This is a genomic window from Candidatus Omnitrophota bacterium, assembly GCA_030650275.1.
Classification (GTDB): Bacteria; Omnitrophota; Gorgyraeia; order Zapsychrales; family Fredricksoniimonadaceae; genus JACPXN01.
On record JAUSEK010000025.1, the window covers coordinates 1 to 56,897 of the forward strand.

Consider the following 56,897-nt stretch of genomic DNA (forward strand, 5'->3'; position numbering starts at 1 on the left):
CGGCAATTATAACCGCATTTTATTGAGCAATGTTCTCAACCAGACGCAGGAAGCCAGTGCTATTTTTATCAATCCTTTAAGCTGGTTTAAGGAAAATAATATCACCTTGCTCGCGGCTTTTAAAGCCGTCCACATTGACACCGGGCGCAAAACGGTCATTGCCCGTCAGCTGCATCCGCAGGCGCCTGCCTATGCCGCACACACCGATGATGCTTTTTTGGGAGGGTCATTGGAAGAAAACTATGATCATTTGATCATTGCCACCGGTTCCCGTCCGTTCGTACCGCCGATGGAGGGGTTTGGGGGTGAGGGGACGTTTTTGTTCCGCACCATTGATGATTGTGACCGTATTGCCGAATATGCCAGGAATTGTCAACGGGCCGTGGTGATCGGCGGCGGGCTTTTGGGACTGGAAGCCGCGCGGGGACTGATGACGCATCATGTGGAAGTGACGATCGTGGAGGCGGCCGGCCAATTGATGCCGGCCCAATTGGATGTGGAATCCGCGCAGATCTTAAAGCGCACCATGCAAGCCATGGGCCTGACCGTATTGACGGACCGCAAGACCGCGCAGATCCATAAGAATGACGGAAAGGTGACCTCCTTGGTATTTTCCGACGGGGCAACCATTCCCGCCGATATGGTGGTGGTCAGCGCCGGCATCCGTCCCATCACGGAGATCGCTAAGGGTTCCGGACTGAATGTCAATAAAGGCATTGTCTGCGATGATCAAATGCGCACCAGCGATCCCCATATTTTTGCCCTGGGGGAATGTGTTGAGCATCGGGGCAAATTGTACGGGCTGGTCGAACCCATTTGGACGCAGGCCAGGGTGGTGGCGGATGTGATCAGCGGATTTGATCCCCAGGCCGTTTATCAGGGCTCGAAAACCGGAACGAAATTAAAGGTCATGGGTGTCGACCTGATGTCGTTGGGAGAAAAAGAAGCCGGCGCCGACGATGATGAAGTCATTGTTTACCGTGAGCCCAACCGCGGCATTTATAAGAAGTTGATCGTGCGCGGCAATAAACTTTACGGGGCCATTCTTTTGGGGGACGCGGGGGCGGCGGACGTGCTCATCCAGATGTTCCTCAATGAGCAGGCCGTCCCGGAAAACCGTTCCGACCTTTTGTTCGGGGACGTCAAGGGGGCCGCCTTTATCCAGGCCGCGGACCTGCCGGACCACGCGCAGATCTGCAATTGCAATGGCGTGTGCAAAAAGACCATTGTGGAGGCCATCAGTAGCGGATGCGAGACGGTGGCGTCCGTGGGTGCCAGGACCAAGGCGGGCAAGGGCTGCGGTTCCTGCCGCGGGCTCATTGCCCAGATCATCGAGGCGAAATTGGGCAAGGTGTCCTATGACCCCAGCGATCATTATTACGTGCCGGGGATCCCATTGGAAAAATCACAATTACTGGCGGCCATTAAGACGGGGAATTTGAAGTCCGTCAGCGCCGTGTTCGCGGCATTGGCCGACGGCAAAGAAGACGCGGACAGCAAGGTGGGTCTGGCGTCGCTGTTAAAGACCCTTTGGCCTGATGATTATAAGGATGAGCGTGATGCCCGTTTTATCAATGACCGGGTGCATGCCAATATCCAGAAAGACGGGACATTTTCAGTGGTGCCCCGCATTTACGGCGGGGTGACGTCGCCGGATGAACTGATGCGCATCGCCCGGGCCGCGGTGAAATATGACGTGAAGATGGTGAAATTCACCGGAGGCCAGCGCATTGATCTGCTGGGGGTTAAAAAGGAAGATCTGCCCAATATGTGGAAAGATTTGGGGCTTCCCAGCGGCCATGCCTACACCAAGGCCTTTCGCACCTGCAAAAGTTGCGTAGGCACGGATTTCTGCCGTTACGGGCTGGGCGATTCCATTGCCCTGGCCCAGGAGATCGAACGCCGTTTTCAGGGGCTTGAGTCGCCGCATAAGATGAAGCTGGCCACGGCCGGCTGTGCCCGCAACTGTTCCGAGGCCTATGTCAAAGATCTGGGGGCGGTCGCCATCGGCGATGGGAAATGGGAAATTTATGTCGGGGGTGCAGCCGGCGGCAGTGTCCGCAAGGGTGATCTATTGTGCGTTGTCAACAGCCACGCCCAGGTGCTGACGTGCATGGGGCGGTTTATGGAATATTACCGGGAGCATGGCAAATATTTAGAGCGTACTTATGGTTTTGTGGAACGCGTGGGCATTGACGTTTTGCGCGGTATTCTCGTCGATGATTCGTTAGGGATCTGCGCCCAGCTGGATGAGCGTATCCAGAAGGCGGTGGACGCGTACAAGGACCCCTGGAAAGAAGCGGATCAACCGGTACATCCTCATCAGTTTGAAGGTCCGCAGTTGGTTGAGACGCTGCGCGTGGCGGAGAATAATGGTTGAGCTGACTGTCAAGCTTGGTTTGGTAGAGCAGATCCCCGTGGGGCAGGGCAGATGTTTTATTGTTGATGGTCGGGAAATCGCTGTTTTCCGTTCCCGGGCCGGCCGTATTTTCGCGGTGAGCCATCGCTGTCCGCACCGGCAGGGGCCTTTGGCCGAGGGGGTCATTGGGGGCAACCAGGTCATTTGTCCTTTGCACGGGCATAAATTTGATCTGACCACCGGCAAAGGCAGTGAGATGGGCGAGTGTGTCAAAACATACCGGGTTTGGGAAGAAAATGGTCAATTGATGCTGGCATAATTGCTATGTTTAACTTTTAAAAAGGATGGGGGCCATGAATCTACACAAAGCCAATAAGATCAATCTGCTTGATTTTAAATCCATTCCCATGCGCACATTCCACATGACGTGGTTTGCGTTTTTTTTAAGTTTTTTCGGTTGGTTTGCCATTGCTCCGTTAATGCCGCTGGTACGTCATGATCTGGGCTTAACTAAAACGCAGATCGGCAATACCATCATCGCTTCTGTTGCGATCACTATTATTGTCCGCTTGTTGATCGGTTGGTTGTGTGATCGTTTTGGTCCTCGACGCACTTACGCGGCTTTACTGATCATCGGGTCTTTGCCTGTGATGGCCATCGGTTTGGCCCATGACTATCAGAGCTTCCTTTTGTTCCGTCTGGCCATCGGGGCCATCGGAGCTTCTTTCGTATTGACCCAATACCATACGTCCGTCATGTTTGCCCCTAATTGCGTGGGGACAGCCAATGCCACGGCCGCGGGCTGGGGCAATATGGGCGGCGGTATTACGCAGATGGTGATGCCGTTCATACTGGCCGCGGCGATCGGTCTTGGACTTAGTGAAAGTTTGGGTTGGCGATTGAGCATGGTGGTCCCGGGCGTATTGTTGTTTTTGACGGGATTTGCTTATGCCCGCTGGACCAAAGATTTTCCACAGGGCAACCTGGATGAACTGCGCGCGCAAGGGCTGTTGCCGACGAGAAAACAAGCCAAGGGAAGTTTCCGCGCCGCCTTGAAGGATCGCCGGGTGTGGGCCTTATGCGTCATTTACGCGGCCAGTTTCGGGGTGGAATTGACCATGAACAATATTGCCGCGCTTTATTTTACGGACCAATTTCATCTGTCGATCGCGGCCGCCGGTTTGGTGGCCGGATTATTCGGTTTGATGAATCTTTTCGCCAGGTCATTGGGTGGATTTTTTTCCGACCGTTGTGCCCGCAGCGGCGGTTTAAAGGGGCGTGTCATTTTTTTAGGCGCCTCGCTTTTTATCGGCGGTTTATTGCTGATGGTCTTTTCGCGCATGACCGTTTTACCCTGGGCCATTGCGGCGATGTTGAGTTTCGCCTTATTTATCAAAATGGCCAATGGCGCGACGTATGCGGTGGTGCCGTTCATCAATAAGAAGGCCTTGGGGGCGGTGGCCGGGATCATCGGTGCCGGCGGGAACTTGGGCGGCGTGCTTTTCGGGTTCTTGTTCCGCGATGATAAAATGAGCTATATGGATGGCTTGTTTTATTTAGGCATAGCGGTCGCTGTCATGGCTGGGTTATCTTTGGCGGTCAAGTTCTCCGTTGAGGATGAACGCGAAACCAAGGAGGCCTTTGATGTGGCCCGCGCCCGGCAGTTGGAAGCTGTGGCCTTAGGTTAATAAATATGGACAATGATGAAATACTGGTCCATCAGGTCCTGGAGGACCAGCAGGACATGACCGCGGTTGAGACATTCGCGTTCAAGCATGATTTTCATCAACTGCCGTCGGGGGCCGGTCCGTATAAGCAATTGATCCCCAAAACAACGCCTGGGCCGGGACAGCAGTATGCTTTTGAAGTCAATCTCGACCAGTGTACGGGTTGTAAGGCGTGCGTGACCGCCTGCCATAATGAGAACGGTCTCGAGGAGGATGAGACCTGGCGGTCGGTGGGGCTGATCCATGGAGTCATCGCCGATCAACCCGTGATCCAGCATGTCACGAGTGCCTGCCATCATTGTCTGGACCCGGCGTGCATGAACGGCTGTCCGGTGAAGGCCTATGAGAAAGACCCCGTGACGGGCGTGGTCAAGCATCTGGGTGATCAATGCATCGGCTGCCAGTATTGCATTTTCAAATGTCCTTATGATGTGCCCAAGTACAGTAAGAGAAAAGGCATTGTGCATAAATGCGACATGTGCATCAGCCGCCTGGAGGTCGGCCAGGCGCCTGCGTGCGTGCGCGCCTGCCCCAATGAAGCGATCCGCATTACCCTGGTGGACACGGCCGTTGTCCGGAAAGACCCGTCGGAATTTGTCAGGATCCCCCAGGCCCCGGATTCCCGGTACACGCTGCCAACCACCCGTTACGTAACGGACAAAAAATTGACGCCGGACATGACATCCATGGATGCCGCTGTTTTTGAACCGGAACATCCGCACATGCCTTTGGTGGTGATGTTGGTTTTGACACAACTGTCCGTCGGTGCGTTTTGTGTGGAGGGACTGGTCAATTATTCCTTGCAGGATGATCTGCGCGTTTTGTTGATACCCGCCCACGCGTTGACTGCTTTGGCCTTCGGGCTTTTGGCATTGGGGGCCAGCATTTTTCATTTGGGCCGGCCGTTGTATGCTTTTCGCGCACTGCTGGGCCTTAAAACCTCCTGGCTAAGCCGCGAGATCCTGGCTTTCGGCGTATTCGCTTCTTTGGCTTTTGCTTATGCCGTTCGGGTAAAATATGCCCCGGCCGGATTTGCAGTATCAGCCGCGGGGTTGTTCGCTGTTTTTGCCTCGGTCATGGTTTACCGGGACACCCATCGGGTTTTATGGGACACCCCCATGACAACGTTTAAATTCTTTATGACGGCCGCTATTTTAGGGACAGTAACGGTGATGGCCGTATCATTGAGCGTCTGCGCCGTTTATTCACCCCAAAATTTTGTTGATGTCTTGCGGGCGGTTGGTATTCCCTTAGGCCGCGTGATGGCGGCTTTGACCCTGGTTAAAATTGTCGTCGAGGCGTCCTTATTTTCTTATCTGCGCCATCCGCGGATGACGCCGCTCAAGAAAAGCGCTGCGCTGATGTCCGGGCCTTTGCGGGCATGGACCACCCAGCGTTTTATATACGGGACCGTTGGCGGGGTTGTCCTGCCTGTTCTATTTCTGGTCATGAAGGATTATTTGACGCCCTCTTGGGTCTTGACCTGGGTTGGGGTCATGGCGGCCATGACAGCGGCCGGGGAGATCATGGAAAGGTATTTATTTTTCCGTGCGGTGACTCCTTTATCAGCCAGAGGCTGATCCGCCTTTGGCGGAAAGATGCCGCAGTAATGACAAACACGATGAAACAATTTAAGGATTTGATCCATCAAAAAACCGGTTTTCTGACGGATGAATTGGCGCTGGCGCCTTCTCTATTGGGGGTTTTGCCCCAACGGCTTTTGCCTGATGGGGCGGCGCGCGTGGTCTGCGGTTTTTGTTCGACGGGATGCAGTCTGGACGTGCATATCAAGAATGGAGTGCCGGTGAATCTGACGCCGACCAAGGGATATCCGGTCAATACCGGCGAGGCCTGTCCCAAGGGCTGGGAGGCCTTGACGCCGTTGAAGGCCTTTGACCGCGCCACCACCCCTTATGTGCGCAAAGGCCATGGCCGTCTGGAGCCGGCCCATTGGGACGCCGCGTTAAGGATCTTCACCAGCCGTTTTAAAGATATTCAATCACGCTACGGCAATGACAGCGTTGCTTTTTTGAGCACAGGACAGATCACCACCGAGGAAATGGCGTTGCTGGGGGCGCTGGCCAAATTCGGCATGGGCCTTGTTCACGGCGACGGCAATACCCGTCAATGCATGGCCACCGCGGTGGTGGCCTATAAACAGGCCTTTGGTTTTGACGCCCCGCCGTATACGTATCAGGATTTTGAAGAAAGCGATGTGATCATTTTTATCGGGGCCAATCCCTGCATCGCCCATCCGATCATGTGGCAGCGCGTGTGCCGCAATAAAAATAATCCGACGATCATTGTCATTGACCCGCGCAAAACCGAAACAGCCATGGCCGCCACCCGTCATTACGCGTTAAAGCCCAAGAGCGATCTGGTTTTGTTATATGGTTTGGCGCGCGGGCTTATTGAACGCGGCTGGCTTGACGCCGATTTTATTGCCGGGCATACGGCGGGTTTCAAAGAGTTCCGCGCGCATGTGAAGATGTTCACTCTCGATCATGTCAGCCGGGCCACGGGATTATCAGAGGCCCAGATCGAGCAATGCGTCGCATTGATCGCCCGGGGTAAGAAGGTCTCATTTTGGTGGACCATGGGCGTTAATCAGGGTCATGAGGCGGTGCGCACTGCCCAGGCGATCATCAATCTGGCATTGATGACGGGAAATATCGGCCGGCCGGGCACGGGCGCAAACTCCATCACCGGCCAATGCAATGCCATGGGCTCACGGCTTTTCAGCAACACGACGAATTTATTGGGCGGGCACGATTTTTGCGACAGCGCGCACCGGCGCAAGATCGCCACCCTCCTGAAGATAGACGAGGCACGGATCCCTTCTCAAAACAGTTTGCCTTACAATCAGATCATTGAAGAAATTGCCGTCGGAAAGATCAAGGGCCTGTGGATTATCGCCACCAACCCCGCGCATTCCTGGATCGGCCAGCAGGAGTTCCGGCAGATCTTAAAGAACCTGGAATTTCTCGTCGTGCAGGACATGTATCATACGACGGAAACCGCGCAGATGGCGGACCTGATCCTGCCGGCCGCCTGCTGGGGTGAGAAAGAAGGCACGATGATCAATTCGGAGCGGCGCATCGGTCTTTTGCGTAAAGTGGCCAAGGCGCCCGGTTTGGCCCTGGCTGATTTCTCTATTTTTAAATTGATCGCGCATTACTGGGGTTGCGGCGAACTTTTCAAGGACTGGCAAAGCCCCGAAGCGGTTTTTCAAATTCTCAAAGAGATCTCGCGGGGAACACCCTGCGATTTTACCGGTATCCGCGATTATGCCATGATCGAATCCAGCGGCGGCATTCAATGGCCTTTGCCTGAAGGGGCATTGCCGTTGGAAGATCAACGCCGTCTATTTGCCGACGGTCAATTTTTCACCGATGACCGCAAAGCCAGGTTTATATTTGAAGCGCCCCGGCCAGTCCCCGAAGATGTTTGCGATCAGTATCCTCTTGTGCTTTTGACGGGACGGGGCACATCCGCCCAGTGGCATACGCAGACACGCACCGCCAAGTCCCCGGTTTTGCGCAAGATGTACGCGCGGGACGTTTATGTGGAAATAAATCCCGAGGATGCCTGCAAATTGAGCATTCGTAGCGGACAATGGGTGTTTGTGTCCACCCGGCGGGGGGAGATCAGGGCCAGGGCCTTGGTGATCCCCAGCGTGCAGCAGGGGCATATTTTTTTGCCCATGCATTATGAGGTGAGCAATCATCTGACACTGCCGGCGTTTGACCCGTATTCCTATCAACCTTCCTATAAAATGGCGGCGGCGCGCGTAGCCAAGGTGCCGTATTACTATGCGTGAACCGATCTTGACCCCCCAGGTAGCGGCGGTGTGTATCTCCGGCGGGGGAATTCCTAAACTTCCCCAGACCTCGGTGCCGGTGACTTTCGCTGGCCTTGCCGGCGACGGGCACGATCACGCCAAGCACAATGATCCCTTACAGGCGGTGTGTCTGCAGGATATGGAGATCCTGGAGGATTTGACTAAGGAAGGGTTTGCCTTAAAGCCCGGGACGACCGGGGAGAATTTGACCGTGCGCGATCTTAAAGTCAATCATTTGGGGGTGGGGACAATTCTGGAATTTTCCGGCGGGGTGGTTTTGGAATTGACCAAGGAACGCAAGCCCTGTTACGTGCTGGATGCCATTGACCCGCGGTTAAAAGAAGCGATCGTGGGCCGCTGCGGTTTTTATGCCAAGGTCCTGCGGGAAGGCCTCATTCAAGCCGGCGACATCATTCAAGTCAGGGCACGGCAGGAATCCAGTTGTGCATTGGGCCCGGTCATGGTAATATAATTTTGCTCATGAATGACAAGAGCCGTTTAAGGAAGCATTATTTGGATCTTCTAAAACAGCAGGATCGTGAAGAGGGATTCAGGAAGAGCCGGTTGATCGCGGAAGAGTTTTTTAAACTTCCCGCCATCGTCAAAGCCAAAACCATCCTTTTTTACGCGTCCCTGCCGGGCGAAGTGGATACATTCGCGATGATCCGGAAGGCCATGGATTTAAAGAAACAGGTTGCATTGCCTGTTGTCCTGCGTGGACAAAGGACATTGATCCCGACATTAACCAAAAACATGAAAGATTTGCGCTTAAGCACATACGGCATTCACGAACCGCGGCGTCATAAAGACCGGGAGATCCCGCTCGAGCGCCTGGACGCGGTGGTGGTGCCTGCCTTGGCTTTTGACAAGGCCAACAATCGCCTGGGCCGCGGGAAGGGGTATTACGACCGCTTCCTGAAAAGTCTTTCATCCGCAGTGACCGTCGGTATCGCCTTTGATTTTCAGATCGCAGATCGCCTTCCGCTCGAGGACCATGATGTTCCGGTCCACCACGTCATCGCCGCCTGATCTTCGTTTTTAAATGAAGGGAGTCGTATTATGGAAAACGCCAACATTCTAGGCCAGGTGCTGTTTTTTGCCTTTGCCGCCATCGGCTGTGTCATTGCCGGGTTCTTTTTGAACCGTTTCATGGGACATAAACGCGGTCAGGAAGCGCAGAAAGGCGCTTTGGACATCCGTGAACTCGCCAGGCGCGAGGCCGAGACCATCCACAAGGAGGCGGAACTGCAGGCCAAGGATATTCTGATCAAGATGCGTCAGGATTTTGAGAACCAGAGTAAGGAGCGGCGCGAAGAACTCAACAACGCGGAAAAACGCATTGCCCAGCGCGAGGAAAATCTCGACAAACGCGTTGATCTTCTGGAAAAGAAGGAAAAGGACCTGGCCGCCCGTCTGGACGCGCTGCGCGAAGGCGAGGCCCGCATGAAAGAAAAGACCGAAGAATTGGCCAAGGTCCTGGCCGAGGAAAAACAGCGCCTGCACACCATCGCGAATCTTTCCACCGAGGAGGCCAAACAATTGCTGCTACGTCGCGTGGACGAGGACCTCTTGAGCGAGAAGGCCTCACGTATACGGCACATGCAGGAAGAGATCAAGGAAAGCGCCGACAAACGCGCGCGCGAGGTCATCAGCACCGCCATTCAGCGTTGCGCCTCCGACCATACGGCGGAGACCACGATCAGCATGGTGGTGCTTCCCAACGATGAGATGAAAGGCCGCATCATCGGCCGGGAGGGCCGCAACATCCGCGCTTTGGAACAGGCCACGGGGGTGGACATCATTATCGACGACACGCCCGAAGCCGTGACCATTTCCGGATTTGACATGGTGCGCCGTGAGATCGCGCGCATGGCCATTGAACAATTGATCGGCGACGGGCGCATCCACCCGGGCCGCATTGAGGAAGTAGTGGCCAAGGCCAAGGATGCACTTGAGAACAAGATCAAGGAAGAGGGCGAGAGAGCGGTGATTGAACTGGGCATTCACGGGATGCATCCCGAATTGACCAAATTGGTCGGACGCCTGCGTTACCGCACCTCGTTCGGACAGAACGGCTTGAGCCACTCCATCGAGGTCTCAAAGCTCATGGGCATCATGGCCCATCAATTGGGTGTGGACGTCAAGACCGCCAAACGCGCCGGGCTCTTGCATGACATCGGCAAGGTTGTTTCTTCCGACGTGGAAGAAGGAACGCACGCCATTGTCGGCGCCCGGCTTTGCCGCAAATACGGCGAGGCCGAGGATGTGTCTTACGCCGTTGAAAGCCACCACGGCGAAGTGGAGATGAACACCCTGTACGGCACCCTGGTCTCTGCCGCGGACGCCATCAGCGCCGCCCGTCCCGGGGCGCGGGCCGAATCCATGGAAACGTATATCAAACGTCTGGAAAATCTGGAAAAGATCTCCCATTCATTCAAGGGTGTTGAGAAGGCCTATGCTTTGCAGGCCGGGCGCGAGATCCGCGTCATGGTCATCCCGGACAAGGTCAACGACGATGAAGCCATTGTCATGGCGCGCGACATCCGAAAGAAGATCGAAGAGGAAATGGAATACCCGGGGCACATCAAGGTGATGGTGGTCAGAGAAACGCGCGCAATTGAATATGCTAAGTAGAGACGCAGCAATGCTGCGTCTGTACGAAATCAAATTATGAACATTTTATGCATCGGTGACATTGTCGGACGTCCGGGCCGCGAGGTGCTGGCGAAAGTTTTGCCCGGCCTTAAGGCGGAATATGCCGTGGACTTTGTTATCGCCAACGGCGAGAATGCCGCGGGCGGGTCCGGTATTCTACCCAAACAGGCCGAAGAGATCTTCGCGGCGGGCGTGGACGTTATCACATTAGGCGACCATGTGTGGGACAGGCCGGAGATCCATGCGTATCTGCAGGACAACACGCGGATCATCCGTCCGGCCAATTTTCCAGATGGCGCTCCGGGCCGCGGCTGGACGGTTGCCGACTCCGCCGCCGGCGTCAAGATCGGGGTAATAAATCTTTTAGGCAGGACATTCATGCGTTATAATGTCGAGTGTCCTTTTCGTACGCTGGACAAAGCCCTGGCGGAGGTCCGGGAGCAGACACTTTTAAGCGTTGTGGACATGCACGCCGAAACCACCAGCGAAAAAGTGGCCATGGGTCATTATGCTGACGGTAAGGTTTCCGTTGTGTTCGGCACGCATACGCATATCCAGACCGCCGACGAAAAGGTTTTGCCCGGCGGCACCGCGTACATCACGGACCTGGGAATGACAGGGCCGTATGATTCTGTCATCGGCCAGAATAAAGAAAAGATCATCCAGCGTTTTTTGACCAGCATGCCGCACAAATTTGAGGTCGCCGCGGCGGCCGCCACCCTCCACGGGGTGGTCGTTTCCGTTGATACGAAAACCGGACGGGCGCAAAACATCACCCGCATTCAAAGGGGGTAATATGTCTTGGGATGGATTCAACCGTCGCCGTTTCCCGCGCCTCCTGTACCCGTGTCTGGTCAAAGTGACCACCTCCCACGGCGCAGAGCAGAACGCTTTTTTGACCCACACGGAGAATATCGGCGTGGGCGGCATTTGCATCATCGCCAAGAGAGAGATCCCGCTGTTGGCTCCGGTCCAGATCGAGGTGGACCTTTTGGAAGAGGCCGACCATCTTTTTGCCAGGGGCCGCGTGGCATGGATCGTGCAGAGGAAAGCCCTGGAATCGGTCAAACCTCTTTTTTATGACATCGGCATTGGATTCGAGGGGCTTGCCGCGAAAGACAAGGCCCGTTTGGAAGCCACTGTTGCCCGGTTCATCAAAAAAGGGTATAAGATCCTCAAGCCCGTGTATTGATGGTTCGACAGGCTCACCATAAATATGTTCGACTCCGATAAACGCAGATTCCCCCGCGCTGATTATCCCTGCTCATTGACCGTATGGCATCAGGACGGCAATCAGGAGGTCATTCTCGCCCACACCGTCAATATCGGCGCCGGCGGTTTATGCGTGCGCCTGGACCGGAAACTTGTTTTGGATTCCTGTTTTGAGATCAGCATTGAATTCCCCCACAGCGCCTCGTTCAAATGCAAGGCCAGGGTCGTACGTTGTGAGGCATGCCCGGGCACGGCAGGCAAGGACCTTTATTCTGTGAGCTTGGAATTCGAGCCCATGGACGAAGTGAAACAGGCCGTTCTGCTGGGGATCGTTTCCGACCTGATCGCCCTCAACGAAAAGCACAAGAAGAAATAACATGGTCCGCGTCCGTTTTGCCCCATCACCGACGGGATATCTGCACATAGGCGGGGCCCGCACCGCGCTCTTTAACTGGATGTATGCCCAGGCCCAGGGCGGGCAATTCATTTTGCGCATTGAGGACACGGACAAGGCGCGTTCAAAGCCCGAATACCTCGATGAAATATTGGACAGCATGCGCTGGCTGGGGCTTAACTGGGACGAGTTTTATAAACAAAGCGACCGGTTCGGCCTTTACCGTCAGCACGCGCAGAAATTGCTGGATGAGGGCAAGGCGTATAAGGACGGCGAAGCGGTTTTGCTGAAGATGCCCCAACAGCAGATCAAGGTCTATGATCTCATCCGCGGCGAGATCACCGTTGACAGCGCAGAGATCAAGGACCAGGTCCTGCTCAAAAGCGACGGGTCGCCGGCCTACAGTTTCGCCTGTGTGGTGGACGACGCGCTCATGCAGATCTCCTGCGTCATCCGCGGGGAAGACCACATTTCCAATACCCCCAAACAGATCGTTATTTATGAGGCGCTGGGATTTAAACTCCCTAAATTCGCGCATTTGCCGCTTATTCTCGATGATGAACGGGCGCGCCTGTCCAAACGCGCCGGCGCGGTGGCCGTCACTGATTACCGCAAACAGGGATTTCTGCCGGAAGCAGTGGTCAATTATTTGATGCTCTTGGGCTGGTCGCCCGGGGATAACAAAGAAAAAATTGACCTGGCACAGGCGGTGAAGAAATTTTCCATCAAAAGGATCAATAAAGCCGGCGCCGCTTTTTCCATGGACAAGTTAAAATGGCTCAACGGCCAATACATCAAAGAGATGGACGATGCCCGGCTGGCCCTGCTGGTGACGCCATTTTTGAAAGAAAAGGGATGGGATGCAAAAGCGGCCGGAAAAGACCTGGCAAGTATTGTCCATTTATTCAAATCCAGGATGAGCACGCTCGCGGATTTCCTGGACTGGGCCGGGTTTATTTTTAACGACGATGTTTCTTATGACGAGGGCGCCCGGACCGAACACCTTTCGAAGAGCATGGTCCGTGAGTTTGATCTTTTGGCACAGCGTTTGGGCGCTATAGTGGATTTTAACGCGGCAACCGCCGAGGAGGCGTTCCGTTCCTTGGTCAAGGAATTGGGCATTGAGGCCGGGGCTATGGTGCATCCGGTGCGCGTGGCTTTGACCGGCCGCGCCGTGGGGCCGGGGCTTTTTGATACAATGGCGGTTTTAGGCAAGGACAAGACTGTTAACCGTTTGCGTAATGCATTCCAGGAGGTTTTATGAGAAAAATATCATTGCTTTTGATGGTCCTGGCCGTGTCAGCTATTTTGACCGGCTGCGAAACGCTCAAATCCACCATCAGCGGCCCGTTCATCGGTTTGGAAAAGGACATGCAGAATGCCGGCAAGGCGATCGAGAGCGTGTGCAAGCCCGATCCGGTCACGGGAAAAAGCAAGCTGGACAATGCCGACGGCTGGGTGCAAGAGCATCTCTGGTAAATTTCGGTTTTATTGCCTTGTCGTCTAATGGTAGGACATCAGATTCTGGATCTGAGTATCATGGTTCGAATCCATGCGAGGCAATTTAAATAAAAGGACAGTGGATGGACGCGTATTTAGCAGGGAACAAAGACCTGAATTTCCTGAATCCGGAATCCCATAAGATATTCCGGAATCTGGTGGAAGGGATTAAAATAGGGATCTTTATGGCTGACGCGCGGGCCAAGATCTTTTACGTCAACAAGGCCTTTGCCGATACTTTTGAATTACAAAATTGTTCCCAAGCGCTTGGGAAGAGCTGGCCGGAGACTTGTTTTCCCGACCCTGACCGGCGCAAACAATTCCTTGTCGAACTCGAGGCCCTCGGGGTCGTCAAGGATTTTGAAACAACGCGCGTCCTTTTGTCCGGGCGGAAAGATTATCTGCTGATCACGGCCAATCATATCTATAGCGACCAGGGAGAGAAGACAGGGACCCACGGTTTCGCGGTCGATATTTCCGACCGGCGTCGGCTGGAAGAAGAGTTGTCCCTCAAGAACCAGGAATTGGAACACCTTTCCCAAACAGACCCCCTGACGGGGCTGTTGAACCACCGCAGTTTTATGCAGAAAATGGAAGAAGAGGTCCGGCGCGCCGTCAGGTACAGGTCCCCGTTGAGTTTAATGATGATCGACGTGGATGATTTTAAAACATACAACGACACCCAGGGCCATCTCGAGGGAGATCGTCTGTTAAAAAGGCTGGCGGAGATATTCAGGACCAATTTGCGTGCCACTGAATTCATCTGCCGGTATGGAGGGGATGAATTCAGCATCATTCTTCCCCAAACGGATGCGGCGCAGGCCGCCGTGGCCGGAGAAAAGATACGCGCGATGGCCGCTAAGGAGTTTTTAAAGGCAAAGGTTTCCATCAGTATCGGTGTGGCGCAATTCCAGACGGGTTGGGGCACAGAGGCCCTGATCAAAGAGGCGGATGAATTGCTTTATCGGTCCAAGAAGGCCGGCCGCAACCGCGTTTCATTCAACCCTTCAAAATGAGGAGAATTTCATGACAAGACATCGTTGCTTATTCGTTCTGGCGGTATTTGTATTGGCTGTTTCCGGTTGCGCGCAAAATCAGACAAGGGTGGGCGAAGGGGCCGCCATCGGAGGCGTGCTTGGCGCGGCCGCCGGAGAGATCATTGGCCATCAGAACCGCCACGATCTCACGGGTGTTTTGGTGGGAGGCGCTCTGGGCGCGGCGGCCGGAGCGGCCGTAGGCGCGCAGATCGAAAAACCCGCCTCCGAAACTCAAAATAAGATAGAAAATGAATGATATCGTTGTCCGCCCGTTTGAACCCGGCGACCGGCAGGCCATCCGTGATATTTGCTGTGATGGCGCCGACCAGGGGAAACCCGTTGATGGTCTTTTTCCGGACAGGGAAGTGGCCGCGGACATTTTGACCGGCTATTACACGGACCATGAACCGGGGTCCACGTTTGTCGCTCAGGTGGCCGGGGCCGTGGTCGGTTACGTGAACGGGTGTTTTGACAATCGCCGTTACGGGCTGGTCATGTTCTGGATCATCGTGCCTTGTGCTTTGTGGAAAGCCGTTGCGCACAAGACAGTTTTTAAAAAAGAGTTTTGGACCATAATCAACAGCATGGCCCGCAACGGGCATCGGCTTTTGCTCTGGCGTAAACAGTCCTTTCATAGCCATGAGGGACATATGCATATCAGCGTGGTCCGGGCCGGCCGCGGTCAAGGGGTGGGGGCGCGTTTGGTCCAGGCCCTTTTGGCGGCCGCGCAAGCGCGCGGCGTTGAGCAGATCACGGTGTCAGTGCACAGCGTCAATATTGCGGCACGCGGTTTTTTCGAACATTTGGGTTTTGCTTTGGAAAAAAGTTATCCTATGGTCATGGCCCGTGAGGGGCGCATGGAACGCCATGAATCCCTTTATTATGTTAAACATTTATAGGGCATCCCCTTTTGTCTTCATTGTTTTTACGGCCATGACGTTATCTGCGGCATTGGCCGCGGACGCGCCACCCATTGCGTCGCTGGACCTTTCTCCTAAGGATAGAATTCTTGTTCTGGCACCCCATCCCGACGACGAGGTGTTGGGCGCCGGCGGCGTCATTCAAAGGTCCCTCGCCATGGGACTGCCTGTCAAGGTCGTGTTTTTTACCTACGGGGACAGCAATCAATGGTCGTTTTTATTGTACCGCAAACATCCGGTGTTCATGCCCGGCGCGGTGCGCAAGATGGGCCTGATCCGCCGTGACGAGGCGGTATCTGCGTCGGGGATTTTGGGATTAGGTCCCGGACAGTTGACGTTTTTGGGTTATCCGGACTTCGGGACCATGAACATCTGGTTTTCCCATTGGGGGAGCCGGCCGCCGTTTCGTTCTTTCATGACCCGTGTTAATGCCGTTCCTTATCAGGGGGCTTTCAGGCCCGGCGCTCCTTATAAAGGAGAAGAGATCGTGGCGGATCTCCGTTCAATCCTCCGCCAGTTCAAACCGACCAAGATATTCATTTCCCATCCGGCGGACCATAACGGCGACCATTTGTCCCTTTATCTTTATACGCGGGTGGCTTTATGGGACGAGAAAATGGACAGCCATACAGAGCTCTTTCCGTATTTGGTCCACTATATCGGCTGGCCAAAGCCCAAGGGATTTGTGCCCAACGATCAGGACCCGCCCGAGACATTAAGAAGTTCCGTTCTTTGGACCGAGCACCGTTTGACGCCTCAAGAATTTGCGGCCAAAAAACGCGCCCTGCAGGCGCACCGGTCGCAATATACGTCCAGCCCCAAATACCTCCTGTCTTTCGTCAAGAACAATGAATTGTTCGGTGATTTTCCATCCGTTCGTTTGCATGTCAACGAGGATTCATCGGTGTTTTCCGGCCAACGCAGGACCATCTTAGCGGCGGAATTACCCGAGGAGTTCAACAGTCAGGAAAAAACAGCGTTCATCGGCGTCGAGTGGAAGTTCGTCCGCTGGGAAGGCGATGACCTGATCATTTCGATCCAGTTGTCCAAACCCCTGGCGCAGGACGTTGAAGCGTCGGTGTACATTTTTGGCTACAGCCCCGCCACGCCGTTTAGCCAAATGCCCAAGATCAGCGTCCGGCTGGGGAGTTTAAGTTACACGGTGTATGACCAGAACAAGCGCATCGCCCAGGATTCCATCAGCGTCAAACGCACGCCCGGCGACGTCACCATTGCCGTGCCGCTCAAACTTTTGGGCACCCCCGACCGCATCCTCACCAGCGCGCGCACGTATCTGGGCAACGTGCCTCTGGACAGCGCGTCATGGGTGTCGGTGGAATTATATTAAATGGATATCACGCACGCGATCATTTTGGCGGTCATTGAAGGCATCACGGAATATCTGCCTATTTCTTCGACGGGGCATATGATCGCGGCGTCCCATTTGATGGGAATGCCCCAGACCGAGTTCCTCAAGACCTTTGAGATCGCCATCCAATTAGGGGCCATCGCGGCGGTGGCAGGCCTTTATTGGCGCGTGTTCCTGCTGGACTGGGAGATCACTGCCAGGGTCGCCTGCGCGTTCGTTCCGACGGCCATTGTCGGTTTTCTGTTGTACGCAATGATCAAGAAATTTTTACTGGGCAATTATCTGGTTGTGGTCTGGGCTTTGTTCGCGGGGGGCGTTGTGCTCATTGTTTTCGAGCGTTTTTACCGTTTTAAAGGAGAGCCCGTCAAACGTTTGCAGGATATTTCCTGCGCGCAGGCCTTATGGATCGGGTTTTGTCAGTCCCTGGCCGTCATCCCCGGGGTTTCGCGTTCAGCCGCCACCATTGTCGGCGGTTTGGCCGCGGGCGTTGAGCGCGCCGTCATTGTAGAATTCTCATTTTTGCTGGCCGTTCCCACCATGCTGGCGGCCACGATCCTGGACCTGCTCAAGACCGAGGCCGTCCTGGACGCGCAAGAATGGGGGATACTGGCCGTGGGCTTTGGCGTTGCTTTTATGGTTGCGTGGTTTGCGGTGAAATTCTTCCTGCAGTATGTCCGCCAACATGACCTCGTTGCCTTCGGGATCTACCGTGTTGTTGCCGCCGTCCTTTTGCTTCTTTTCCTGAGCGGGACAACGGCGCATGCGTCCGAGGCCTTGACCCTCAAAGACTGCTATCAATTAGCGCTCAAACGCAGTGAATCATTGGCCATTCACCAGCAGCAGATCAAGGAAGCTGAAGGACGTTTCCTGCAGTCCTTGAGCGGCGCCTTACCCAAGGTCTCGTTCAATTATTCCGATAAATACACTGATGGGGATCAGGCCCCCGAAGCGAAGTTCACCTTCAGCCAGCCGCTGTTCTCTGGCTTCAAGGAATTCGCGGCCATGGCCGGTTCCAAAGCCGAAGAACGCCAGCGCCGGCAGGAGGAGATCCGCGCCCGCCAATTGCTGTTCACGGACGTGGCCGATGCCTTCTACTATTATGATCTGTATCAGGAGCAGTTGAGGTCCACCCAAAGCATTGTGCAGGCCCTCTTTGATCGCATGGCGGAATTGCAAAAGCGGGTGGACCTGGGCCGTTCGCGCGCCAGCGAATTGGCCAGCGCCGAGTCGCGCCTGCGCAAGGCCGAGGCCGACGTTGAGCAGACAAAGTCCGACATGACCGTAGCGCGCGAATTGCTGGAATTCCTGACCGGCACAACGCTGGAAGCCGTCCAGGATGAGGCCGGCCCTGTTTTTACCTTGAAAACCGGACAGGAATTGGCAGACCATGCCGGGCACCGGCCGGATGTGACCGCGGCCCGGGAAGCCATGACCGTGGCTGACAGGAAGGTCGCGGTCGCCCGCGCGGGTTTCTGGCCCACGGTCGGCCTGGACGGAAATTATTATACGAAAAAGATCATTGAATCATCCTCGGATTGGGACGTCACTTTGAAGGTGGCTGTTCCTTTGTTCCAGGGCGGGGACAATGCGGGCAAACTCAAAGAGGCCTCTGCTTTGTCCGAGGAAGCAAAATTGACCTTCAGCGAAACAGAGCGCCGTGCCCTGCTGGATATTCGTCAGGCCTACAGCCGGTGGGAGGCCTCCGTCCGTCGTGATGAGGCCCTGAAAAAAGCGCTTGATGCCGCGGACAGGAATTATCAATTGCAGGCCGCCGACTACCGCAATAATCTCGTCAATAATTTGGACGTTCTGCAGGCATTGGCAGACCTGGAAGACGTGCGCCGCGACGCCATCAGCGCGGCCACGGACGTCCGGCGCTTCTATTGGCAGTTTAAGGTCAAAACCGGGGATATCAGCCATGACGCTCTCTGATCTGTCCATCAAGCGTCCGGTGTTCGCCTGGATGTTCATGGCCGCCCTCATCGTGTTCGGGGCGATCGGGTTTAAGGGCATGGGCGTGAGCCAATTGCCCGACGTGGAATTCCCGGTCATTTCCGTGAATCTCACCTGGCAGGGCGCGGCACCCGAGGTCATGGAGTCCAATGTCGTGGACATCATTGAACAATCGTTGACCTCCATCGAGGGGGTCCGCGACATTTCTTCCTCCGTCCGCCAGGGGCGGGCCACCGTCACCGTTGAACTGGAATTGGACCGCAATGTGGACGTGGCTGTCCAGGAAGTGCAGACAAAAATATCCCAGGTCCAGAGGTCTTTGCCCAAAGACATTGACCCGCCCACCGTGACCAAGGTCAACCCGGCCCAGCAGCCCATCATCTGGCTGACCCTGCACGGGGAAGGGCACGCCCCGCGGGAACTCATGAAATACGTCCAGGACCATTTGCAGGACCAGTTTGCCACCATCAGCGGCGTGGGGGAAGTTACGCTGGGCGGGTTCGTGGCGCCCAATTTGCGCGTGTGGCTGGACGCGGACAAAATGACCGCCAATGAATTGACTGTCGACGATGTGGTCGCCGCCATCACCCGGGAACATTCCGAAATACCGGCCGGCCGCATTGAGACGCCGACCATGGAACAGAACGTGCGCGCCATGGGCGAGGCCGGCACGGCGGAAGAATTCGCCGATATTGTCATCCCCAAAAGGAGCGGCCAGCCGATCTACAAACCCATTTATCTCAAAGATGTGGCCGCGGTTGAGGACGGGCTGGACGATGTCCGGCGCATTTCCCGCAGCAACGGGGCCTCCGCCATAGGGCTCGGCATCCGCAAACAGACCGGCGCCAATGAAGTCGCGGTGAGCAAAGGGGTTTTCAAGAAACTGGAACAGGTCCGCAAACAATTGCCGAAAGGCATGGAACTCGACGCTGTCATCAACCGCACCAAGTTCATTGAGGATTCCATCAATGAACTGATGTTCACCCTCGTGCTTTCGGCCATCGTGACGTCCCTGGTCTGCTGGCTGTTTTTGGGGTCGTGGACCGCCACCGTCAATATTTTAATGGCTATTCCGACGTCCATCATAGGGACGTTCATCGTCATCCATTTCCTTGGTTTTACCCTCAACACGTTCACGGTCTTAGGGTTGTCGCTGGCCATCGGTATCGTGGTGGACGACGCGATCATGGTGCTGGAGAACATCGTCCGCTACCAGGAAAAAGGCGTGCCCCGTTTGGCGGCGGCCCAGCAGGGGGCCAGGCAGGTCACCTTCGCGGCCACGGCCGCGACCGCGGCCATCATCGCGATCTTTTTGCCCGTGGCGTTCATGTCCGGCATCATTGGAAAATTTTTCTATCAGTTCGGAGTGACCATTTCCGTGGCAGTCGCCCTGTCTTTGCTGGAAGCGCTGATGCTCACTCCCATGCGCTGTTCGCAATTCCTGCAGGCGGGGACGCGCTCGACGGCGTTCGGCAGGGCCGTGGACCGCCTGTTCCATCAAATGGCGAAGCATTACCGCGTCGGACTGCATTGGGTGCTGGGGCGCCGCTGGCCGGTGGTGGCGGTGTCTTTGGGGGTTTTCCTTTTGTCCCTGGTCTTTGTCGGATTTTTACGCAAGGAATTCGTCCCGGCGCAGGACCAGAGCATGTTCTTGTGCAGTTTGCAGACACCGGTGGGCTCTTCCATGGATTATACAAATGAGCGTTTTAAGGAAGCCGAGAAATTCGTCATGAGCCGCCCGGAGGTCGCGCGTTATTTCGCGGCCATCGGCGGTTTTCAGGGCGGTGAGGTCAACAAAGGCATGATCTTTGTGACCTTCAAGTCCCCGCGCCAGCGTCCCGTGGTAGTACCGGGCAAACATCCTTTGTCGCAGGCGGAATTGATGGTCCTGTTCCGCAAGGAACTCAACAAGGTCCCGCATGTGAAGGCGTTCATCCAGGATCTGTCCTTGAGCGGTTTTTCCGCCAAGCGCGGGCTTCCCATTGAAATGTCCATCCAGGGCCCGGATTGGGACCAATTGTGGCAGCATGCCCAAGGGATCAAGGAGCGGATGGCCCAAAGCGGCCTGATGGTGGACGTGGATACCGATTATCTGGCCGGGGCCTCCGAGATCCGTGTCATCCCGGACCGCGCCAAAGCCGCCGCCCACGGGGTGAGCATTGAATCCATCAACGCGACCGTCAACGCGCTCATCGGCGGGGACCGGGTGGCCCAGTACACGCATAACGGCAAACGCTACGACGTGCGTGTGCGCCTGATCGCGCAGCAAAGAGCGGCGGCCAACGACATCACTCAATTATGGGTGTGGAATGATCGCGGGGAACTGGTGCAGTTAAAAGACGTGGTGACACTTGAAGAAAAACCCGCGGCCGTCAACATCACCCGCCGCAACAGGGAGAGGGCCATCACCATTTTTGCCAACGTGGCGCCGGGCAAGTCTCAATCCACGGCCGCGGCCGAGGCCCAAAAGATCGCCAAGGCCGTTCTTCCCGATGGGTATACGGCTGTTTTCACCGGCAGCAGCAAGACGTCCCAGGAAAGCGGAGGGGGCCTGGCGTTCGTCTTTATCATGGGGATCGTGGTGGCCTATATGGTTTTGGCCTCGCAGTTCAACAGTTATGTCCATCCGTTGAGCGTTTTGATGGCGCTTCCGTTTTCCATTTCCGGGGCCCTGATCGCCTTATGGATGGGCGGGCAGTCCCTGAACCTTTACAGTTTGATCGGCCTCATTCTTTTGATGGGGATCGTTAAAAAGAATTCCATATTGCTGGTGGATTTTACCAATCAGATGCGCGAAAAAGGCCTTGAGGTCCGCGAGGCCTTGCTGGAGGCCTGTCCCGTGCGTCTGCGTCCCATTTTAATGACCTCCGCCGCGACCATTGCCGCGGCCATCCCGCCGGCATTGGCCATAGGCCCCGGTGTCGAAGTCCGCGTCCCCATGGCGATCGCGGTCATCGGCGGCGTTATTGTTTCAACTTTTTTCACCCTGTTCGTCGTGCCGTGCGTGTATAGCCTTTTGGCAAAACTGGAACATAAATAAGGTAGCACCTGCCTTCTAAGGAGCGTTTCGTGTTCAAGCGATTTAAAAGTTGGGCAAAGGGTTTGTATGAGCGGCTGGTGCGCATGGACGACAGCCCCCAGCGCGTTGCTTTGGGTTTTGGCGTCGGCGTCTTTTTGGGGCTCCTGCCCGGCACAGGGCCGTTGGCGGCGCTGGCCGCCGCGTTCGTGTTCCGTTTAAATAAAGCAGCCGCGCTTTTGGGAAGCGTTTTGACCAATACGTGGTTGAGTTTCGTGACCTTTGCGCTGGCCTTGAAGATCGGGTCCGCGCTTTTAGGCGTCAACCGGTCTGACGACGCCTCCCTGGTCAATGTCCTTAAACCCTTGCTGGCCGGATACGCGGTGGTGGGTTTTGGCTGTGCCTTGGCCGCTTATTTGACAGCCCTTTGGGTCCTCACCCGACGCCGCAAGGTTAAGTGATTTTTCTTGTCATTTATCCTGCCCGGAGATATACTACTTTCTTTCCGCAAATAGATTGGAGGATGACACGTGGTAGAAAGTGTAGGGCAGAAAACCCGTTTGAAGCGCAACGCCGGCCTGATCCTGTCAGCAGGCATGATCATTCTGACCGTTTATGTCCTTAATTTGCAGGAACACAATTCCCGTATTCTGGCGCACTCAACAGACATGGCCCTGACATCTTCCGCCCAGCAAAGCGCGGATTATCGTGCATATGTCCGTAGGTATGGCGAAACCAAAGCGCAGTTGGAGGAAACCACCCGCAAACTTGAAGAAGTCAACCACCAGCTGGATACGGTCAGCGCGGAATTGACGCTCACCAAGGGCATGCTATCTCAGACCAAGAACATGCTCCTCCAGGCCCAGACGGAGAACGCGCGTTTGAAAGAAGAGATCAACAGCATTGATACCCAGCAGGAGAATATCCCGCAATTGGAAGCCAAGATCACCTCCCTTAAAGAGAGGAACACGCAGGTGGCTTCTGAATTGGATGACCTGAAAGGCCAGTTGCGCGCTTTTGAGGCGGATTTCGCCAATATGGAGGAAGGCAAGTCCCTGATCGCCCTTTTCCAGAGCAAGATCAAATTGGTCAAAAGCCGTATGCGTTATCTGAAGCAGGAGGCCTCTTTCGCCAGGATCGCCGCCCAAAAAGAACGCGACCGCGTGGAAGCCATCAACGGGAACAGCGGTTATCTGGTCCGCGACGGACAGATCAAGAAAACCAACGGCAGATCATTTGCCATCGATGTGAAAATTGTGCCGTAGGGGCGATCCTTGTGATCGCCCGAACGGGCATTGTCCGGGCGCGTGAGTCTCACGCGCCTGTTTTATGCGTAGGGGTTCGATTCATCGCCGCCCAAGGAGGTTTTCAATGTCATTAGAAGACAAAATTTCCCAGGATTATATACAGGCCATGAAAGCCCGTGACACGTTGAGGTCTTCAACGTTGAATTTTCTGCGCGCCGAGATCAAGAACGCCAAGATCGACAAGCGCGTTGAGACGATCGCGGATGCGGATGTGATCACCGTCATCAAGAAACAGGTCAAGCAGCGTCAGGATTCCATCACCCAGTTCCGGGCGGGCAGCAGGGAAGACCTGGCGGTCAAGGAAGAACAGGAACTGCGCATCCTTCAAAGTTATTTGCCTGTTGCTCTGCCGCTGGAAACATTGAGAGCCGTTGTGGACGAAGTCATCAAGTCCTCCGGGGCCGTATCCATGAAGGACATGGGCAAGGTCATGAAAGAGGTTTTGGCCAAGGTCGCGGGTCAGGCCGACAGCCAGGCGGTCAGCGCCCTGGTCAAAGAACGATTGTCCAAATGATGCGTCCGATAAAATTTTTTTTAGCCGTCCTCGCGGTCCTTATTTTTACGTTTTGGATGCGCGGCCGTTATGTGGTGCCGGTCATGACCTATCATCATGTTTCCGATACCGAAAGCGGGCATTCTTTGAACAATGTGACGCCGCGGTCATTTGCCCGGCAGATGGAATTCCTCAAGGAGCACCGTTACAATGTCATCAGTTTTGATGATCTGGTCGACGGCCTCAAAAAGGGACACATTTTTGCCCGCAATACGGTCGTCATCCAGTTCGACGATGGCAATGAGGACAATTATATCAATGCGTTCCCCGTGCTCAAACAATACCATTTTCCCGCCATGGCATTCCTGATCTCCGACATGGTCGGGACCCCGGGTTTTTTGACGTGGGACCAGGTCAGGGAAATGGACGCGCAAGGATTTAAGGCCGGGGCGCACACGCGGCATCATGTGTATTTGCCCGACGTTTCGCCGGACGCGGCCCGCGACGAGATCTTCGGGAGCAAAAAGATCATTGAGGAACGCCTGGGGCACGCGATCGATTATTTTGCCTATCCCTCCGGCGGGTTCACCGGGCAAGTGCAGGGGATCGTCCAAGAGGCCGGTTTCAAGGCCGCGGTCACCACCAACCGCGGGCAGGACCGTCTGAACCGCGACCTGTTCGCGTTCAGGAGGATCCGCATGAAGGACGGGGACAATGCCCTGACCTTGTGGGCGAAATTATCGGGATATTATAATTTTTTCAGGAAATCCAAGGACTCGTATTGAGCGATGACCCGACAACAATACCATCTTGATCCCGACGGTTCTTTCGTCATCAATGATTACGATCACGTGAAGGCCTTTTCCAATTTTTTTCCGGGCATCGCGGGGTTATATGGCATTCCCATGTGGGCTTTTTACGTCAACCGCGGCCAGGGGATCACCAGTTTCGGCGTTGAATCCAAAGACAAGGCCATTTTAGAATTCCAGCCCGCCGACCGCGCCTACCGCTTGACGTCCATCCAGGGTTTTCGCACCTTCATCAAGATCGCCGGTCCAAAAAAAAATTTCTACGAGCCGTTTTCCAATTCCTCGGTTTCACCGTTTAAAGTCAGCCGGCGCATGATCATCACCAGCCATGACCTGACGATCGAGGAGATCAATGCCTCCCTGGGGTTGAAGGTGACGGTGAATTATTTCACCATGCCGGAAGAAAATTACGCGGCGCTTGTCCGGCGCGTGACCATCGCGAACACCTCCCGCAAGCCGCTGTCCCTGTCCATGATCGACGGTTTGCCGGCCGTTAATCCTTACGGGCTTAAGGATTCGCTTTCCAAGAGTATGTCGCGCACTGCCGAGGCCTGGGTCGCTGTGCGCAATGTCGATTGTCAGGTGCCGTTCTATCAGTTGAAGGTGCAAGTGGCCGACACGCCGCAGGTCACGCATATCAAAGAGGGGAATTTTTATTTTGCGTTTGACGGCAAGGGTCTTTTAGACCCCGTGGTCGAAGCCGCGGTCGTCTTTGGTCACGCCACTGATTTTCTGGTGCCGGAGAAATTTCTGTCCGATACCCATTTTCGCGTGCCGGCCCGTCAGCAGACGTCCAACCGCACGCCCTGCGCCATGGCGCACGCAGCTTTTGTCCTGAAAGCCGGCGGGTCACGGGAAATAACGTCTTTGACAGGTTTCGCGCATGACCTGAAAGAAGCCAACGCCATTGCCCGGCGGGCGGCCGATCCCCGGTCTATAGCGGCCAAAGCTGTCCGCAACCGGCAGATCATCGACGGGATCAAGGACTTTTGTTTCACCCATAGCGCCAAGCCTGCTTTTGACCGATACGCGGGCCAGACGTTCTTGGACAATGTCCTGCGCGGCGGGCTTCCGGTCTGTGTGCAGACCGCCGAAGGGACAGCGTCCTTTAACGTGTACAGCCGCAAACACGGGGACCCGGAACGCGATTATAATTTCTTTATTCTGGCCCCTACGCATCTGTCCCAGGGCAACGGCAATTATCGTGATGTTAACCAGAACCGCCGCAACGATGTGTGGTTCAACAGCGGCGTCAAAGAAACCACGGTGGTCAATTTCCTGAATCTGGTCCAGGCCGACGGGTATAATCCGCTGACGGTCAAAGGCACGATCTTTGCCGTGGCTGACCCCGGCCAGGCAGATGCCCTGATCAAGGAATTCGGCATGACGGACAGCACCGGGACCCTAAAAGGCCTTTTGGTCAAAGGGTTCATGCCCGGCGATCTGCTGAAAACCGTCCGCTGTTCCCCGGAATTTTTGGCCCGCGTCCTGCGCGTCTGCCGGAAACAGGAACAGGCCGAGCCGGGCGAAGGGTTTTGGACGGACCATTGGACGTACAATCTGGACCTGATCGAAAGTTTCTTGGGGGTTTATCCGGAGCATCTGCGCCGCCTTTTGGTGGAGGAAAAAGTTTTTCATTTCTTTTTGAACGACGCGTATGTCCTGCCGCGTGAAAAACGTTATATCCTGACTGACCGCGGGGTGCGTCAATACCACTCTTTGGCCGAACAGCCCGCCGCCGCAGGCCCCGCCATAGGCGGGGCAGGCGGGGCAGCCAAAGACAAGGGATACAAGTTAAGGACAAAGAACGGCCAGGGCGAGGTGTATCACACGACGCTGGCGGTCAAACTTTTGTGTTTGCTGGCCAACAAAGCCGCCACCTTTGATCCCAGCGGCATCGGCATTGAGATGGAGGCTAATAGACCCAATTGGTATGACGCGCTCAACGGTTTGCCCGGCCTGTCGGGGTCTTCCATCAGTGAAACCTTTGAGGTCAAACGCCTCGGGTCTTTTTTAAATGCCGCGATCAAGCAGGCCGGTTTAAAAGACCACGAGTGTGTGTCCGTATTCGTGGAATTGGCGGATTTCGTGGAGGGACTTGACCATTTGCTGTCGCTGGAACAGGACCCTTTAAAATATTGGCATAAGGCCAATGACCTGAAAGAAAATTACCGCAAGTCCGTGCGTTCAGGGATCACCGGCGTGGAAAAACCGGTCAAGGCCGGCGACGTGAAAAGATTTTGCGAGAGGATCATGGCCCGCGCCGACGCCGGTGTTGCCGCGGCCCAAAAGGGCCCTAGTCTTTTTGCCACATATTTCACGCATGAGGTCACCCGATACGATGCCCAACCCCTGGCCTTTAAGCGCCATGACCTGCCGTTATTCCTGGAAGGGTTCGTGCATGCTATGCGCGTTGAAAGCGATCCGGCCGCGGCGGGTGAGCTGTATCGCGCGGTGAAGAAAAGCAAACTCTACGACCGCGTTTTGGGGATGTACAGGGTCAACGCGGACCTCTCCGGGGAAAGTGAAGAGATCGGCCGCGCGCGTATTTTTCCCGCCGGCTGGCTGGAGAACGGGTCCATATGGCTGCACATGGAATACAAATATCTGCTGGAAGTGTTGCGCCGCGGACTTTACGAAGAATTTTTTGCCGACGCGGCCAAGGCCTTTGTCCCGTTCATGGACCCGGCCCGCTATGGCCGCAGCATCCTCGAGAATTCTTCATTCATCGTCAGCTCTGTCCATGAGGACAAAAACCTGCACGGGCAGGGGTTCGTGGCGCGTTTGTCGGGGAGCACCGCGGAGTTCGTGCATATGTGGCTTGTGATGAGCGCGGGCCATAAACCTTTCGCGCTCAACACGAAAGGGGAATTAACGCTGGAATTCAAACCGATCCTGCCCGGCTGGATGTTTACCCTGAAACCCGATAGGGGTTTCGGGGCCCATACCTATGCTTTTAAATTTTTAGGAACGGCATTGGTCGTGTATCATAATACCGGGCGCGGGAACACCTTTGGTCCCGGAGCTGTCAAGCCGGTGCGGGCGATGGTCAAATACGCGGGCGGCCGGGAACCTGTGGCCGTTGAAGGGGCCGTGTTCACCGGACGTTTGGCGCAGGACATCCGCGGGGGCAAGGTTGAACGCGTGGACATTACGTTAATGTAGGGGCGATCCTTGTGATCGCCCAATAGGGAGGTTCACATGAAAAAACCATTGGTCGGCATCAACATGGGCAGTCAAAGCGATATGGCGGTCAAGTCCGGCGCTGCGGACGTTCTGGATGCGTTCCTTATTCCCTATGAGGTCACCGTGGTCTCGGCGCACCGCTCGCCCCAAGGCACGTTTGATTATGCTCAAAAGGCCAAAGAGCGCGGTCTTAAGGTCATCATCGCCGGCGCCGGCGGGGCCGCGCATTTGCCGGGTGTCGTGGCCGCCTTAACAACGCTTCCCGTCGTGGGCGTTCCGATCAGGTCCGGCAATTCTCTGGAGGGCCTGGATTCTCTGTTGTCCATCGTGCAAATGCCCGAAGGGGTCCCCGTGGCGGCCATGGCCGTCAACGGCGCCGGGAATGCCGGGATCCTGGCCGCCGAGATCATCGGGACTTTTGACGCGTCCGTGGCCCGTCGTTTGAAAACCCATAAGGCGGGCCTTAAGAAAAAAGTTGAGACCTCGGCCGCGGCCATCAGAAAAAAAGGTTTCCGAAACATGTTGAAGCTCATGCGCGGGCGGTGATATACTAATTCTATGACCGACAATATCAAGACGCTGTGGCAGTCGCTGGCTTTGCTGTTACGCGCGCATCCGTGGCACGGCATCCCCATCGGCGAAGACGCGCCCGAGATCTTCAATACCTATATTGAGACGGTCCCTTCTGATACCGTCAAATACGAGATAGACAAGAAAAGCGGGTTTTTGAAAGTGGCCCGCCCGCAAAAATACTCCAGCATCTGCCCGACCCTGTATGGGTTCATCCCGCAGACCTATTGCTCCAGGAATACCGCGGATTTTTGTTCGCAGCGTACGGGGCGTTTGGGGATCGTGGGGGACGACGACCCGCTGGACGTCTGCGTTTTGACCGAGAAGGTCATCAGCCACGGCGATATCATCGTGCGGGCCATTCCCATCGGCGGCTTCCGCATGATCGACGAGGGCAAGGCGGATGACAAGATCATCGCGGTCATGCACGGCGACGGCCTCTACAGCCAGTGGCACAATATCGAGGACTGCCCGCGCGCGTTCGTCGACCGGCTCAAGCATTATTTTCTGACCTACAAAGACCTTCCCGGTTCCGAAGAACGCATCTGCGAGATCAGCCATGTTTACGGCCGTGAAGAGGCCCTGGAAGTCATCCGCCGCAGCCGCGCGGATTATCACGACCGTTTCGCCGATCTTGAATCCATGGTGTCCTCCGTCAAGGAGGACTGAATAACAGGTATTGAAGTGAGTGCCCAATAAACCTTTCTTGTCCCCTGAAGTCCGCGTGGTCGAGGCCTCGGCCGGCTCCGGCAAGACCACCGCGCTCGCCAAACGTTATATCCAGATCCTGCTGTTAGCTTCCAGGTCCGATCCTCTGGCCATGAAACACATTTTGGCCATCACGTTCACCAATAAGGCCGCCGGACAGATGAAGGAACGCATCGTCGAGCTCCTCAAGCGCATCGCTTTGGAGGGCCTGGCGCCATTCCCCCTCGGCCTTGCAAAGCCGGAAGCACAGCGCATGGCCTACCGGCTGATGGAAGAGCTCATCCGCCAGTATCATTTTTTCCAGGTCCAGACCATTGACAGTTTCATGAACGCGCTGTTGTCCGGGTGCGCGTTCAAGGTCGGGCTTTCGGCGCGTTTCAAGATCCGGCGCGATCCTTCCGATTACCTTGAACGGACGCTGGATGAGATCATTGCCGCTTCCGCCAGGGACGCCGCGTTGCGCCGGCTTTTGACAGGCATGGTCCGCCAGTATCTTTTTCTGGAAAACCGCACCGGATGGTTCCCTAAAAAGGATTTCCTCGCCGTTCTCAAAGTCCTGTTCGCCCACCAGAATATTTATCAGAAGGCATTTATCAAATACGGCGACGGCGCGCAGGACCTCTGGGCGATGAAACAGAAATTCATCGCCCTGATCGAACAGATGCATCACAATGCTCCCGAGGGCACGCACAAAAGATTCCGGGACTGGCTTGAGGATTTTTGCGGCCGGCATACGGTCAGTTTTGACGTGGATGACGTGAGTACGTTATTGGCCAGGGACGATTTTCCCGTGACAAAGGGCAAAGATGTCGGGCCGCGGCTACAGCGCTTATGGGACGAGGCGCGCCGGTGCCTGCAGGCCATTGTCCGCCTTGAGGCCTACGGGATGTTTGACCCGCACATTGACCTTTTTGAACGTGCGATGGCTGTTTTAAAGACGCACCAGGTCAGGGACGATGTGCTGTTTTTGGAACAGCTCAACAGCAAGGCCCGCGCGCTGTTCGACGACGGGCTGGTCACGGTCGAGGAATTGTATTACCGTTTGGCCGCGCGTTTCCGCCATTACCTCATTGATGAATTTCAGGACACAAATCTCGGGCAATGGGCCAACCTGTCCATGATGGTGGAGGAGGCCCTGTCCACCGGAGGGACATTATTTTACGTGGGCGACAAGAAACAGGCCATTTACGGGTTTCGCGGTGGCAAAAGCGAATTGTTTGACCGGCTGCAGGATGACCTTTCCCATTTTAACGTCGTGCGCGAAACGCTCACCAGGAATTACCGCAGTCACCGGCACATCGTTGATTTTAATAACCGTATTTTCGCCGTGGACAATTTGAAACGTTTTTTGCGTTCTCAGATCGTTTTCGGGCCTTCTGATGAGCAATTTTGTGAAGAGGTGTACGGCCATGCCCAACAGGAGGCGCTCCCGGAATTGGACCAGGGATCGGTGCGTGTGGCAATGGTGGCCGGAAAGACGCAAGCCCTGCGCGAGCCGATCATCCGCGTCCGGCTTCTGGAGGCGTTAAAGGACATCCACAGCCGTTTTCGCTGGCAGGACATCGCGGTCTTGACGCGCAGCAATGCCGAGGCTGCACAGGTCAGCCAATGGCTTTTGAGCGAGAACATCCTTGTCCAGTCCCAGCGCACCAGCGACGTGAAAAACCATCCTCTGGTCCAGGAGTTCCTGGATTATCTGAAATTTCTGGATTCCCCCGTTGATCATACCGTTTTTGCGGCGTTTTTGTCCGGAGAGATCTTTCCCGCGGCATCAGGAATGGCCCCGCAGGCGGTGAGGGATTTTTTGTTCAAAGAGCGCGCCAAATGTTTGCACAAGGCCTTTCAGGGTTCCTTCCCGGAGATGTGGCAGCGGCATTTCGCAAGGCATTTTCAGGAGGCGGGGCTTTATCCTTTGTACGAATTGGCCGTCAGCGTATGCCATGACTGGCAGATGCTCGAGCGCTTTCCCGAGGCGCGCGGGTTTATTCTGCATTTTCTGGAACTCATCAAACGCAGGGAAGAGGACAGTTGTGACCTGCAAAGTTTTTTGGAGTATTTCGATGCTCTGGAAGGGGAGGAACGTTTCCTTCCCGTCAACGACGCGGATGCCGTGCGGGTCCTGACCGTGCATAAGGCCAAAGGCCTGGAATTCCCCGTCGTTATTATCCCGTTCCTGGAGATGGCGGTCAGGTCCGGGTCCGGGGACGGGGGGCAGTCCTTCGTGTGGGATGAAAGCAAGGACGGCATACGCCTGCTGCGTTTGAAAAAGCCCTACGGGGTTTTTTGTGAGGACCTCAAAGAACGTTTTGATGCGGAATATAAAAAGGAGTTTCTTGCCCAGTTGAACAATGTCTATGTGGCCCTGACCCGCGCGAAGTGGGAAATGGTTATTTTTGTCCCCGAACGCGCGGGCAACGCGGTCAATCCTGTTTTGGAGCTCATTCCCGATGACGCGCGCGCCGTCGGGCAGACGTCCCGTCCCGGTGGGCTTAAACCCGAGGCCCCGCCTCGTTTGTTGCTGGAAACCCTCGTCAGCCGCCAATGGATCAGCCGTTTGCATGAGGATTTTTCCGGCCAGGACCTGGACAGCGCGGGTGCGCGTTTGAAAGGCGAGGCCGCGCATTTTTGTTTGGCCTGTTCGGGGGACCTCAACGGTGTCGATGTCCCGTCATCCGTTGAGAAGGCCATCGGCCGCATGGCCGGCCGTTTTTCTTCCCAGGATGCCGGCGAATACAAGAACTGGCTTTCCAAGTTTTTACAAAGGGAGGATGTGCGGCCTTTATTTTTTCCGCCGCCGGGGACACAGGTCATCTGCGAACAGGAGATCGTCAACCGTTTCGGCGACACCCGCCGCGTGGACCGGCTGCTGGTCGACGACGGTCAGGTTTTAGTCGTCGATTTCAAGACCTCACGCAGAGACGAGGCCTCCCATCAAAAGCAAATGGACGAGTACATCGCTTTGGTGCGCGCCCTTTATCCCGGCCGCATGGTGCGTGGAGAAATTATTTATGTCTGACCAATTAATTACCATTCCTTTTACCGAACGCTTCCTCGATCATGCCGTTGCCTACATTGAACGCGAATACCTCGTTCCGGGCAGGGACATGCGCCGCCTGGCCGTTGTCTTCGGCGGACACCGGCCATCGCTTTTTCTCAAGCGCATGCTGGCGGACAAGATCAAGGCCCCGTTCTATCCGCCGCGATTTTTGACCATGGACGAACTCGTCGCGATGATCACCGACGGGAAGACCGGGTCCGGCAAAGCCGTTTCCGATCTGGAACATTCCCTGGTCTTGTATGATCTTGCCCGCTGCCATACCCCGCAGATATTGAAAGGAAGGGAGTCCTTTGCCAGGTTTTTACCCTGGGCCAAGGAGATCACCCATTTCATTGAGCAGATGGACCTGGAGGAGACCGGCGATGACGCGTTAAAGGTCCTCCGTGAACAGGCTCGCATCGGTTTTAGCGTGCCGCAGGACATCAACCGGCTTTTGGAAGACATGATGGTCCTGCGCCGGGCCTATCACGCCCATTTGGACAAAGAGGGCCTGTGCGTGCGGGGATACCGTTATTGGAAAGCGGGCCGCGGCGTGTCCTCTTGGGATGCAGACTGCTTTGACCGCATCCTTTTTTGTAATATTTTCTACCTGCACGCCACCGAAATGGCCGTGGTCAAGGACCTTTACGGCAGGAAAAAAGCGGTGCTCATGGTGCAGGGGGACCAGCGCCGCTGGCCGGCCCTTGAGCGCATCTCCCGCGTGGCCGGTTCTCCCGTCGTGGAAGGGGACCAGGTCCGTCCCACATCCTTTGACCTGCATCTGCACGCGGCGTTTGACATGCATTCCCAGGCCGGCCTGATCGCCGGGATCCTTCATAAGGTCCCGGACCCGGCTAGCGCGGTCATTGTTTTGCCGGACGCCCAATTCATGCTTCCTTTATTGTCCGCCCTGGGGGAGGGGCTGGGCGATTTCAACATTTCCATGGGTTATCCTTTGCGCCGCAGTTCCTTGCACGCCCTATTGGAATTGATCATCGCGGCCCAGGCCTCACGGCGCGACGGTTTGTATTATGCCCGCGATTATCTCAAAGTCCTGCGCCATCCGCTGGTCAAGGAGATGGACCGGGCCGCTGTTCATAAGGTTGAAGAAGTTTTGACCGGCGATGTCCGCACGCCCCTGTCCGGAAAATTATTCCTGGCTTTGAAAGAGGCGGGGGAGGACCTGTCCGCGGTCCATCAGCATTTGTTTGAGGCCTGGCAAAATGTGCGCGCTCCCCGGGACCTGGCGGCCGCGCTCAACGGGCTGCTGTTTTTTATGTTCCAAAGCGGCCGGACGAAGGACGATCCTTTGAACGCGCGCATCGCCGGGCGTTTGGGCGCGATCGCGGATGAGTTTGCCGCCTTAAAAGGCGCGGGACCATTCTCCGACGGAGAATTGTTCAAGGTCCTGCTGGAACGCCTGAAAGGCGAAATGGTCGCGTTCCATGGCTCTCCTTTGCGGGGCCTGCAGGTGCTGGGGCTTTTTGAGACCCGGTCTTTGAGTTTCAGGGACGTCATTGTCGCCGACGTCAACGAAGGCATGTTGCCCAACCTCAACGTGTATGAACCGCTGATCCCGCGCGAAGTCATGGTCAAACTCAACCTTGACCGGCTGGAATTTGAGGAAGAGATCCAGCGTTACCAGTTCATGCGCCTGCTGTCGTCTGCCGAGCGCGTGCATCTGGTCTATCAGGAGAGGCCGGACAAGCAAAGGAGCCGTTTTATTGAAGAACTGGTCTGGGAACAGGAAAAACGCGAAGGGGTTTTGGGGGGGACGGCGGTCCATCGTCCGGGTTTTCGTGCCGAAATACCTGCGGCGGTGAGGTCCGTGCCCAAGACGCTGTCCGTGGTTGACTTCCTTAAAAAAATGACGTTTTCAGCGACCAGCGTGAATACCTATGTGCGAAATCCCCATGAATTTTATTTCAAATACGTGCTGGGCCTGAAGGAAAAGGATGACCTTCTCGACGATCCGGATGGCAAACATGTCGGCATCTTTGTCCACGCTTTGCTGGAGGAGGCGTTCAGGCGTTTTAAAGGCAAAAAGCCGGTCCTGAATGCCACGTTCGGGCGGTATTTCCGCGGACTTTTTGAAACACGTTTTGAACAAACCTTCGGCGCTGCCATGGCCTCGGACGTTTTTTTGATGAAAGAGGTCCTTTCCGCGCGGCTCCAACGGTTCCTTCAGCAGGAGGCCCGGCGCTGTGAAAGCGTGGACCAGGTCCTTTATCTGGAGCATACCTTTGAGGATGTGATCGATCTTCCTTGCGGCCCGGTCAAATTCGTTTACCGCGTGGACCGGGTGGACCGCGCCATCGACGGCACCATCATGATCATTGATTACAAGACCGGAGCGGCGGACCGGATGCCGGTGTTGTCTTGCGTAACATCCTTCCAGATGCCGCTGTATGCGCATTATCTGGACCGGCTTTATCCCGACGCGTCTGTCAACGCGGCCATTTATCATCTGCGCACGTCAAAATTGGAAACGTTCCTGGACGATGCCGGCCCTGCCGGCCGTAAAACCGTTTTGCCCGAATTCATGACAGCCCTGGGGGCTGTCATGGCCCAGATCCTGGATCCTGCGGTACCTTTTATGGATAAACCGTAGAGACGCAAAATTTTGCGTCTCTACTTGTCAATTCGCGTTCTTTAGATAGAATACAATTATGTCAAAGACCATTCTCGTTGTGGACGATGAGCCCGTTATTGTTGAGATCGCCAGGCGCAAACTGGAAGAAGTTGGTTTCGAGGTGATGACGGCGCGCGATGGGCAAGAGGCCATGGCGTGTCTTCAGAAAAAGACCCCTCACTTGATCATCCTGGACGTGCAAATGCCCAAAATGGACGGGTATGCGTTCATGATAGAAAAAAGCAAGGTCCCCGAATACGAATCCATCCCGGTCATCGTGGCCACCGCCCATCAGGAAACGGCACCCTTGTTCGAGCGCCACGGGATCAGGACCTACCTTTTAAAGCCGTTGAAACTCCAGGAACTTTTGGATAAGGTCGCCGAAGTCCTCGGTCCCGCTTAATGATCAAGGATAATGTCGCAAAGGTCCGGGCTGACATCGCTGTTGCCTGCCGCGCGGCCGGCCGTGACCCGTCGCAGGTGATCTTGGTGGCGGTGACCAAGTCCGTTCCCGTCCACGTCATTGCACAAGCCGTGTCCGCCGGCATTGAACACATCGCGGAAAACCAGGTGCAGGAGGCCGAAAAGAAATTTCCGGACCTGATCGCCAAGGATCCCCATTTGACCGGACATATCATCGGCCATTTGCAAACGAACAAGGCCGGGGATGCGCTCAAGGTCGCGGGTTTGATCCAGTCCGTGGACAGCGCGCGTTTGGCTGATGAAATTGAAAAACAGGCCGCGAAACTGGGCAGGACCGCGGACATTCTGGTGCAGGTCAATACCGCCCGAGAGCCGCAGAAACACGGGGCCGCGCCCGAAAAGGTCTTCGCGCTCATGGAACACATTTCTGGTTTGAAGCATGTGCGCGTTCTGGGCCTGATGGCCATGGCGCCTTTGACCGAAGATGAAGGCAGGGTCCGCAAAGCTTTCAGCGATTTGCGGGACATCCGCGACGGTGTGTCAAAACGTTTTTCAGGAAATTCAAAGGTCAATATGAAATATCTTTCCATGGGCATGAGTTCGGATTATCGTATTGCGATCCAAGAAGGTTCAACCATGGTGCGCATCGGCAGCGCGATATTTAAGTAGGGGCGATCCTTGTGATCGCCCGACAGGAAAATAATATGTCAACCATCACGATCATCGGCGGCGGCAACATGGGGGAAGCCCTTGTGAAGGGGCTTTACCGGACGCATAAAGTTTGCGTTTGCGAGGCCGACCCCAAACGTGCCCGTGCTTTGAAAAATAAATACCGGATCGCCATTGCGGGCCTTCATACGGCGATTAAAAACGCCGAAATTGTCATCTTCGCCGTCAAGCCGCAGGACATGGCCGTGCTTTTGGTTCATGTAGGGGCGATTATCAATCGCCCGCAGAGGCAAATATTCATTTCTATTGCCGCTGGTTTAACGACAAAATTCTTTGAGAAACATTTAGGCAAGGTCAGGGTCGTGCGTGCCATGCCCAATATGCCGGCCTTGATCGGCGAGGGGATGACGGCTTTGTGCGCGGGCCGATATGCTTCATCCAAAGACCTGGCTGTTGCGCAGAAAATATTATCCAGCGTCGGAAAGACGATGGTGGTGAAAGAGAAATATATGGACGCGGTCACTGCGGTTTCAGGCAGCGGGCCGGCCTATGTGTTCTTGTTCGTCGAGCAATGGATGGCCGCGGCCAAGGCGCTGGGATTCAAAGACGTCCAGGCCAAAGCGCTGGTTTATCAGACCCTGACCGGCAGCGCCCATTTATTAGAGAAGAGCGTCTTTGATGCCGCGACCTTGCGGGCCAAGGTGACCTCCAAAGGCGGCACCACCCAGGCGGCCCTGGATGTCTTTTCTCAAGCAAAGTTCGATCACATCATGAAGAAGGCATTATTGGCAGCAAAGAAACGTGCAAGCCAATTAGCTAAGTAATTGCTATAGGGCTTTGTGTGAAATTTTGAAAGGCGAATTATGTCCCTATCGTCTACGACTCCGATCCGGAAATACAGTCCCCGTAGGGACGTTGTATTTCCGGAGTGTCAGGAAAGACGATTATTGACATAGTTGAGCCGACTCAAAATTTTACCAAAGCCCGTTAAATTAGGGAGAACGCATGTCCATCGTCGGAGTGATCGGCGGTAGCGGTTTATACCAGATCGATGGGATCACTGGCGTCAAGGAAGTGGCGGTCAAGACGCCCTTCGGTGACCCGTCGGACAACTTTGTCACCGGAACGCTGGAAGGTACTCGCGTCGTGTTTTTGCCGCGCCACGGCCGCGGCCACCGCATTTCTCCCAGTGAGATCAATTACCGTGCTAACATTTACGGGATGAAGGAACTTGGTGTCGCGGCCATCATTTCCGTTTCCGCCTGCGGCTCTTTGAAGGAACAATACAAGCCCATGGATTTCGTGGTCCCCGACCAGTTCCTGGACCGCACGCGCAAGGGCAGGGCAGACACGTTTTTTACCAACGGCATCGTCGCGCACGTGGCCTTTGCCGACCCCGTATCACCGGAGATCGCCGATATTATTGATTCTTCCGCCAAGGCCTTGAAATTAACGGTGCACAAAGGCGGCACCTACGTCAACATGGAAGGCCCGCAATTTTCCACTAAAGCGGAATCAAACCTTTACCGCTCTTGGGGCATGGACATCATCGGCATGACGAATCTGACCGAGGCCAAACTCGCCCGCGAAGCGGAAGTTTCTTACGCCACGCTCGCCGCTGTCACCGACTATGATTGCTGGCATCCCAGCCACGATTCCGTCACCATTGAGATGATCATCGCTAATCTCAACAAGAACGTGGCCAATGCCAAAAATATTTTGAAAGTAGCCATACCCCGGGTTGGAACATTAAAGACCTTCAGCGCCGCCAATGCCCTGCAATATGCTATCATGACCGACCGTGATATGATCCCTCTTGAAACCAAGAGAAATTTAGCGGTTATTATAGGAAAATACATTAAATAGTAGAAGGCGGGTGGCCGAGGTGGGGGCCCCCCGACGCGCGCAGGAACGAGCACGGCGGGGGTGACCGAGGACAGGACCCGCCTCACAAGTTATATGGATTATCAGAAGACGCTAAATTTACCGCAGACCGACTTTTCCATGAAAGCGGGCCTGGTGGAAAAAGAACCGCAGACCCTGGCCGCCTGGGAACAGCAGGGCCTGTACGCGAAGATCCGCGCCAGATCATCCGGAAAAAAGTCCTTTATTCTGCACGACGGACCGCCGTATGCCAACGGCCGTATCCACATCGGCCACGCCCTTAATAAAATCCTCAAAGACATCATTGTCAAATACCAGACCATGAAAGGCCGCGATGCTTTGTATGTCCCCGGCTGGGACTGCCACGGCCTGCCCATTGAACATCAATTGTTGAAGGATCTGAAGGCTCTAAAAGCTGACAAACAGGATTTTGACGCCGTTGTTTTCCGCAGGAAAGCGCGTGATTATGCCATGGGATTCGTCGGTATCCAGCGCGAGGAATTCAAGCGTTTGGGTATTTTCGGCCAGTGGGATGACCCCTACCTGACGCTGTCGCATGACTATGAGCATTGGATCCTCAAGTCGTTGGCCGGACTTGTCAAAAAGGGCTACGTGTATCGCCGTCTCAAGCCGGTCCATTGGTGTTTCAGCTGTGCCACCGCGCTGGCCGAGGCCGAGGTGGAATATGAGGACGATACGTCCCCGGCGATATATGTAAAATTTAAAGTTAATAATCCTCAAGATCTAGCATTACCTACCGATAAAGAAGCTTTTTTATTGGTTTGGACAACGACCCCGTGGACATTATTAGCGAACGTGGCGGTGGCAGTACACCCGGATTTTACCTACTTTGCTATGGATCATGATAATGAAATCTTAATCCTTGAGGAAAAAGCAAGTGACTTAATAATCGCTCCTACGTTGGATCGAAATGACATACCAAAAATCGTTGGTACTTTTAAAGGTAGAGATCTAACTAAATTTTTTTATACACATCCTTTTCATGGACAGCCTTGTCCGGTAGTGACGGCCGATTATGTTACTAAAGAAGACGGCACAGGTTTGGTGCATATTGCGCCCGGGCATGGCCAGGAAGATTATCAAGTTGGGTTAGCAAATAATTTACCGGTTATCATGCCGGTTAATTCAAAGGGCGTATTTACTGAAGAAGGCGGGAAGTTCGCTGGTCAGCATGTGTTTAAAGCCAATGACCAGATTATGGATGATCTTCAAAATCGTTGTTTGCTTTATAAAAAAGAATTTTTAGAACACTCTTATCCTCATTGCTGGCGCTGTAAAAATCCCGTCATCTTCCGCGCCACCGAACAATGGTTCTTGAACGTGGACCATGAGGGCCTGCGCGGGCGTCTGGCGCAAGCCATTGACAAGGTGGAATGGGTCCCGCCCGCGGGTAAGGAACGCATCAGCAGTATGGTGGCGTCCCGTCCCGACTGGTGCCTGTCGCGCCAGCGTTTTTGGGGCGTGCCCATTCCGGCATTGGTCTGCCGCGGCTGTAAGGGAGAGCATAAACTTTTCATCGCGGTCATTGAACATCTGGCCGGTCTGGTCAAAGCGCAGGGCAGCGGCGTGTGGTTTGAAAAAGACATCAAAGAACTTTTGCCGCCAAGCTTTAGATGCCCGGATTGCGGCGGCACGGATTTTCAAAAGACCCATGACATTCTGGATGTGTGGTTTGATTCCGGGGTCAGCCATCAGGCGGTATTCGGCCCCATGATCAAACGCCCTTTGCCGGCAGACCTGTATCTGGAGGGCTCTGACCAGCATCGCGGCTGGTTCCAGTCATCGCTCATCACCGCGGTGGCCCTCCACGGGCATCCGCCGTACACCCAGGTCCTGACCCACGGTTTTGTCGTGGACGGCCAGGGCCGCAAAATGTCCAAGTCGCTGGGCAATGTCATGGCCCCGCAGGACTTGATCAAGACCGGCGGTGCCGAGATCCTGCGGCTTTGGGTCGCCTCCAGCTCTTATCATGATGACGTGCGCATTTCCAAAGAGATCACGGACCGTCTGACCGACGCTTACCGCAAGATCCGCAATACGGTGCGTTATTTATTGGGTAATCTGTATGATTTTGATCCCGACAAGGACCTGCTTGATCATGAGAAACTTTTGGACCTGGACCGCTGGGCGCTGTCGCGTTTGGCCCGGGTGGTGAGGGAGGCGGATGCCGCTTACGCGGCCTATGATTTCCCGAGGGCCGTCAAGGCGGCCTACGCGTTTTGCAATGAAGATTGCTCCAGCATTTATCTTGACATCCTCAAAGACCGGCTATATACTTTCTGCGCTCAATCGCCGGAAAGACGTTCGGCGCAGACAGTTCTCTATCATATTTTGGATGCGTTGACGAGGATCCTCGCACCGGTCATGGCATTCACGGCGGAAGAAATTTTTTCCGCGAGTCCCAGGACAGCGGCCTTAAAAGAAATTTCCAGCGCGCATTTGCTGGACTGGCCGGCCCTGGACCCGCGCTGGTCGTCGCAAAGCATTGAAGAAAAATTCGGGCCTTTGATGGCCCTGCGGGTCCATGTGCTTAAAGCGCTGGATGAAAAACGAAAGAGCGGCCTCATCGGCAGTGCTCTGCAGGCCAAGGTCATCATCACCACCGCCAGCGACCGCGACCACGCGTATTTGAAAAGTGTTGAAGCGCTGTTGGCCCCGGTTTTCATCGTTTCGCAGGTGGAGTTGCAAAAAGTCGCTACGGGCATCCAGGGTCTGGATGAATATTTTTCCAAAACCGCGGTGATGGTCGTCCCGGCCGAAGGCGTCAAATGCGCCCGTTGCTGGCATCTTCGTTTGGATGTGGGAAAAGACCCGTCGCATCCTGAAATATGTTTGCGCTGTGTTGAAAATATACGGTAGAGACGCAGCATTGCTGCGTCTGTACGTAGGGGCGATTATTAATCGCCCCGTACATAAAGGAGAAGCCGTTCATGCCTTTGAATCCCTTTAAGAAAAAAAGAATTAATCCTAAATTTGAGCCCTATAAGAAATTGCTCCTGAAGGCCAAGGAACAGATCGTCGGTGACCTGCGCCAATTGTCCGACGATCATTCCGAAAGCGCCAATGACCGCAGCGGCGACATTTCCGGCCATGCCATGCACATGGCGGATGTGGCCACCGACATGTATGACCGCGAATTCCTTTTAGGCCTTGCCTCCAATGACCGTGAACTTTTGTATCAGATCGACGAAGCCATGGGCCGCATGGAAGACGGAACATACGGCCTTTGTGACAGCTGCCAAAAGCCCATCCCGGTCACCCGTCTGAAGGCCATTCCCCATGTCCGCACCTGCCTGAAGTGTCAGGAAAAACTGGAATCCAAGAAGCGCTAGCGCTTAAGAGGTATGTCCCCATGCCCGACGCAAAACGTTCCAGCCGGGATATAGCGATTTTCCTGTGCGGCGTTCTGGCGGTCGTGGGCATCGACCGTTTGAGCAAGGCCTTCTTCGCGCATTTGTTGTCCCTCAATGAAAGCATTGCCCTGATCAAGGGTGTCGTGCATTTCACCCTCGTCCACAATACCGGCATCGCGTTCGGCCTTTTTAAGGATTGCGGAGCGATGTTTTTTGTCATTCCTTTGATCCTCACCGGGCTTTTGATCTATAATATTTACTATTACCGTGACCGCGAATACAGCCGGACCTATATCATGGCATTTTCCCTCATCCTGGGGGGAGCCATCGGGAACCTCATTGACCGGATCTTTTTGGGGCATGTCATTGATTTTATTGATCTGCGCGTGTGGCCGGTCTTTAACGTCGCCGATTCAGCCATCACCGTCGGCGCTGCCATCATCCTTTTAAAATGCATCCCGTCCTCTTCCAAATAGGGTCGTTTCCCGTTTATTCCTACGGCGTCATGCTCGGGGTCGCCGTGCTTTTGTGCGCGTGGGGTTTCGGTAAAGACGCGTCAAAAAAAGGAATTCCCAAAGACGCGGCGTATGACCTTTTGTTCTGGACCGTCGTCGGCGGCATCATCGGGGCGCGTATTTTTTACGTGATCCTGTATCGGGATTATTTTTCCGCCTCACCTTTGGAGGTCCTGATGGTCAACCGCGGGGGCCTGGCCTGGCAGGGCGGTTTTTTGGGCGGTATTTTGGCCGGGACCGTTTGGTGCAAGCGTCGCGGTCATGCCTTACGGTCCATGCTGGACTTGGCGGCGCCTTATATCGCGCTGGGGCAGGCGGTGGGGCGCCTGGGATGTTTTTTCAACGGCTGTTGCTATGGCAAGCCGTGGGCGCACGGTATTTTTTTCCCCGTGCACGATGCGCGTTTGCATCCCACACAGCTGTATGAGGCCGCCGGGCTTTTTTTTATTTTTATCGTTCTGAAGATGTACGCACGTAGGGGCGATCCTTGTGATCGCCCACAAGAGGGCGAATACAAGATTCGCCCCTACGGATTGATTTTTGTCGCGTATTTATGGCTGGCCGCCATTGAGCGCTTCTTTGTTGAGTTCTTGCGCGCCGACCACGACACGCTGTGGTGGGGCCTAAGTTTGTTCCAGTATATCGCTTTGGGTATTTTTTTCGCCGGTCTCGCCTATGGTTTATTCATTCATCGTCAGCGGCGCGCATGAAGGTTTGCGCCTGGATGTATTTCTGGCGCAGGTCATTCCTGATGTCCCGTCGCGGGCTTTCGTGCAGAAACTCATCGCCCAGGACCGTGTCACGGTCAACGGCAAGCCGCCGCTCAAGCCCAATACCAGGGTGGCCGTCGGGGACAAGGTGAGTGCCGATGTGGACCCCTCGTCCCTGATCGTGCCGGACATTATCGCGCAGGACATCGCTGTGGATGTTTTTTACGAGGACGCGGACATCATCCTCATCAACAAGCCCGCGGGCCTCACCGTGCATCCGGCGACCGGCAACCGTTCAGGCACCCTGGTCAATGCCCTGGCGCACCGTTTCCGGGAATTGTCCGACGTCAACGGCCCGGTGCGTCCCGGAATTGTCCATCGCCTGGACAAGGACACCTCGGGGCTGATCATCGTGGCCAAGACCAATGCCGCCCACGCCCGCCTGGCCCGTCAGTTTGAAAAACACACGGTCGTCAAAAGATACGTCGCGCGGGTGGAAGGGAAGGTGCAGTTTGACCAGGGCGTTGTGGACGTCAACATTGACAGCCACCCGAAATACCATGACCAGCGTCAGGCCTCACCCGAGGGGGGAGGCAAGGACGCAATAACGCTTTATCAGGTGTTACAGCGGTTCCCTAAGTCCACCCTGATAGCACTTTTTCCCCAGACCGGCCGCACCCATCAATTGCGCGTGCACATGAAGCATCTGGGGCATCCGATATTGGGAGATGACCGTTACGGCCGCAAAGCCACGTTCCCGCGTCTGGCCCTGCACGCCCAGAGCATCGCCTTTGCGCATCCCGCGACCAGGCATTACGTTGAGTTTTCCTGTCCCGTCCCAAAAGAATTTCTGGACCCAAATTTTTAAATTTGTCTTTACTAACTTATAGGGAGAACGTATATTTATGTATATGCGTCATCATAGCGGAAAAACGCTGACCATTTTCGTCATCCTCATCATCATCGTCCTGGCCTCCTCGACGTCCATCGGGTTCTTCCTCTATCATAAGGAAAACGACATGCGTCATTCCATTGAGTCCGAGCTCGACGAGGGCCGCGCAACGGAAACGAAACTGCAGACCCAGTTCAAAGAGGCCCAAAAGCGCCTGACCGTCCTGGAAGACAAGAACAAAGAGGCCGACGATAAGATCAATAATCTGATGGACGAGGCCGAACTGAATGATGGCCTGCACAATGCCCTGAAGACCGAGAACGTTTCATTAAAGGAAGCTTTGGAGACGGCCAAAAAGGAAAAGGAAAAGATCTTCACGGACCTCCAGGACACTGATAAAAGATATCAGGAGGCCGCCGGACTTTTAAAAGCCCAGCAGGAAAAGACGCAGGCATTGACCAAACGCGTGACGGAATTGGAAGATGCCAGGCAAAAGTCCGACGCGAAGATCGCGGCCATGAAAGCCGACCTGATGCCGTATAATGACCGCACTGCCGACCAGCAGATCGCAGGGGAAGTTGTCCCCCCGGGGGGGACGCCAGCTGGCGGGACGCCGGGCCAGCGTACGGACAAGAACAAGGTTGAACTGGACAAGATCGTCGTCAATCCCAATGGCGTGCGCGGCAAGATCCTAAGCGTGGACAAGGACGCCGAGTTCGTTGTCTGCAGTTTGGGCTTAAAGCAGGGGATCAAGCCCGAAGACATGCTGTCCGTTTATCGCGGCGAGGAATATCTGGGGGATGTCAAGGTTTCCCGCGTCCAGCAGGACATGTCCGCCGCCGATATTGTCCCGCCGTTTTCCAGCCGTAAAGTCCGCAAAAATGATATCGTGGTGTTCCGGCCGTGATCCTTGACGTTAAGCCCGTCCGCGCGCTGCAAGGTGTTCTTGACCTTCCGGCTTCCAAATCCTATACCATTCGCGCTTTCTTCATCGCCGCTTGCGGGGGTTCTTCCAGCATCATCGGGCCTTCCGGCGGCGACGACGCCGTGGTCGCCCAACGGGTGGCACGCGTGTTGAGTAGGGGCCGGGCATGCCCGGCCCGTACGGTATTTGATGTCGGGGAATCAGGGACCACCCTGCGGTTTTTATTGCCGCTTTTATCTTTCCTGGGACATCCCGCTGTTGTTAAAGGAAAAGGCACACTGGTTGGCCGGCCCAACCATCATTTATGTGCGGCTTTGCGCCGGCAGGGTATGGACATTCGTGGCACCGGCCCCCAAGAGTCCGTGCCCATTGTTTATAAAGGCGGGCCGCTTGAGGCCGGGACCATCAGGATCAACGGGAGTTTAAGCTCACAGTTCATTTCCGGGCTGATGATCGCTTTGCCGCGCCTGAAGGCCGATAGCCGTATTGTGGTTACCGGCAAAATGGTTTCCCATGATTATATCACCATGACCCGCCGCATTTTGGCCCGCGCCGGGATTAAAATACGTAGGGGCGACCCGTCGGGTCGCCCGTACTTTATTATTCCCGGCAACCAAAAATTCAAGGGTTTAAAAAATTTCCGCGTGCCGTCGGATTATGGTTTGGCGGCTTTTCCTCTGGCCGCGGCCCTGCTGGTGCCTTCAAAGGTTGTCCTTAAGGGAAATTTTGACCGCGCTTGGCCCCAGTCCGATGGGCATATCATCAACTTTTTGAAAAAAATGGGCGGCCGTTTCACGCATACCGACCGCTCCATCACCATCAAGGGTCCGTCTTCCTTAAAAGGGGGCGTGTTCAATTTGAAGGATTGTCCTGACCTTGTTCCTGTCATGGCGGTCTTAAGTTTGTTCGCCCGCAGCCGCACAAAACTCACAGGCATAGGCCATGCCCGTCTCAAGGAATCGGACCGCTTGAGCGATCTGCGCAAAGAATTATTGAAGGTGGGGGCTAAGGTATCGGAAACCAGGGATACCCTGGTCATTGACCCTAGGGCCTCATATAAGAGGGGCCAAGTCCTGGATCCTCATCATGACCACCGGCTGGCCATGGCCTTTACGGTGCTGGGTTTGAAGATCGGCTGCAAGGTCAGGGACATCCAGTCCTGCGCGAAATCCTATCCCGCTTTTGTTAAAGACATAAACACATTAAGGGGACATCCACCGTAACCTGAATTCCGTAGACTTGAATTCGGGTTACGGTGGGTGTCCCCAAAATTTAGGTTGACGCCGCAGGTGTATTCGTATAATATCTGACATCAATATGTTCCAGAAAATCCAAAAATTCATCCGCGCCATTTCCGACCACGTTGTAGGCCTTTTTTCCAAAGACATGGGCATTGACCTGGGCACAGCCACGACCCTCGTGTATGTCAAGGGTGAAGGTGTTGTTTTGTGCGAGCCCTCGGTGGTGGCCATTGAAAAGGACACCAACCGCGTGATCGCCGTCGGCGAAGAAGCCAAAAGGATGCTCGGCCGCACCCCGGGCAGCATCGTCGCCATCCGTCCCATGAAAGACGGCGTCATTTCCGATTTTGAAGTGACGGAGGCGATGCTCAAATATTTTATCCGCAAGGTCCAGCCCAGCAAATTTTTGTTCCGTCCGACCATCGTCATCGCCATCCCGTCAGGCATCACCGAGGTGGAAAAGCGCGCGGTCATTGATTCCGCCGAACACGCGGGCGCGCGGCACGTCATCCTCATTGAAGAGCCCAAGGCCGCGGCCATCGGCGTTGGCCTGCCCGTGCATGAGCCGGCCGGCAACATGATCATTGACATCGGCGGCGGGACCACGGAATTCGCGGTCATTTCTCTGGGCGGTCTGGTCTATGCCAAATCCATCCGTATCGCCGGCGACGAGATGGACGTGGCCATCATTGAATATTTAAGGAAGACCTATAACCTGATGATCGGCGAACGCACGGCGGAGGAAATTAAAATTCGCATCGGCTCGGCCTATCCTTTGGAAGAGGAATTGAACATGGACGTGCGCGGCCGCGATCTGATCGCCGGCCTGCCCAAGACCATCAACGTCACGTCCGTTGAGATCCGCGAAGCCCTGCAGGACCCGGTACAGACGATCGTGGATGCGTCCAAGTCCACGCTGGAACACACTCCGCCGGAATTGGCCGCGGACCTCATTGACCGGGGCATCGTCATGGCCGGAGGCGGTTCTTTACTGCGCGGCCTGGACAAGCGCATCGCCGAGGAAACCGGCCTGCCCGTGCATGTCGCGGACGACCCTTTGACCGCGGTGGTGCTGGGGACCGGCGCCACACTTGACATGCCGCCGGCCATGCGCCGCAGATTCACGGCTCATACAAAATTGGATTTCTGATGTGCTTCGAAAACACCGCAAAACAGCCGCCTATCTTGCCGTTTTTATCATCCCGTTCCTGATCGTATTATTTAAACCGAAAACTCCCAATGCCGTCGTTCTTTTAGACGCCGGCGCCGGCCCCGCGGGATTTTTTAAGTCCGCGGCCCGGGAATTCAAAAAATTTGTTTTTTACCGCGACACGTATGACGCCTATCTTTTCTTAAAGAAACAAAACGACGTTTTAAAAGCCGGTGCCGTGGCCTTGCGCGAGGCGCTGGCCAAGGCCGAGGTTGCGGCGGACATCGCGCGGTTTAGGCGCGGTCAGGATTACCCGTCCTTAGTCGCTGATGTTGTCGGCCGCGACCCTTCCAGCTGGAACGCGTCCCTGGTTTTGGACAAGGGCTCGTCGGAAGGGGTGAAGATCGGCATGCCGGTGGTCAGCCCCCTGGGTGTCGTGGGCCGCGTCGCCGAGGTGGGGCGCAACACGAGCAAGGTCATTTTATTGGCGGACCCCAATTTCGCGGTGGCGGGCCTGGTGGCCCGCTCGCGGGAAAGCGGGCTGGTGACAGGCACCCTGCAGGGTTCCTGCCGTCTGGAGTATTTGACGGACAATGCCGACGTGAAAGTGGGGGACCAGGTGGTGACGTCCAAGTTGAGTTCCGGTTTTCCCGAGGGCATTCTTATCGGCCGCGTGGTGGACGTGCAGGCCGGCATCAGCAGCCGCTCGGTGGAATGCCTCGTCGAACCGGCCGTTAACCTTTCGCAATTGGAACAAGTTGTGATTATAAAGCGGTAGAGACGCAGCATTGCTGCGTCTGTACAGGCATGAATGCATGAACGCCATTGAAATCCATGGTTTAGTCAAGACCTACCGCAACGGCACAAAGGCGCTCAAAGGGGTGGACCTGACCGTTGCCAAAGGGGATTTTTTTGCCTTGCTGGGCGCCAACGGCGCGGGCAAGACCACACTCATCGGCATCCTCACGGGTCTGGTCAACAAAACCGCGGGCACGGTCAAGGTGTTCGGCTGCGACATTGACAAGGATTTCGCCAACGCCAAGCGCATGCTCGGGGTGGTGCCGCAGGAATTCAATTTCAACATGTTTGAGAATGTCCAGGACATCGTCGTCAACCAGGCCGGATATTTCGGCGTGCCGTCCAAGACAGCGATCAGGGACGCCGAGGGTATTTTAAAGATGGTGGGCCTGTGGAAAAAACGCCGGTCCATGGCCCGCACGCTCTCCGGTGGCATGAAGCGCCGGCTCATGATCGCCCGCGCGCTCATCCATCACCCGAAGGTCCTCATCCTTGACGAACCCACCGCCGGGGTGGACGTGGAACTGCGCTTAGGCATGTGGGATTATCTGCGCGGCATCAACAGCCGGGGCACGACCATCCTTTTGACCACGCATTATTTGGAAGAGGTCGAGCAGATGTGCCGCAACGCGGCCATCATCAAGGACGGGCTCATCGTGCGTCATGACGCGGTGCCCAACCTGCTGCCTCTGGAAAAATTGTTTTTGGAAATTTTAAAAACGTAAATATGGTTTACACCGATTACATTGCTTTAAAAACCATCGTCCGCAAAGAGGTCACGCGCATCATGCGCATCTGGACGCAGACGCTTTTGCCGCCTTTGATCACGCAGACCCTGTATTTCCTCATCTTCGGCAAGTTCATCGGCGCGCAGATCGCCCCCATCGGAGGCGTCACCTACATGTCCTTTATCGTGCCGGGGCTGGTGATGATGGGGGTCATCGGCTCTTCCTACGGCAATGTGGTCAGTTCCTTTTTCGGGGCCAAGTTCCAGCGCAGTATTGAAGAGATCCTCGTTTCACCCGCGCCCAACTGGGTCATTTTGGCCGGTTACGTGACGGGAGGGGTCATCCGGGGCACGGTGGTCGGTGCTTTGGTCTTCGGCATCTCCTGTTTCTTCACTCATCCGGCGATCTACAATATCTGGGCCGTGCTTTTTTTTATGACCGTCACCGCGGTGCTGTTCTCACTGGGTGCTTTCATCAACGGCATTTTCGCCCGTAATTTTGACGAAGTGGCTTTTTTCCAGAATTTCATCCTCACCCCGCTCATGTATTTGGGGGGCGTGTTTTATTCCATCCACAGTTTGCCGGCGTTTTGGCAGAAAGCGTCTTTGTTCAACCCGTTGGTCTACATGATCAACGGTTTTCGTTACGGGTTTTACGGGTTCAGCGATGTGCATTTGGCGGTGTCTGCGGCCATTTTGGTGGTCCTGACCGTTGCCCTGACCGCTTTGAGCTTGTGGCTTTTGAAAAAGGGTATCGGCATCAAAAATTAAGGTAGCACCTGCCTTCTTTCGAGAAGGCAGGTGCTACCTTTACAACCAACCAACAGGAGGGGAATATGCGTACGTTTCGTTTATTCGTTTTGGCCACCGGTATCGTTTTGGCGGGGCAGGGGGTTTGGGCTGCTGGTGATACCTATACCATTGATACGGCCCATTCAAGCATTGGCTTTTCGGCCAGGCACATGATGGTCTCCACGGTCATCGGCGCTTTTGATGATTATCAGGGTACCATCACCTATGACCCGGCTGACCCGGCCGCGTTCAAGGCCGATGTCACCATCCAGGCCAAAAGCATTAACACCAAGGCGGCCAAGCGCGATGACCATTTGCGTAGCGCGGAGTTTTTTGACGTTGAAAAGCACCCGGTCATCACCTTCACAACCGTGAAACTGGACAAACAGGACGGCCGGGCGGTTTTGACCGGAAGTTTGACCATGAAAGGTGTTGCCAAGGAGGTCTCCATTCCGGTAACGATCGCCGGCCCGATCCAGGGTGGATCGATCATCGGCCTAAGCGGTTCTTTCACCCTCAACCGTCAGGATTACGGCATTAACTGGAACCAAGCCCTGGATAACGGCGGCTTGGCGGTCAGCGATGAGGTCAAGGTGGATATAAACATAGAGGCGCACAAATAACGTAGGGGCCGGGTCCAGAAACCGCTTTCTAAAAAATCTCTGTTTACGCTTGCCAAGGTCTTGGCAGATGATATATTTGAAGTAGGGGCACGGGTATGCCGTGCCCGTACATACGAATGGCGCGCCAGACCAATCAAGGGATGGTGATTTTATAGATAAGAAAGCGTCAGAACCGAAAGGAGGGTCACATGATTACGTTTAACTACATCATGGATCCACTTAAAGAAGTAGGCGGTATGGTTTTGGGCGTTACCCCAACGGTGTTTTGGGTGTTGGTTGTGCTGGTGGCGGGTACCTTGCTGGCGCGCACGCTCGGTTCAGTGGTGGCCGACGTGATCAAACGCATTCAGGTGGACAAGATCAGCAATACGATCGGTCTGGCCGGCGCTTTGGATGCCGGCGGGATCAAGCGTCCCATCAGCGAGTTGGTAGGCACCATTATTTCCTGGGTGCTGACGGTCACGACGTTCGTGGTCGCCCTCAAGCTGGTAGGGATCGCGGTCCTCGGTGAAGCGACCAGCGCCGTGATGGCCTATTTGCCCGGGCTTTTGTCCGGCATCGTGGCCTTGACGGTCGCCATCATCATCGCGCATATCATCGCCGCGTTCATTAAGGTTGTCGCGGTCAACACCGATATGCCGAAACCCGAATTAATGGCCACCTTCACCAAATGGGCGATTGTCCTGACCGGATTTGTCGCCTTCATGGAAAAGGTGGGTCTCGGGTTTTTGCTGACCGGAACGCCGTTCACGTTGATCATCGCCGCGCTGGCCCTGGCCTTAGGCCTGTCCTTCGGTCTTGGCGGCCGCGAACATGCGTCCCGTTATTTGGACAAGATCTTGAAATAACGCGTTTTTCCTCGCTGTAAAAAAGGGGACACTTTATAGTGTCCCCTTTTCTTTTGTGGGCTTGACTTTTTTCAGATAGAATGTATACTTATTTCAGATAGTATACAGATAGATACATCAACTGAAATAAGTAGAATATGCGTTTTGAGGACGTTTATAGGGAACTCGCCGGAAAGAAATATTACGTTTTCTCCAGTGAAGATCTGTGCGCTTTTTTTCCGAAAGCAAAGAGATCAACGGTCAAGCAGCATCTTTCCAGGTGGAAAAGAAGCGGATTGGTGGCTTCTGTAAGAAAAAATCTTTACGAACTGACTTATCCCGGGTCTTACCATGTGCCGGATATGTATTTAGCCAATAAGATCTACGCGCCGTCGTATGTCTCGCTTGAGACCGCGCTTTCTCATTATAGTATGATCCCCGATGTTTCCATGTCAGTCACGTCCATCACTGCTAAAGCGACCCGGCGATTTAAGAACCAGCACGGGCTCTTTACCTATCGGAGCGTTCAAACAAAAGCGTTTTGCGGCTATACGATCGAAAACCACAACGGTTTCGATATTTTGATCGCTGAACCGGAGAAGGCGCTGGTGGATTACGTTTATTTTAAGACCCTGCGAAAAACAAAATTGGATATTGAAGCGCTGCGGCTGGATAAAAAGAAGATCAGGCGGTTGGACCGAAAAAAACTCGAAACATACAGCCGCCTGTACGGGATCAACACAAAAGGAATCCTTGATGATCACCTATGAAACGTTGATGAACGAGGCCAAAGAACGCGGCATGCCTGGCGTTAAAACACGGGGGGTGTTGAGGGAATATTTACAGGTATTGATCATGAAAGAGCTTTATCGCCTGGATATCGGAAAGAAGTTTTTCTTTACCGGCGGGACCTATTTACGGCTGGTGCATCACGCCAAGCGATTTTCAGAAGACCTCGATTTTAACGCGGCAAAGCTTTCCAGGACTGAATTTGAAGAGGCGCTCAAGAAAATTGTACCCGCGATCAAGAATGAAGGGATGGTCTCCAAACTTGAATTTGATCACCGGGAGAATTTGTTGGTGGCGCGGGTGGTTTTCCCGGATATTGAAAGCATTTATGGGGTGGTCTCAAAATATTCCAAGAAAGAGGGTATTGTGATCAAAGTAGAAGTGAACCTGCCCCGTTGGGAGATCAAACCGGAAACACTCCTGATCAGCGGCTTCGGCCGGATGTATCCTGTGCTGTGCACACAAAAAGGCGCGCTTTTTGCCGATAAGATCGATGCTTTGATCAAGAAAAACAGGGCGCGGCATTTGTTTGACATCATCTTTATGCTTTCTAACAAGTATCCCGTTGATGAGCAGGTATTAAATACGCTGGGCATTAAAGGGCCGCCGCTTGAAGCCATTTTGAAACGGGTGGACGGTTTCTCTGAAGCACAGCTAAAGCATCAGGCCGAATCTCTGCGGCCCTTTTTGTTTGATGAAAACGAAGCACAACTGCTCATTAATGCTAAGACCATTGTTCGTCAATTAGTGGACCGTTTCCGACGCAGTTAATGTGAAGGCATGTGTTTGCGGGCGCGATGGTCAAGATAGAACAGCACAACCACTCCGCCAACAAGGATCAAAGCGAAAATTATTATGTCCATGGTCATTTTCCTTTCTTTTCCATCAGTATAACACCTATAGCCAGGAACACAAGCGCCAGGCTGAAAATACCGATACGCAGCCACAGCGTTATGTTGCTGAAAAAATGTGTGGCCAGCGCAACGGTACAGATGGCTTTACTCATGTCCGTGAAATATTTGGCGAGCAGGTCTTGGGTATCCGGCTGGATGATTTTCATGATAATTTCCGTGATAGGGGAGTTAATATTGATGATTATACTAATCTAATATTGATTATTAGTCAATCATTGTTTTCATCTGCAAAACGATCCATTACGCATCCCTTTAATTATTTATACATTATATAAAAAATTCCCGAAAGAAGTTGTCAATCGCAACGGGCTTGTTATAATTTATTATGGATGGAAAAAATTTTTTCGCTTTTCATAAAAGAAGCACAACACTCTTAAAATAGGGCGTCAAGTTTTTATCAGTCAATTTGGTGGAAAATCGGGAGGCCTCAATGGCACGGCCTGATCTTGTTGCAGTTTTTTTCGTAATTCTTGTTTCCGGTGGGGGGGGTTGGAGGTGTAAGAATTTCGTATGCGGATACCGTTATTAACAATGCCCATTTAAATAACTTGACGATCAATGCGCCGTCGGCGGACCCCTGCGCCGGTTTGTCAATAGGCCAGACGTGCACGGGCGGCGCCATCTATGCCGGCACGGGCTATGGCGACGGGCTTACGGCAACAGACAAATACATGGTAACTCCCAGCGACATCACGGGCGGTACCAGAGCATGGGCTACAGGGACCTATGCTACTAGTAGTACGGGCGCAACGGACCTGAGCAATGGAAAGGCCAATACAGCAACTATAGTTGCGTTGGCGAGCACTACTCCCGCGGCCCTTGCGTGTTCAGACCTGGATTATGGGGGCTATACGGATTGGTTTCTACCTGCCAAGAATGAACTTAGCACTGTACTTTTTGCCAATAGAACGGCCTTGGGTGGGTTCGCGGTGGGTAGCACGGCCACCTATTGGTCGTCGTCGGAGGGCGGCACCACCAGCGCCTGGAGGCATTCCTTCGGCAGTAACGCCCAGATCAACATAAACAAGACGGTCAACGCCCGCGTCCGTTGCGTCCGGACGTATTGATGATTTGATCATTTTGAAGCGTTTCGGATCTTTGACCGTCAAGGTCTGCGGTCCCTCCCGATCACTTGACAAAATCTTCTTTTTATGGCATTATTTAGACAATAAACGTCAGGATTGTACAATTTCACCGTTTATATATGAATAAGAACGATATAATTGCCATACTTCAGGATTGGAACAGCTGGCAGAAGCCCCTCGCGGTAGGGGTTGAGCGGCCGGAATATTTTTTAAAACTAAGGAAATTCCTGCGTTCTGACCAGATCGTTACCGTTATGGGGCCAAGACGGGCCGGCAAGTCCTTTATCATGCGTCAGACCGCGGCCGGGCTTGTCAGTGAGGGGGTTTCGCCGCAAGATATCCTCATGGTGAATTTTGAAGACCCTCGATTTATCGGTCTTGACGTTCAATTATTGGAACGCATTTATCAAACGTATTTAGAATTCTTTGCGCCCAAAAGAAAGCCGTACATTTTCCTGGATGAAGTCCAGGAGGTCCCGGGGTGGGAAAAATGGGTCAGGATGATGCATGAGCTTTCCAAGGCAAAAATTGTCGTGTCCGGATCCAATGCCAATCTTCTTAGCCGCGAACTGGGCACCGTGCTCACAGGCCGGCATCTTGATCTGAATGTTTTGCCGCTTTCTTTTAAAGAATACCTGACCTTTAACAATGTGACCCTGCATGGCCCCGTGGATGTTCTCAACCGGGGCGTTGAGATCCGGGGGTTTTTAAGGAGTTATATGGAAACCGGGTCTTTTCCGGAAGTGGTATTCACCGAGTCCAAAAAAGAAACATTATTGAATTATTTTGAGGACATTATCCACAAGGACCTTTTGAGGAGGTTTCGTATACGTAAACCGGAAGGTCTGAAAGCATTGGTCAAGTTTTATCTAAGCAATCCGGCGGCCCACGTGACGTTCAGCTCTCTTGGCCGGTCATTAAAGATCTCTTCAGAAAGTGTGGAGAAGTTCTCGGGTTATTTTGAGCAGGCCTATGTGGTTTCATTCCTTAAGCGTTTTTCATTTAAGGTCAAAGAGCAGGAAAGAAGTCCGAGAAAGGTGTATGCCGTTGATACAGGATTATGCAACGCTGTTGGTTTCCGGTTCAACGAGAATTTGGGTAAATTAGCTGAAAATATTGTTTTTGCCCAACTCAGAAGAAAACAGCTCGCCGATCCGCGCTTTGAAGTTTTTTATTGGAAAGATGACAGGCATTGGGAAGTGGATTTTGTTGTCAAGGAGGGGCCCATAGTCAGCGGGCTCATACAGGTGTGTTGGGACGCGGGGGCATTAAAAACGCGCGATCGGGAGATCAGGGGCTTATTGAAGGCATTGGCAGATCTAAAATTGGATAGGGCATTGGTCATTACTGATGAGGAAGAAAGCGAAGAAAAGATAAAGGGTGCCGTTATAAGATTTATTCCGCTCTGGAAATGGCTGGTTGATTAAACTGTCCCCATAAAATTTCCGAAAAAAGTTGTCAAGCGCAATGGGCTTGTTATAATTCATATAGTTATTTATTTACGGACACACTGATAACCCTTCATGATTTTTCTTCGTAAAATAACCACGATTTATCGCAAGAAGGTAGCTGCTACCTTCTTGACCTTCTTGTACGCCATCGGCGGGGGGGTTGTTTTCGCCGCCAACATTGAGGCCGTTCTGGACGACGCCGCCGGCGCCAGCGCCTGGTCCATCCAGGATTCCGCCACCGCCGAGAAAGTCCGTGTCAATTCCCTGGGCAACGTCGGCATCGGCACCACCACCCCGCAGGACAAATTGATCGTGTTGGGCGGCAACGTCGGCATCGGCACCTGGACAGCCACCGAGCGCATGATCATCCAAGGCGGGAATCTGGGGATCGGAACGACGAGTGCACCCCAATCTCTATACGTCGCCGGCACCGCAGAGGCCCAGGGGTTCAAACTCAATCAAAACGCTGTGGCTGGATACGTCCTGACCTCTAGTTCCGTTGGGGTGGGCACATGGATGGCCGCCGGTACATTGGCCAGCGGGAGTGTTGCCAGCGGCACCATCAACCAGGTCGCCAAATACGCGGCCACCGGTGCTGTGGTCAGCGGCTCGTCCATTTTATTTGATGATGCCACCAACGTCGGGATCGGCACCAGTACCCCGCAAACGTTGTTCTCTGTTGTTGGCGGCAATGTCGGCATCGGCACCTGGACAGCCACCGAGCGCATGATCATCCAGGGCGGGAATCTGGGGATCGGAACGACGAGTGCACCCCAATCTCTATACGTCGCCGGCACAGCCGAGGCCCAGGGCTTCAAACTCAATCAAAACGCTGTGGCTGGATACGTCTTGACCTCTAGTTCAGTGGGGGTAGGCACCTGGATGGCTGTTAGTACATTAGGTGCTGGTGGAACAGCGGCGGGCGGGTTAAACGCGGTGGAATACAACTCACCGGTCGGGACCTTTGCCGGCACCGAGAATGTATTTTCTTTCAACGGCACAAACGTCGGCATCGGCACCACCAACGGCGTCAACCTTTTGGACGTGCGGGGCGATACGTCTGTTACCTCCGGCAACGTCGGCATCGGCACCACCATCCCGCAGGGAGCGCTTACTGTCATGAGTGGCAACGTCGGCATCGGGACTTGGGTGCCAGGCAACCTTTTTCAAATGGTGAACAACGATAGCCAGACAATCCTAACCAGTATTGGGGGAATGGTAGCTTATAAAAATGTCAATACGACAAATAATACAGGAGTTAAATTTGTCTTCCAGACAAATGATACCGACGGGGCATTGGCAGTGGGGGCAAGGGTTGCGGGTATATTTACTTCTCATGCGGCCGGTGCGGTAAGTGGTGACTTAGTGATTGAGACTACCAATGCCGGCACTTCCGCAGAAAAATTAAGGATTACTTCCGCTGGGAACGTCGGCATCGGCACTAACACCCCGCAGGGAGCGCTTACTGTCATGAACGGCAACGTCGGCATCGGCACGTGGAAACCTAACAATCTAATGAACCTTGTCTTAACGGACAGCACAATATCACCGACAATCGATGCTATCGGTACTGCGAATATGGGACTACAAAATTTAAGCACTACTGATAACACATGGGCTCTTTTTGCTCTTCAAACTGTTAATAGTCTGGGAGTTCTCGTAAGAGGAGCAAGGGTCGGCTCAATCTTCACTGACCATACCAGCGGGAGCGTTGATGCGGATTTTGCTGTGGATACTGTTCTCGCTAGTACTTCACTTGAAAGGTTTCGTATAAAGAATAGTGGGAATATCGGTATGGGGACTTTTGGACCGACCGCCCTGCTCCATGTTGTCCAGACCGCGGCTTCTGATGCTTTCAGGGTCAATGATGTGGCCGGGGACACCTCTCCGTTTCTCATCGACCAAAGCGGCAACGTCGGCATTGGGACAACCTTGACCACCACTGGAGTATTAACGGTTATGAGTGGGAATGTGGGGATTGGGACGTGGGTGCCTGGGGGGGGTCTTCATGTGAAGGGCGAATTTCCAGTAATGCTCGTTGAGCGGGTAACCGGCGCAATAGCAGGCATCGTTGTCGCGACGCAGATACGAACCACCTCAACAGGGAGTGCGGCAGATGAGTTTGGTGGAACTATCGCTTTTGAATTAAACGATGATGAAACCGCAGGACTCAATGTTATTGGCAGAATTGGCGCAGTAAGAGATGGATCGGACACCTCCGGGGCGATGGTTTTACACACGTCAAGTGCGGGCACTGGAGCAGAAAAAATGAGAATAACAGCCACCGGCAACGTCGGCATCGCTACCTTTGCGCCAAACGCCTTTTTAGACATTTCTTCCACTACCAATCAGGATTTATTCAGGGTCAATGATAATGGGACGG

Annotated in this window: 50 protein-coding genes, 1 tRNA gene and 1 pseudogene; 51 read left to right on the forward strand and 1 reads right to left on the reverse strand. The window is 54.5% G+C overall.

The features are described 5' to 3' along the window. The 48 genes and pseudogenes from nirB to Q7K71_07800 form a co-directional block, all read left to right on the forward strand. The coding region (nirB, locus tag Q7K71_07565; protein ID MDO8675947.1) for a nitrite reductase large subunit NirB at positions 1 to 2,380 on the forward strand (2,380 nt) is incomplete at its 5' end. Further along, the gene (locus Q7K71_07570; GenBank protein MDO8675948.1) at positions 2,373 to 2,678 is read left to right on the forward strand and encodes a nitrite reductase (NAD(P)H) small subunit; all 306 of its coding nucleotides are present in this window, start codon (positions 2,373 to 2,375) and stop codon (positions 2,676 to 2,678) included. The genes nirB and Q7K71_07570, both read left to right, overlap by 8 nt. Positions 2,679 to 2,712: 34 nt before the next feature. Beyond that, entirely contained in the window at positions 2,713 to 4,047 is a 1,335-nt protein-coding gene (locus Q7K71_07575) for a NarK family nitrate/nitrite MFS transporter (protein MDO8675949.1), read from the forward strand. A gap of 5 nt (positions 4,048 to 4,052) precedes the next feature. Further along, positions 4,053 to 5,666 carry a DmsC/YnfH family molybdoenzyme membrane anchor subunit gene (locus Q7K71_07580; protein MDO8675950.1) on the forward strand — a complete coding sequence of 538 codons (1,614 nt, stop codon included), beginning with the start codon at positions 4,053 to 4,055 and terminating at the stop codon, positions 5,664 to 5,666. Between the two features lie 41 nt (positions 5,667 to 5,707). Beyond that, positions 5,708 to 7,906 (forward strand): nitrate reductase, encoded by a 2,199-nt coding sequence (locus tag Q7K71_07585; protein ID MDO8675951.1) that lies wholly within the window; start codon positions 5,708 to 5,710, stop codon positions 7,904 to 7,906. Then, complete coding sequence (locus tag Q7K71_07590) at positions 7,899 to 8,399, forward strand: MOSC domain-containing protein (GenBank protein MDO8675952.1); 501 nt, start codon at positions 7,899 to 7,901, stop codon at positions 8,397 to 8,399. The genes Q7K71_07585 and Q7K71_07590 overlap by 8 nt, the downstream gene beginning before the upstream one ends. 8 nt (positions 8,400 to 8,407) lie before the next feature. Further along, entirely contained in the window at positions 8,408 to 8,956 is a 549-nt protein-coding gene (locus Q7K71_07595; protein MDO8675953.1) for a 5-formyltetrahydrofolate cyclo-ligase, read from the forward strand. 30 nt (positions 8,957 to 8,986) lie between these two features. Further along, positions 8,987 to 10,561, forward strand: coding sequence for a ribonuclease Y (rny, locus tag Q7K71_07600; GenBank protein MDO8675954.1), 1,575 nt, complete (start codon positions 8,987 to 8,989; stop codon positions 10,559 to 10,561). Positions 10,562 to 10,597: 36 nt separating this feature from the next. Further along, positions 10,598 to 11,377 carry a TIGR00282 family metallophosphoesterase gene (locus Q7K71_07605; GenBank protein MDO8675955.1) on the forward strand — a complete coding sequence of 260 codons (780 nt, stop codon included), beginning with the start codon at positions 10,598 to 10,600 and terminating at the stop codon, positions 11,375 to 11,377. 1 nt (position 11,378) lies between these two features. Next, entirely contained in the window at positions 11,379 to 11,774 is a 396-nt protein-coding gene (locus tag Q7K71_07610; GenBank protein ID MDO8675956.1) for a PilZ domain-containing protein, read from the forward strand. Between the two features lie 24 nt (positions 11,775 to 11,798). Next, complete coding sequence (locus tag Q7K71_07615; protein MDO8675957.1) at positions 11,799 to 12,170, forward strand: PilZ domain-containing protein; 372 nt, start codon at positions 11,799 to 11,801, stop codon at positions 12,168 to 12,170. Position 12,171: 1 nt separating this feature from the next. After that, a complete protein-coding gene (gene gltX, locus Q7K71_07620; GenBank protein ID MDO8675958.1) occupies positions 12,172 to 13,452 on the forward strand; it encodes a glutamate--tRNA ligase in 1,281 nt (426 codons plus the stop codon). Beyond that, the gene (locus Q7K71_07625; GenBank protein MDO8675959.1) at positions 13,449 to 13,667 is read left to right on the forward strand and encodes a hypothetical protein; all 219 of its coding nucleotides are present in this window, start codon (positions 13,449 to 13,451) and stop codon (positions 13,665 to 13,667) included. Before gltX ends, Q7K71_07625 begins: the two co-directional genes overlap by 4 nt. A gap of 13 nt (positions 13,668 to 13,680) precedes the next feature. After that, positions 13,681 to 13,751 (forward strand) — tRNA-Gln (locus tag Q7K71_07630). Between the two features lie 20 nt (positions 13,752 to 13,771). After that, positions 13,772 to 14,704, forward strand: a complete 933-nt coding sequence (locus tag Q7K71_07635; protein MDO8675960.1) for a diguanylate cyclase — start codon at positions 13,772 to 13,774, stop codon at positions 14,702 to 14,704. Positions 14,705 to 14,714: 10 nt separating this feature from the next. Then, positions 14,715 to 14,981 carry a glycine zipper domain-containing protein gene (locus tag Q7K71_07640; GenBank protein MDO8675961.1) on the forward strand — a complete coding sequence of 89 codons (267 nt, stop codon included), beginning with the start codon at positions 14,715 to 14,717 and terminating at the stop codon, positions 14,979 to 14,981. Continuing rightward, positions 14,974 to 15,624 carry a GNAT family N-acetyltransferase gene (locus Q7K71_07645; GenBank protein ID MDO8675962.1) on the forward strand — a complete coding sequence of 217 codons (651 nt, stop codon included), beginning with the start codon at positions 14,974 to 14,976 and terminating at the stop codon, positions 15,622 to 15,624. The genes Q7K71_07640 and Q7K71_07645 overlap by 8 nt, the downstream gene beginning before the upstream one ends. Further along, a complete protein-coding gene (locus Q7K71_07650) occupies positions 15,608 to 16,993 on the forward strand; it encodes a PIG-L deacetylase family protein (protein ID MDO8675963.1) in 1,386 nt (461 codons plus the stop codon). Before Q7K71_07645 ends, Q7K71_07650 begins: the two co-directional genes overlap by 17 nt. After that, positions 16,994 to 18,946: an undecaprenyl-diphosphate phosphatase gene (locus Q7K71_07655; GenBank protein MDO8675964.1), complete on the forward strand. Its 1,953-nt coding sequence runs from the start codon at positions 16,994 to 16,996 to the stop codon at positions 18,944 to 18,946. Beyond that, entirely contained in the window at positions 18,933 to 22,007 is a 3,075-nt protein-coding gene (locus Q7K71_07660; protein MDO8675965.1) for an efflux RND transporter permease subunit, read from the forward strand. The genes Q7K71_07655 and Q7K71_07660 overlap by 14 nt, the downstream gene beginning before the upstream one ends. Positions 22,008 to 22,036: 29 nt before the next feature. Further along, positions 22,037 to 22,444 (forward strand): DUF2062 domain-containing protein, encoded by a 408-nt coding sequence (locus Q7K71_07665; GenBank protein ID MDO8675966.1) that lies wholly within the window; start codon positions 22,037 to 22,039, stop codon positions 22,442 to 22,444. Positions 22,445 to 22,513: 69 nt separating this feature from the next. Continuing rightward, positions 22,514 to 23,248, forward strand: coding sequence for a hypothetical protein (locus tag Q7K71_07670; GenBank protein ID MDO8675967.1), 735 nt, complete (start codon positions 22,514 to 22,516; stop codon positions 23,246 to 23,248). 106 nt (positions 23,249 to 23,354) lie between these two features. After that, entirely contained in the window at positions 23,355 to 23,804 is a 450-nt protein-coding gene (locus tag Q7K71_07675) for a GatB/YqeY domain-containing protein (protein ID MDO8675968.1), read from the forward strand. Continuing rightward, complete coding sequence (locus Q7K71_07680) at positions 23,801 to 24,568, forward strand: polysaccharide deacetylase family protein (GenBank protein MDO8675969.1); 768 nt, start codon at positions 23,801 to 23,803, stop codon at positions 24,566 to 24,568. The genes Q7K71_07675 and Q7K71_07680 overlap by 4 nt, the downstream gene beginning before the upstream one ends. 3 nt (positions 24,569 to 24,571) lie before the next feature. After that, positions 24,572 to 27,757, forward strand: a complete 3,186-nt coding sequence (locus tag Q7K71_07685) for a hypothetical protein (protein MDO8675970.1) — start codon at positions 24,572 to 24,574, stop codon at positions 27,755 to 27,757. A gap of 36 nt (positions 27,758 to 27,793) precedes the next feature. Next, complete coding sequence (gene purE, locus Q7K71_07690; GenBank protein MDO8675971.1) at positions 27,794 to 28,324, forward strand: 5-(carboxyamino)imidazole ribonucleotide mutase; 531 nt, start codon at positions 27,794 to 27,796, stop codon at positions 28,322 to 28,324. Positions 28,325 to 28,336: 12 nt separating this feature from the next. After that, positions 28,337 to 29,017 (forward strand): inorganic pyrophosphatase, encoded by a 681-nt coding sequence (locus tag Q7K71_07695; GenBank protein ID MDO8675972.1) that lies wholly within the window; start codon positions 28,337 to 28,339, stop codon positions 29,015 to 29,017. A gap of 37 nt (positions 29,018 to 29,054) precedes the next feature. After that, positions 29,055 to 32,072 (forward strand): UvrD-helicase domain-containing protein, encoded by a 3,018-nt coding sequence (locus tag Q7K71_07700; protein ID MDO8675973.1) that lies wholly within the window; start codon positions 29,055 to 29,057, stop codon positions 32,070 to 32,072. Next, positions 32,065 to 34,704 (forward strand): PD-(D/E)XK nuclease family protein, encoded by a 2,640-nt coding sequence (locus Q7K71_07705; protein ID MDO8675974.1) that lies wholly within the window; start codon positions 32,065 to 32,067, stop codon positions 34,702 to 34,704. The genes Q7K71_07700 and Q7K71_07705 overlap by 8 nt, the downstream gene beginning before the upstream one ends. A 58-nt stretch (positions 34,705 to 34,762) precedes the next feature. After that, positions 34,763 to 35,128 carry a response regulator gene (locus tag Q7K71_07710; protein ID MDO8675975.1) on the forward strand — a complete coding sequence of 122 codons (366 nt, stop codon included), beginning with the start codon at positions 34,763 to 34,765 and terminating at the stop codon, positions 35,126 to 35,128. Beyond that, on the forward strand, positions 35,128 to 35,817 hold the full coding sequence (locus tag Q7K71_07715) for a YggS family pyridoxal phosphate-dependent enzyme (GenBank protein MDO8675976.1): 690 nt from the start codon (positions 35,128 to 35,130) through the stop codon (positions 35,815 to 35,817). The genes Q7K71_07710 and Q7K71_07715 overlap by 1 nt, the downstream gene beginning before the upstream one ends. 35 nt (positions 35,818 to 35,852) lie before the next feature. Next, entirely contained in the window at positions 35,853 to 36,641 is a 789-nt protein-coding gene (gene proC / locus Q7K71_07720) for a pyrroline-5-carboxylate reductase (GenBank protein MDO8675977.1), read from the forward strand. Positions 36,642 to 36,822: 181 nt separating this feature from the next. Then, positions 36,823 to 37,683 carry an S-methyl-5'-thioadenosine phosphorylase gene (gene mtnP / locus Q7K71_07725; GenBank protein MDO8675978.1) on the forward strand — a complete coding sequence of 287 codons (861 nt, stop codon included), beginning with the start codon at positions 36,823 to 36,825 and terminating at the stop codon, positions 37,681 to 37,683. Between the two features lie 93 nt (positions 37,684 to 37,776). After that, a complete protein-coding gene (ileS, locus tag Q7K71_07730; GenBank protein ID MDO8675979.1) occupies positions 37,777 to 40,581 on the forward strand; it encodes an isoleucine--tRNA ligase in 2,805 nt (934 codons plus the stop codon). A gap of 71 nt (positions 40,582 to 40,652) precedes the next feature. Next, a complete protein-coding gene (locus tag Q7K71_07735; GenBank protein ID MDO8675980.1) occupies positions 40,653 to 41,054 on the forward strand; it encodes a TraR/DksA C4-type zinc finger protein in 402 nt (133 codons plus the stop codon). 20 nt (positions 41,055 to 41,074) lie between these two features. Continuing rightward, positions 41,075 to 41,551 carry a signal peptidase II gene (lspA, locus tag Q7K71_07740; protein ID MDO8675981.1) on the forward strand — a complete coding sequence of 159 codons (477 nt, stop codon included), beginning with the start codon at positions 41,075 to 41,077 and terminating at the stop codon, positions 41,549 to 41,551. Beyond that, positions 41,527 to 42,300: a prolipoprotein diacylglyceryl transferase gene (lgt, locus tag Q7K71_07745; protein MDO8675982.1), complete on the forward strand. Its 774-nt coding sequence runs from the start codon at positions 41,527 to 41,529 to the stop codon at positions 42,298 to 42,300. The genes lspA and lgt overlap by 25 nt, the downstream gene beginning before the upstream one ends. After that, positions 42,266 to 43,168, forward strand: a complete 903-nt coding sequence (locus Q7K71_07750; GenBank protein ID MDO8675983.1) for an RluA family pseudouridine synthase — start codon at positions 42,266 to 42,268, stop codon at positions 43,166 to 43,168. Before lgt ends, Q7K71_07750 begins: the two co-directional genes overlap by 35 nt. Positions 43,169 to 43,211: 43 nt before the next feature. Beyond that, entirely contained in the window at positions 43,212 to 44,099 is an 888-nt protein-coding gene (locus Q7K71_07755) for a hypothetical protein (GenBank protein ID MDO8675984.1), read from the forward strand. Continuing rightward, positions 44,096 to 45,340, forward strand: coding sequence for a 3-phosphoshikimate 1-carboxyvinyltransferase (aroA, locus tag Q7K71_07760; GenBank protein MDO8675985.1), 1,245 nt, complete (start codon positions 44,096 to 44,098; stop codon positions 45,338 to 45,340). Before Q7K71_07755 ends, aroA begins: the two co-directional genes overlap by 4 nt. 94 nt (positions 45,341 to 45,434) lie before the next feature. Beyond that, complete coding sequence (locus Q7K71_07765) at positions 45,435 to 46,508, forward strand: rod shape-determining protein (protein ID MDO8675986.1); 1,074 nt, start codon at positions 45,435 to 45,437, stop codon at positions 46,506 to 46,508. 1 nt (position 46,509) lies between these two features. Next, entirely contained in the window at positions 46,510 to 47,286 is a 777-nt protein-coding gene (mreC, locus tag Q7K71_07770) for a rod shape-determining protein MreC (GenBank protein ID MDO8675987.1), read from the forward strand. Between the two features lie 37 nt (positions 47,287 to 47,323). Further along, a pseudogene (locus Q7K71_07775) lies at positions 47,324 to 47,971 on the forward strand (ABC transporter ATP-binding protein). A 62-nt stretch (positions 47,972 to 48,033) separates the two neighbouring features. Further along, complete coding sequence (locus Q7K71_07780; GenBank protein ID MDO8675988.1) at positions 48,034 to 48,804, forward strand: ABC transporter permease; 771 nt, start codon at positions 48,034 to 48,036, stop codon at positions 48,802 to 48,804. Positions 48,805 to 48,869: 65 nt separating this feature from the next. After that, positions 48,870 to 49,448, forward strand: a complete 579-nt coding sequence (locus Q7K71_07785; GenBank protein ID MDO8675989.1) for a YceI family protein — start codon at positions 48,870 to 48,872, stop codon at positions 49,446 to 49,448. A 188-nt stretch (positions 49,449 to 49,636) separates the two neighbouring features. Continuing rightward, on the forward strand, positions 49,637 to 50,296 hold the full coding sequence (locus Q7K71_07790) for a hypothetical protein (protein ID MDO8675990.1): 660 nt from the start codon (positions 49,637 to 49,639) through the stop codon (positions 50,294 to 50,296). A 137-nt stretch (positions 50,297 to 50,433) separates the two neighbouring features. Continuing rightward, entirely contained in the window at positions 50,434 to 51,045 is a 612-nt protein-coding gene (locus tag Q7K71_07795) for a hypothetical protein (GenBank protein MDO8675991.1), read from the forward strand. After that, positions 51,032 to 51,835 (forward strand): nucleotidyl transferase AbiEii/AbiGii toxin family protein, encoded by an 804-nt coding sequence (locus Q7K71_07800; GenBank protein ID MDO8675992.1) that lies wholly within the window; start codon positions 51,032 to 51,034, stop codon positions 51,833 to 51,835. Before Q7K71_07795 ends, Q7K71_07800 begins: the two co-directional genes overlap by 14 nt. 94 nt (positions 51,836 to 51,929) lie before the next feature. On the opposite strand, the gene Q7K71_07805 is transcribed toward Q7K71_07800, so the two are convergent. After that, entirely contained in the window at positions 51,930 to 52,124 is a 195-nt protein-coding gene (locus Q7K71_07805) for a hypothetical protein (protein ID MDO8675993.1), read from the reverse strand. A 402-nt stretch (positions 52,125 to 52,526) separates the two neighbouring features. Here Q7K71_07805 and Q7K71_07810 point away from each other — a divergent pair, with 402 nt between their 5' ends. From Q7K71_07810 to Q7K71_07820, 3 genes are all read left to right on the forward strand, one after another. Then, the gene (locus Q7K71_07810; GenBank protein ID MDO8675994.1) at positions 52,527 to 53,045 is read left to right on the forward strand and encodes a DUF1566 domain-containing protein; all 519 of its coding nucleotides are present in this window, start codon (positions 52,527 to 52,529) and stop codon (positions 53,043 to 53,045) included. Positions 53,046 to 53,182: 137 nt separating this feature from the next. After that, positions 53,183 to 54,490, forward strand: a complete 1,308-nt coding sequence (locus Q7K71_07815; GenBank protein ID MDO8675995.1) for an ATP-binding protein — start codon at positions 53,183 to 53,185, stop codon at positions 54,488 to 54,490. A 96-nt stretch (positions 54,491 to 54,586) separates the two neighbouring features. Beyond that, on the forward strand, positions 54,587 to 56,897 hold a 2,311-nt coding region (locus Q7K71_07820; protein ID MDO8675996.1), incomplete at its 3' end, for a hypothetical protein.

Bases quoted from the DNA above. Each gene is read 5' to 3' on its own strand.
- Q7K71_07580 (MDO8675950.1), top strand. From the start codon at position 4,053: ATGGACAATGATGAAATACTGGTCCATCAGGTCCTGGAGGACCAGCAG.
- purE (MDO8675971.1), top strand. From the start codon at position 27,794: ATGAAAAAACCATTGGTCGGCATCAACATGGGCAGTCAAAGCGATATG.
- proC (MDO8675977.1), top strand. From the start codon at position 35,853: ATGTCAACCATCACGATCATCGGCGGCGGCAACATGGGGGAAGCCCTT.
- Q7K71_07755 (MDO8675984.1), top strand. From the start codon at position 43,212: ATGCGTCATCATAGCGGAAAAACGCTGACCATTTTCGTCATCCTCATC.
- Q7K71_07610 (MDO8675956.1), top strand. From the start codon at position 11,379: ATGTCTTGGGATGGATTCAACCGTCGCCGTTTCCCGCGCCTCCTGTAC.
- gltX (MDO8675958.1), top strand. From the start codon at position 12,172: ATGGTCCGCGTCCGTTTTGCCCCATCACCGACGGGATATCTGCACATA.
- Q7K71_07595 (MDO8675953.1), top strand. From the start codon at position 8,408: ATGAATGACAAGAGCCGTTTAAGGAAGCATTATTTGGATCTTCTAAAA.
- Q7K71_07765 (MDO8675986.1), top strand. From the start codon at position 45,435: ATGTTCCAGAAAATCCAAAAATTCATCCGCGCCATTTCCGACCACGTT.
- Q7K71_07590 (MDO8675952.1), top strand. From the start codon at position 7,899: ATGCGTGAACCGATCTTGACCCCCCAGGTAGCGGCGGTGTGTATCTCC.
- Q7K71_07585 (MDO8675951.1), top strand. From the start codon at position 5,708: ATGAAACAATTTAAGGATTTGATCCATCAAAAAACCGGTTTTCTGACG.
- Q7K71_07695 (MDO8675972.1), top strand. From the start codon at position 28,337: ATGACCGACAATATCAAGACGCTGTGGCAGTCGCTGGCTTTGCTGTTA.
- Q7K71_07780 (MDO8675988.1), top strand. From the start codon at position 48,034: ATGGTTTACACCGATTACATTGCTTTAAAAACCATCGTCCGCAAAGAG.
- Q7K71_07570 (MDO8675948.1), top strand. From the start codon at position 2,373: ATGGTTGAGCTGACTGTCAAGCTTGGTTTGGTAGAGCAGATCCCCGTG.
- Q7K71_07795 (MDO8675991.1), top strand. From the start codon at position 50,434: ATGCGTTTTGAGGACGTTTATAGGGAACTCGCCGGAAAGAAATATTAC.
- Q7K71_07655 (MDO8675964.1), top strand. From the start codon at position 16,994: ATGGATATCACGCACGCGATCATTTTGGCGGTCATTGAAGGCATCACG.
- Q7K71_07605 (MDO8675955.1), top strand. From the start codon at position 10,598: ATGAACATTTTATGCATCGGTGACATTGTCGGACGTCCGGGCCGCGAG.
- Q7K71_07715 (MDO8675976.1), top strand. From the start codon at position 35,128: ATGATCAAGGATAATGTCGCAAAGGTCCGGGCTGACATCGCTGTTGCC.
- Q7K71_07675 (MDO8675968.1), top strand. From the start codon at position 23,355: ATGTCATTAGAAGACAAAATTTCCCAGGATTATATACAGGCCATGAAA.
- Q7K71_07785 (MDO8675989.1), top strand. From the start codon at position 48,870: ATGCGTACGTTTCGTTTATTCGTTTTGGCCACCGGTATCGTTTTGGCG.
- rny (MDO8675954.1), top strand. From the start codon at position 8,987: ATGGAAAACGCCAACATTCTAGGCCAGGTGCTGTTTTTTGCCTTTGCC.
- Q7K71_07685 (MDO8675970.1), top strand. From the start codon at position 24,572: ATGACCCGACAACAATACCATCTTGATCCCGACGGTTCTTTCGTCATC.
- Q7K71_07650 (MDO8675963.1), top strand. From the start codon at position 15,608: ATGTTAAACATTTATAGGGCATCCCCTTTTGTCTTCATTGTTTTTACG.
- Q7K71_07635 (MDO8675960.1), top strand. From the start codon at position 13,772: ATGGACGCGTATTTAGCAGGGAACAAAGACCTGAATTTCCTGAATCCG.
- Q7K71_07615 (MDO8675957.1), top strand. From the start codon at position 11,799: ATGTTCGACTCCGATAAACGCAGATTCCCCCGCGCTGATTATCCCTGC.
- Q7K71_07660 (MDO8675965.1), top strand. From the start codon at position 18,933: ATGACGCTCTCTGATCTGTCCATCAAGCGTCCGGTGTTCGCCTGGATG.
- Q7K71_07680 (MDO8675969.1), top strand. From the start codon at position 23,801: ATGATGCGTCCGATAAAATTTTTTTTAGCCGTCCTCGCGGTCCTTATT.
- Q7K71_07815 (MDO8675995.1), top strand. From the start codon at position 53,183: ATGAATAAGAACGATATAATTGCCATACTTCAGGATTGGAACAGCTGG.
- Q7K71_07575 (MDO8675949.1), top strand. From the start codon at position 2,713: ATGAATCTACACAAAGCCAATAAGATCAATCTGCTTGATTTTAAATCC.
- lgt (MDO8675982.1), top strand. From the start codon at position 41,527: ATGCATCCCGTCCTCTTCCAAATAGGGTCGTTTCCCGTTTATTCCTAC.
- mtnP (MDO8675978.1), top strand. From the start codon at position 36,823: ATGTCCATCGTCGGAGTGATCGGCGGTAGCGGTTTATACCAGATCGAT.
- Q7K71_07800 (MDO8675992.1), top strand. From the start codon at position 51,032: ATGATCACCTATGAAACGTTGATGAACGAGGCCAAAGAACGCGGCATG.
- Q7K71_07790 (MDO8675990.1), top strand. From the start codon at position 49,637: ATGATTACGTTTAACTACATCATGGATCCACTTAAAGAAGTAGGCGGT.
- Q7K71_07805 (MDO8675993.1), bottom strand. From the start codon at position 52,124: ATGAAAATCATCCAGCCGGATACCCAAGACCTGCTCGCCAAATATTTC.
- Q7K71_07640 (MDO8675961.1), top strand. From the start codon at position 14,715: ATGACAAGACATCGTTGCTTATTCGTTCTGGCGGTATTTGTATTGGCT.
- ileS (MDO8675979.1), top strand. From the start codon at position 37,777: ATGGATTATCAGAAGACGCTAAATTTACCGCAGACCGACTTTTCCATG.
- Q7K71_07735 (MDO8675980.1), top strand. From the start codon at position 40,653: ATGCCTTTGAATCCCTTTAAGAAAAAAAGAATTAATCCTAAATTTGAG.
- Q7K71_07645 (MDO8675962.1), top strand. From the start codon at position 14,974: ATGAATGATATCGTTGTCCGCCCGTTTGAACCCGGCGACCGGCAGGCC.
- lspA (MDO8675981.1), top strand. From the start codon at position 41,075: ATGCCCGACGCAAAACGTTCCAGCCGGGATATAGCGATTTTCCTGTGC.
- Q7K71_07710 (MDO8675975.1), top strand. From the start codon at position 34,763: ATGTCAAAGACCATTCTCGTTGTGGACGATGAGCCCGTTATTGTTGAG.
- Q7K71_07705 (MDO8675974.1), top strand. From the start codon at position 32,065: ATGTCTGACCAATTAATTACCATTCCTTTTACCGAACGCTTCCTCGAT.
- Q7K71_07625 (MDO8675959.1), top strand. From the start codon at position 13,449: ATGAGAAAAATATCATTGCTTTTGATGGTCCTGGCCGTGTCAGCTATT.
- Q7K71_07750 (MDO8675983.1), top strand. From the start codon at position 42,266: ATGGTTTATTCATTCATCGTCAGCGGCGCGCATGAAGGTTTGCGCCTG.